45 protein-coding genes and 1 tRNA gene are annotated in these 49113 nt (G+C 62.6%); 17 read left to right on the top strand and 29 right to left on the bottom strand.

What is annotated here, in order from left to right:
* Positions 1-693: 693 nt before the first annotated feature.
* The 4 genes from CXY70_RS01005 to CXY70_RS00990 form a co-directional block, all read right to left on the bottom strand.
* Positions 694-1416, bottom strand: a complete 723-nt coding sequence (locus tag CXY70_RS01005; protein WP_146066016.1) for a hypothetical protein — start codon at positions 1414-1416, stop codon at positions 694-696.
* A 302-nt stretch (positions 1417-1718) separates the two neighbouring features.
* The gene (locus CXY70_RS01000) at positions 1719-2228 is read right to left on the bottom strand and encodes an ATP-binding protein (protein WP_369851319.1); all 510 of its coding nucleotides are present in this window, start codon (positions 2226-2228) and stop codon (positions 1719-1721) included.
* Between the two features lie 503 nt (positions 2229-2731).
* A complete protein-coding gene (locus CXY70_RS00995) occupies positions 2732-4750 on the bottom strand; it encodes a hypothetical protein (RefSeq protein WP_104190540.1) in 2019 nt (672 codons plus the stop codon).
* A gap of 173 nt (positions 4751-4923) precedes the next feature.
* Positions 4924-5913, bottom strand: coding sequence for a nucleotidyltransferase domain-containing protein (locus CXY70_RS00990; protein ID WP_104190539.1), 990 nt, complete (start codon positions 5911-5913; stop codon positions 4924-4926).
* A gap of 118 nt (positions 5914-6031) precedes the next feature.
* On the opposite strand from CXY70_RS00990, the gene CXY70_RS00985 reads away from it, so the two are divergent.
* A complete protein-coding gene (locus CXY70_RS00985; protein WP_104190538.1) occupies positions 6032-7006 on the top strand; it encodes a CBASS cGAMP-activated phospholipase in 975 nt (324 codons plus the stop codon).
* 346 nt (positions 7007-7352) lie between these two features.
* Here the strand turns inward: CXY70_RS00985 and CXY70_RS00975 are convergent, their stop codons facing one another.
* The 4 genes from CXY70_RS00975 to gltX form a co-directional block, all read right to left on the bottom strand.
* The gene (locus tag CXY70_RS00975; protein WP_104190536.1) at positions 7353-8558 is read right to left on the bottom strand and encodes a site-specific integrase; all 1206 of its coding nucleotides are present in this window, start codon (positions 8556-8558) and stop codon (positions 7353-7355) included.
* Positions 8551-8745, bottom strand: a complete 195-nt coding sequence (locus CXY70_RS00970) for an AlpA family transcriptional regulator (protein WP_104190535.1) — start codon at positions 8743-8745, stop codon at positions 8551-8553. Before CXY70_RS00970 ends, CXY70_RS00975 begins: the two co-directional genes overlap by 8 nt.
* Before the next feature lie 196 nt (positions 8746-8941).
* Positions 8942-9013: transfer RNA gene (locus CXY70_RS00965), tRNA-Gln, on the bottom strand.
* Between the two features lie 103 nt (positions 9014-9116).
* Complete coding sequence (gltX, locus tag CXY70_RS00960) at positions 9117-10640, bottom strand: glutamate--tRNA ligase (RefSeq protein ID WP_104190534.1); 1524 nt, start codon at positions 10638-10640, stop codon at positions 9117-9119.
* A gap of 89 nt (positions 10641-10729) precedes the next feature.
* Between gltX and CXY70_RS00955 the strand changes: the two genes are divergently transcribed.
* Positions 10730-11803, top strand: a complete 1074-nt coding sequence (locus CXY70_RS00955; RefSeq protein WP_233205654.1) for an aminotransferase class V-fold PLP-dependent enzyme — start codon at positions 10730-10732, stop codon at positions 11801-11803.
* 212 nt (positions 11804-12015) lie between these two features.
* Here the strand turns inward: CXY70_RS00955 and CXY70_RS00950 are convergent, their stop codons facing one another.
* The 3 genes from CXY70_RS00950 to CXY70_RS00940 are packed head-to-tail and all read right to left on the bottom strand — an operon-like array spanning position 12016 to position 14932.
* Positions 12016-12738: a fumarylacetoacetate hydrolase family protein gene (locus CXY70_RS00950; RefSeq protein ID WP_104190532.1), complete on the bottom strand. Its 723-nt coding sequence runs from the start codon at positions 12736-12738 to the stop codon at positions 12016-12018.
* Positions 12739-12767: 29 nt separating this feature from the next.
* Entirely contained in the window at positions 12768-13865 is a 1098-nt protein-coding gene (locus CXY70_RS00945) for a branched-chain amino acid aminotransferase (RefSeq protein ID WP_104190531.1), read from the bottom strand.
* The gene (locus tag CXY70_RS00940; protein ID WP_104190530.1) at positions 13862-14932 is read right to left on the bottom strand and encodes a 3-isopropylmalate dehydrogenase; all 1071 of its coding nucleotides are present in this window, start codon (positions 14930-14932) and stop codon (positions 13862-13864) included. The genes CXY70_RS00945 and CXY70_RS00940 overlap by 4 nt, the downstream gene beginning before the upstream one ends.
* Before the next feature lie 112 nt (positions 14933-15044).
* On the opposite strand from CXY70_RS00940, the gene CXY70_RS00935 reads away from it, so the two are divergent.
* Positions 15045-15296: a DUF6458 family protein gene (locus tag CXY70_RS00935; RefSeq protein ID WP_104190529.1), complete on the top strand. Its 252-nt coding sequence runs from the start codon at positions 15045-15047 to the stop codon at positions 15294-15296.
* On the opposite strand, the gene CXY70_RS00930 is transcribed toward CXY70_RS00935, so the two are convergent.
* Positions 15297-16784 carry an MFS transporter gene (locus CXY70_RS00930; RefSeq protein ID WP_233205657.1) on the bottom strand — a complete coding sequence of 496 codons (1488 nt, stop codon included), beginning with the start codon at positions 16782-16784 and terminating at the stop codon, positions 15297-15299.
* Between the two features lie 262 nt (positions 16785-17046).
* On the opposite strand from CXY70_RS00930, the gene CXY70_RS18445 reads away from it, so the two are divergent.
* Positions 17047-17622, top strand: a complete 576-nt coding sequence (locus tag CXY70_RS18445; protein ID WP_146066014.1) for a TetR/AcrR family transcriptional regulator — start codon at positions 17047-17049, stop codon at positions 17620-17622.
* Between the two features lie 110 nt (positions 17623-17732).
* On the opposite strand, the gene serA is transcribed toward CXY70_RS18445, so the two are convergent.
* Positions 17733-19325, bottom strand: a complete 1593-nt coding sequence (gene serA / locus CXY70_RS00920; RefSeq protein ID WP_104190545.1) for a phosphoglycerate dehydrogenase — start codon at positions 19323-19325, stop codon at positions 17733-17735.
* An 86-nt stretch (positions 19326-19411) separates the two neighbouring features.
* On the opposite strand from serA, the gene CXY70_RS00915 reads away from it, so the two are divergent.
* Positions 19412-19807, top strand: a complete 396-nt coding sequence (locus CXY70_RS00915; protein ID WP_104190527.1) for a DoxX family membrane protein — start codon at positions 19412-19414, stop codon at positions 19805-19807.
* Here CXY70_RS00915 and CXY70_RS00910 read toward each other — a convergent pair whose 3' ends face one another.
* The 9 genes from CXY70_RS00910 to CXY70_RS00870 form a co-directional block, all read right to left on the bottom strand.
* Positions 19808-20179 (bottom strand): hypothetical protein, encoded by a 372-nt coding sequence (locus CXY70_RS00910; RefSeq protein WP_104190526.1) that lies wholly within the window; start codon positions 20177-20179, stop codon positions 19808-19810.
* Positions 20176-20730 carry a hypothetical protein gene (locus CXY70_RS00905; RefSeq protein ID WP_104190525.1) on the bottom strand — a complete coding sequence of 185 codons (555 nt, stop codon included), beginning with the start codon at positions 20728-20730 and terminating at the stop codon, positions 20176-20178. Before CXY70_RS00905 ends, CXY70_RS00910 begins: the two co-directional genes overlap by 4 nt.
* Positions 20731-20754: 24 nt before the next feature.
* Entirely contained in the window at positions 20755-22053 is a 1299-nt protein-coding gene (locus CXY70_RS00900) for an Nramp family divalent metal transporter (RefSeq protein WP_104190524.1), read from the bottom strand.
* A gap of 225 nt (positions 22054-22278) precedes the next feature.
* Positions 22279-22983: a DUF998 domain-containing protein gene (locus tag CXY70_RS00895; RefSeq protein ID WP_104190523.1), complete on the bottom strand. Its 705-nt coding sequence runs from the start codon at positions 22981-22983 to the stop codon at positions 22279-22281.
* 84 nt (positions 22984-23067) lie between these two features.
* Positions 23068-24096: a ketol-acid reductoisomerase gene (gene ilvC / locus CXY70_RS00890; RefSeq protein ID WP_104190522.1), complete on the bottom strand. Its 1029-nt coding sequence runs from the start codon at positions 24094-24096 to the stop codon at positions 23068-23070.
* A 46-nt stretch (positions 24097-24142) separates the two neighbouring features.
* Positions 24143-24652: an acetolactate synthase small subunit gene (ilvN, locus tag CXY70_RS00885; protein WP_104190521.1), complete on the bottom strand. Its 510-nt coding sequence runs from the start codon at positions 24650-24652 to the stop codon at positions 24143-24145.
* Positions 24653-24654: 2 nt separating this feature from the next.
* A complete protein-coding gene (locus CXY70_RS00880; protein WP_104190520.1) occupies positions 24655-26448 on the bottom strand; it encodes an acetolactate synthase large subunit in 1794 nt (597 codons plus the stop codon).
* A 67-nt stretch (positions 26449-26515) separates the two neighbouring features.
* Positions 26516-28210 (bottom strand): dihydroxy-acid dehydratase, encoded by a 1695-nt coding sequence (gene ilvD, locus CXY70_RS00875; protein ID WP_104190519.1) that lies wholly within the window; start codon positions 28208-28210, stop codon positions 26516-26518.
* Positions 28211-28241: 31 nt separating this feature from the next.
* The gene (locus CXY70_RS00870) at positions 28242-30470 is read right to left on the bottom strand and encodes a bifunctional alpha,alpha-trehalose-phosphate synthase (UDP-forming)/trehalose-phosphatase (protein WP_233205655.1); all 2229 of its coding nucleotides are present in this window, start codon (positions 30468-30470) and stop codon (positions 28242-28244) included.
* Positions 30471-30608: 138 nt separating this feature from the next.
* Here CXY70_RS00870 and CXY70_RS00865 point away from each other — a divergent pair, with 138 nt between their 5' ends.
* The 10 genes from CXY70_RS00865 (at position 30609) to CXY70_RS00820 (ending at position 38434) form a co-directional block, all read left to right on the top strand.
* Complete coding sequence (locus CXY70_RS00865) at positions 30609-30797, top strand: hypothetical protein (protein WP_104190517.1); 189 nt, start codon at positions 30609-30611, stop codon at positions 30795-30797.
* Between the two features lie 118 nt (positions 30798-30915).
* Positions 30916-31395: a hypothetical protein gene (locus tag CXY70_RS00860; protein WP_104190516.1), complete on the top strand. Its 480-nt coding sequence runs from the start codon at positions 30916-30918 to the stop codon at positions 31393-31395.
* Between the two features lie 69 nt (positions 31396-31464).
* The gene (locus tag CXY70_RS00855; protein WP_104190515.1) at positions 31465-33240 is read left to right on the top strand and encodes a glycoside hydrolase family 15 protein; all 1776 of its coding nucleotides are present in this window, start codon (positions 31465-31467) and stop codon (positions 33238-33240) included.
* Between the two features lie 86 nt (positions 33241-33326).
* Entirely contained in the window at positions 33327-33929 is a 603-nt protein-coding gene (locus CXY70_RS00850; RefSeq protein ID WP_104190514.1) for a biotin transporter BioY, read from the top strand.
* Positions 33926-34606, top strand: a complete 681-nt coding sequence (locus tag CXY70_RS00845) for an ABC transporter ATP-binding protein (protein ID WP_104190513.1) — start codon at positions 33926-33928, stop codon at positions 34604-34606. The genes CXY70_RS00850 and CXY70_RS00845 overlap by 4 nt, the downstream gene beginning before the upstream one ends.
* Before the next feature lie 10 nt (positions 34607-34616).
* Entirely contained in the window at positions 34617-35210 is a 594-nt protein-coding gene (locus CXY70_RS00840) for an energy-coupling factor transporter transmembrane protein EcfT (RefSeq protein WP_104190512.1), read from the top strand.
* Between the two features lie 134 nt (positions 35211-35344).
* Positions 35345-36346: an FKBP-type peptidyl-prolyl cis-trans isomerase gene (locus CXY70_RS00835; RefSeq protein ID WP_233205653.1), complete on the top strand. Its 1002-nt coding sequence runs from the start codon at positions 35345-35347 to the stop codon at positions 36344-36346.
* A 108-nt stretch (positions 36347-36454) separates the two neighbouring features.
* Positions 36455-36961 carry a DUF1801 domain-containing protein gene (locus CXY70_RS00830; RefSeq protein ID WP_146066013.1) on the top strand — a complete coding sequence of 169 codons (507 nt, stop codon included), beginning with the start codon at positions 36455-36457 and terminating at the stop codon, positions 36959-36961.
* A gap of 191 nt (positions 36962-37152) precedes the next feature.
* Positions 37153-37452 carry a glyoxalase gene (locus tag CXY70_RS00825; protein ID WP_369851317.1) on the top strand — a complete coding sequence of 100 codons (300 nt, stop codon included), beginning with the start codon at positions 37153-37155 and terminating at the stop codon, positions 37450-37452.
* Positions 37453-37723: 271 nt separating this feature from the next.
* Positions 37724-38434 carry a hypothetical protein gene (locus tag CXY70_RS00820; protein ID WP_104190509.1) on the top strand — a complete coding sequence of 237 codons (711 nt, stop codon included), beginning with the start codon at positions 37724-37726 and terminating at the stop codon, positions 38432-38434.
* Positions 38435-38957: 523 nt separating this feature from the next.
* Here CXY70_RS00820 and CXY70_RS00815 read toward each other — a convergent pair.
* The 4 genes from CXY70_RS00815 to CXY70_RS00800 all read right to left on the bottom strand — a co-directional run bounded on the left by CXY70_RS00815 (position 38958) and on the right by CXY70_RS00800 (position 43931).
* The gene (locus CXY70_RS00815; RefSeq protein WP_104190508.1) at positions 38958-39845 is read right to left on the bottom strand and encodes a glycine betaine ABC transporter substrate-binding protein; all 888 of its coding nucleotides are present in this window, start codon (positions 39843-39845) and stop codon (positions 38958-38960) included.
* Between the two features lie 122 nt (positions 39846-39967).
* On the bottom strand, positions 39968-40894 hold the full coding sequence (locus CXY70_RS00810; RefSeq protein WP_104190507.1) for a proline/glycine betaine ABC transporter permease: 927 nt from the start codon (positions 40892-40894) through the stop codon (positions 39968-39970).
* Positions 40891-42195 (bottom strand): glycine betaine/L-proline ABC transporter ATP-binding protein, encoded by a 1305-nt coding sequence (locus CXY70_RS00805; protein WP_233205652.1) that lies wholly within the window; start codon positions 42193-42195, stop codon positions 40891-40893. Before CXY70_RS00805 ends, CXY70_RS00810 begins: the two co-directional genes overlap by 4 nt.
* Before the next feature lie 338 nt (positions 42196-42533).
* The gene (locus CXY70_RS00800) at positions 42534-43931 is read right to left on the bottom strand and encodes a cation:dicarboxylate symporter family transporter (protein WP_104190506.1); all 1398 of its coding nucleotides are present in this window, start codon (positions 43929-43931) and stop codon (positions 42534-42536) included.
* A 135-nt stretch (positions 43932-44066) separates the two neighbouring features.
* On the opposite strand from CXY70_RS00800, the gene CXY70_RS00795 reads away from it, so the two are divergent.
* Positions 44067-45764, top strand: coding sequence for a sensor histidine kinase (locus CXY70_RS00795; protein WP_104190505.1), 1698 nt, complete (start codon positions 44067-44069; stop codon positions 45762-45764).
* The gene (locus tag CXY70_RS00790) at positions 45757-46473 is read left to right on the top strand and encodes a response regulator (protein ID WP_104190504.1); all 717 of its coding nucleotides are present in this window, start codon (positions 45757-45759) and stop codon (positions 46471-46473) included. Before CXY70_RS00795 ends, CXY70_RS00790 begins: the two co-directional genes overlap by 8 nt.
* Here the strand turns inward: CXY70_RS00790 and CXY70_RS00785 are convergent.
* The 3 genes from CXY70_RS00785 to CXY70_RS17660 form a co-directional block, all read right to left on the bottom strand.
* On the bottom strand, positions 46470-47276 hold the full coding sequence (locus CXY70_RS00785; protein WP_199183317.1) for an enoyl-CoA hydratase: 807 nt from the start codon (positions 47274-47276) through the stop codon (positions 46470-46472). The two genes, CXY70_RS00790 and CXY70_RS00785, sit on opposite strands and share 4 nt — an antisense overlap.
* On the bottom strand, positions 47273-48517 hold the full coding sequence (locus CXY70_RS00780) for an enoyl-CoA hydratase/isomerase family protein (protein WP_104190503.1): 1245 nt from the start codon (positions 48515-48517) through the stop codon (positions 47273-47275). The genes CXY70_RS00785 and CXY70_RS00780 overlap by 4 nt, the downstream gene beginning before the upstream one ends.
* Before the next feature lie 364 nt (positions 48518-48881).
* Positions 48882-49113, bottom strand: a 232-nt coding sequence (locus CXY70_RS17660; protein ID WP_199183316.1) for an HNH endonuclease signature motif containing protein, incomplete at its 5' end; no start/stop codon positions are given.

Below are 49113 nucleotides of genomic sequence, written 5' to 3'. Positions count from 1 at the left end.
GCCATCGCAAACGCACTTCGATAGGCTCAAAGAACTAGCCCACATTTGATCGTGTGTTGCGACGATGGCTAGAAAACGCCCCGTTTCTCATGGCCCTTGACATGAGGGGTTCAAAAGTGGCCTGTTGCGCAAAGGCACGATGCGGGAACAACCGTGGGGGAATACCACCGGACAGGGCAGGACATGACATGACATGACATGACATGACATCACTTCTATGCTCAAGCATCTGCCAATGCCTGGGACGTGGCGTTCCGCACAGTGATTGCTGCCTCATACCTCGCCCGATTTCTCGTCTGCGGCCCTCCGGATGGACTTTGTGAATGCCTCATCGGTGAGTTCGTACCGCCGTTTCGCTATGAATTCACAGCTGCTGCGCTGGCCTCTCGGCACATTGCGGCCACGTGTGGCACGAACGATCCTGGGGAAATTCCGTCATGCACTTTGGCAACCACGCCTTCGGGCTAGGCGAACTCGTCCCTAGCTCCACTTCTAGTTTCCTGATGCAGCGTTACGCTTATCCCGGATCTGTTGGCGCCGCTCACTAAAGGGATCCTCTGCAGTCATTACCACCCCATGCACGGGGCATTCGGGAGGTGTTAAAGCTACGATCGTTCTAGGACATTCGTCTACGGGACAGCTGTAAAGGCGCCCGTCCGCTGAGCCCCTGCCGGGCGCTCTATCGTCTACCAACTAGACCGCCTCCATCAGGGGATCTTTGCGCACGATTGATCGCGACTGCCACAGGTCCGGCGAGTGCCGCCCAGCTAGGCATCGACGGTGAACCGTGTGTCTGCTAATTCGTCCGGCATGTTTGCACCCGTGAATGGACAACTCGAGCAGATAAGCCACCGCATCAGAAACTGGAACGAGAAGTTCCCGGTGTATCTGCTCGCCGGGTTCCAGCGTATGAGTGTAGAGCAGCACGCCGCTCAACTCGCCGAGCGCCTCCAGACCCTCTCGAATACTCGACCCACGATATGAAGGGGCCGCGTGCGAAAGAAGCCCGGGATCAGCCAAAACATCAATCCGTCGGTGGGGCTCAACTCCGTCGTACCAGAGGAGGACGCCGTCAGTGCTCGCCACGGCGTCATCCCATACAGGTGCGTCGGCGATAAATATGTCAAGGATTTGCGCGTACCCCGCATCCAGGAGCACGCCCATGTGCCCGTCATTCTTGATCGTGAGGACGACTAGCACCGCTGAATACCCACCGATATTGGACGCGGTCGCCTTAATTTCGAGGGTCAGCCGCGGGTGAAACGTCCGGCCACGGATAAACTTCGAATACCCAGCGATGCCGACGAGGACAGCAATTATCGCCGTCACAACTGGGGCAATAGCGCCAAGGGTTGACAGCCAATGCGGCTCGACAGCGATCAACTCGGCAGTCATTGTTATGCTCACGAGTTCCACAGCCCAACAATCCCACAGCCGCCAACTTAAAGGAAGCACCAGCCGTCTAAGATCGGGTCCCCCGTTGCAGGCGGTATCGTGCAGGTGAGGTATCCCGTTGAAAAACAAAATCGATGATCGTCCACGCCAGCTACGTCCGTGGCCACAGCCACCTCATGCGCCCGAAACCCTGCGGCAACGCCCCCGCAGGTGAGTATTTGAGGCTGTGAGCACCACCCAATCGTGCGGTTCAGCACCACCGATCGTGCGAAAGAGCGCCAGTGGTGGTGTGGCTGGGGGCCACTGACGCCGTCCGTCATGGATTAGGCACTGGCCAGCGCGATGTGCTCCCTCATGTTGTAGGTGCCGATCTCGACCCAGACCGTGTTGTGGATGATCCGGTCCATGATCGCGTCAGCATTAACACCGGAGCCGAGGCGCTGGTGGCAGTCCATCTGCGAATACTGGGTGCCGAACACCGTTAACGTTTTGCCGTAACGGCGCTCCATCAGCACCATAAACATGCAGCGCATCGATTCCGTCGACCGGTCCAGCAACAACTCGCAAAGGACGAGCAACGCGAAGTCCGCATACTTGCGCAGGCATTTGCCGGCGCCGCCGGGGGTGTATTGGGCTGCGACCCAGGCTTCCTCGAGGTGGGGCATGCGGACGTAATGGGCGCGAATATTCAGCGCATGCGGTGTTCGCATGCGGTGTTCGCAGGCGCGTTTAGCGATCGCGCGCCCCAGATACGACTTCCTCGGCGCGGTGAATCCTTGGAAGACGACGTTCTGCTGTCGGGCCATGAAGGAGCAGGTGCCGAGCTGGGTCAGCAGCTGCCGGTCAGGTGGCGTTCAACCACACCGATAGTGGTGCTCAACAGCGCGTATCACGAATCTGAACAGTGGCGCTCACCCGCACCACAGGTGGAGCCCACAGAAGCCAATATTCGTTTGCGAGCGGACGCTTTCTCAAACAGCGCTGAAGCTCACTGGAGCCAACTGGGATTACGACGGTACAAATGCAACTATTTGCGCTAGCTCCTTTCTGTCGTTACTCGCATCCGGCAAACAAACTTGGCACACGGAAAGGAACGGACGTGCTCGTAAATGAGACCGCCGCATACTCAGGAACCGTGCCGCTCAGCGCACGCTCGCCCGCCCGCCCTCGTGGTCAGCCACGTTGGCGACTGGACGCTGCCGCCGGAATAGCTGCGCGAGGTGAGTCGTCACGCAGCACGGCTTCAAAGGAACGCCGCCTTTTCAGCCCCACACGATGCCCATTTTTGCAGGCTGATACACGGCACTTGTCCCCACCGCATGTTTAGAAGTTGGATTCATTCGACTAAGAATTCAAGATTTACCCTTACCCGCGCGAGTTCCTTGGGTTCCAACTTGAGAAGTCCGGAGACATATGTCCGACCATGGCGCTGGAGTTCGCTACTTGACACGCCACCTAGGGCTGAGTGAACTCGCTGCATCAGTCCGCTGTCTGCCTGCAATTTTGCAGCAAATTCCGGCTTGGGCGTCATCCCAAGATAACTATTCAGTACAACGGCGTTTGACTTGTTCCAAACGAATCGTCGGGCTCCTGAAACGTCGGACTTTGCCATATACATGAACACAAAAGTCGGGGCGGTGCGCACTTCCTGCCTATAAATCGGTCGACGCTGACTTACTAAAGTTCGGGCACCTACCTCTTCCTGAATCATTTCGAGATATCGGGCAAATCGACTCGACTTGGCTCGAATACTGTCAAGGTCCTCCGACGTGTCAATAAGCCACATTCTGGGCACGACGAGGGGTCCTCCCGCAGCATCAGCCTCAACGACAGACGAAGTCAGCCATCGAGATTTTGGGAGCAAAGAACGCACCCACTCCGGCCACACCCCATACAGTTCGAGATCACTCTCACCGAGAACGAAAAGCGCATTCGCACCGGTTGCGATTCCACGTTTAATATCGAAATAGTCTCCGATAGTCCGCTCGGAATCAAGCTGAACAGGCGCCTGTAAAGTAGCCCAGTTCCACTTCGGGCGTTCTCGCAAAGAACTCATCGGCAGTGTAAGTGTCTCGAGTGGGTTGAGGAGCGTGCCACCGCGAGATATTTCAACGGTGTCTCCCACACCCGCCGCGAACCGTTCATAGATGATTACAGCGGACGATATGCGAGCGTTGTCAAATAGCGGGGAACTGCCGTCATAAATGTGTAGACGGCGGAGGCGAACTACCGTCGTCAAGTATCCTCGAAGCGCTCTCCCGTAGTCGGTTGCCACCAGCTCAGAGGGGAGCAACCAAGCAGCGATTGCATGCTCGGCCAGCCAATCGTGGGCCGTAAGAATGAAGTACATGTATAGGTCGGATCGTCCGTCAATTCGAATTCCCGTGCGCTTGTACAGCGACTCGCGCAGCCATGCCAACGGCCTATCTATATCCTGGTGTCGCACGTACGGCGGATTTGCCAAAAGCAGAGTCCATAAATTTTTTGGTGGAAGCTGGGTCAAGAAATCGCCGACAATTACCTTCAGTCCAGCCCTTCTCCATCGCTTGCCGGTCGCGTGTGCACGGTCTGGGTTTATTTCAACGCCCTCTGCCGACTCAAATGAAATTAGGGAAAGCAGTCGTCGGAGGGACGCAAAAAAAATCCCCGGCCCGACAGCTGGATCACCGAATCGAACGGGTTCCTTGACGTCAACAAATACTGCGGCCGCGGCAGCGATGTCGTAGGCGAGTTCAGGTGGGGTAAGGAACATCGCCGATTCCCGTTCATCGGGCAATGACAGCAAGCCGGGTGAGAAAGCGTTGACTTCTTTGGTGCTCCAAAAAGCATCCTGCCCCGAGATCGCGTCCTGTCCCGCATAACGCGCGACGGGATCCGTCGCGAACTCTGTTGGGTGATATCCAGCCGGCTCGACCTCCGAAGAATGATGCAAAAATTCGCACACTTCAGCTATCAAATTCAACCTATCGTCGTCAGACAGAGAGGCAAGATCCAAACCGACACCAATCTTGGTGGCAAGAGATTCCAGGAGATTGGAGGCAGAAGGAGTTAGTGACGGGCCACTACCCCGTGTCGCACTGCTCTTTGATTTTTCATAAGGTTCAACGCGCTGCCTATCGTTCAAGATCCTGAGGTTCCACTCGAATTTTTTCAACAGCGAATACACTCGCGCGGCGAATTCAGACTTCACACCATCGTAAATAGTGATATGAAAGATACTGTCTGGAAAATCCGGCTTATAAGACAACCACTCTAAGTCCTCGGATTCACATGTGATGATCACTGTCTTCAGAGCAAGTGCCTCTGTGGCAGCATCATCAAAAGTTGACACTTCTGAAAGGATTAAATCATCCACTAGAGCATTCGAGTAATGATCTAGTGCTTCGGGACGCACTTGCAATTTGGAGTATCGAGCAGTGATATGCGGAAGCGATCTACTTTGTGGTTGGCAGATTCGTCGGAGCAACTCAAGAGCTGACGCTACATTTCCGTAAGACAGATAGAGCACAAACTTACTAGGCGACACGACTAGATCACCAAGTACCGGATCAAGTCAGGTGACATTCCGCGCAACTTTCCTATTTCGTCAAGGAGCCCGAACATTTTTGAACCGTACGCCTCAGCACGAGAAAACATTTGCGTCCGATCGTCCCTATCCACAAACTTCGCGCGAAGCGCCTCAGTGGAAAGTGACGTCTGTTCCAGAAACCAACTGTATTCAGACAGCAAACTCTCAATCGTAGAATTCAATTCCGGCAGTTTGTCTTTCACGAGCTGAAGGCGATCTTGCGGTGTTCTTAGAGTCAGTTGAAAGACGTCTTCTTCGGTGGGTATATCCGAGAAACTGCCGAGCGCAGCAATTGTCGCAAAACATGTCGTCATTCGACTGAACTGCAGCTTGAAGTTCTTTACTCTACGGCTTAATTTCGCTTCTTCCGAATCTCCATCATTGCGTTTATTTTCGTAATTGAGGAGGAGCGTTTTCCAATACCTCATGATGTCATTTAGCAAGAACCAAGGCTGAAAACTGTGCTCGTGCCGCGGGAAGTCGCGATAATATGATTGGATTATATTTTTTAGAGCCGCTTCGTATTCATCTTTACCATAGATACATTTGCTCTCGAGAAGGAGGAGCATTCGAAGTGTGAAGTGATTGTGTGCGTCATCAATGGGCCCACCTAGATACTTTAGAATGTCTTCAACATTATGAGTTTCTAAGTATTGTGCGTCATTTGAAAACGCGGGGAAACCTAATTTTTCAACGAGATCAATTAGGCGCCCAAATAATTTTAGTTCGTTAGTGCGACGGGACTGCACAGCATTTCCCGTTGGATGGTATGTAAAAAACAGGTCGACGTCCGAGAATTCTCCCGCCTCCAGACGAGCAAAAGACCCGGCCGTGAAGATAGTCAGCCCCTCCAGCTCAACGCCCTCAACAGCAGCGCCCACTTGGTCCTTAAGTTCAGACAATCGGGTCCTCGAGTAGCCAGCTCGTGAAGAAAGGAAGTCGTTGGTCATTTCTGAATCTTACGGGCAAGACGTTCCATTCGTTTCGACCGTGATCCGCAGATCGTAGTAACGGTGTAGTTTTATGCCTACGATCCAATAGGCGTGCCGCACAAGATTGCAGGGGAAGATGACGGACCGCAGCTCCTTCGACGCTGGTTCGCCACGATTCCAGGTGCTCGCGCTCGATGGCGGCGGGGCCAAGGCTCTCTTCACCGCCCATGTCCTGGCTAGGCTCGAAGCCGATCTGGACGTCAACATTTGCGATTCTTTCGACCTCATTGCTGGGACTTCCGCGGGAGGCATCATCGCTCTGGCCCTCGGCGCGGGCATTCGGCCGGCGGAAATCGCCGATCGCTACACAGAGTTGGTGACGAAAGTCTTTCCTCAGGCGCGTCGAGGTTTGTGGAATGCTTCGCGGCGACTTGTACGCCCAACCTACGAATCAGCAGCACTCCGAGCAGCACTTGTCGATCTCTTCGGCGCTAGAAAGCTCGGCGATAGCACTAAGCGCCTGGTCATTCCCGCTTGGGACGCTCAAAACGGCGCAGTTCACCTCTTCAAGACCTTTCATCACCCTGAATTGAGGCGGGATTGGAGAATTCCTATGGTGGACATAGCCTTAGCAACATCAGCTGCTCCAACGTACTTTTCTGTCGCCAAGGTGGACGGACAACGTTTCATCGATGGAGGGATCTGGGCAAACAACCCGTCTGTCGTTGCGATCACGGAAGCCGTACGAACGATGAATATGCCTCTGTCGTCCGTTCGAGTCCTAAACGTCGGAACAACTGATCAACATTTGACGAACACGCGGCAGATGGACAATGGAGGAATTTTGACTTGGGCGCCGCATGCGATCTCCTTGGTGCTGACCGCGGGAAGTCGTGGCGGACAAGGGATCGCCCAGCAACTGGTTGGAAAGAATAACTACAGTCGATTTGACGCGATGGTGCCGGGAGGAATGTATTCCTTGGACAAGGCGGATGCAGAAGATATTGCCGGACACGCTGCCTCGGCCAGCCGAGGACTGAGTCCCGTTTACACTAAACGATTCGCGAGTCATCTCGCACCAGTTTTTACTCCGGGTGACGGCGCTGAGTGATACACAGCATTACGAGTCACCGAAGGTAGCCTGATATGTCGGACGTCGCACAGAATTTCTGTCCATCACAACACTCTGCGCCAGAGACCGGGTAACCGTTCTCTGGCGCAGCGCCACCACTCACGCTGATCGCGTACGACTCACCGAGCATGCATGATGTGGGGCGGCCGTAGCATCCGCCATGTCACGAAAGGGAGGAGGCCATGTTGCGACTCCACGGCCCGTGAGTCTTGGTTCTGCGTTCTGCGTTCTGCGTTCTGCGTTCTGCGTTCTGCGTTCTGCGTTCTGCGTTCTGCGTTCTGCGTTCTGCGTTCTGCACACTTCATTCCACGTTTCATTGGGATCATCACGTACCAAGCACCTCGTCGAGGATCTCAGCCGTCACCGGGTCGACCATGTCGGCCGTGACCACGTAGCTGTTCCTAGTGGTCTGCTCATTGGCATGGCCGAGAAGGCGCGAGGCCAGGGTGATTCCGGCCGCCCGCTCGATCAGCGTGGCGGCCGTGCGCCGATAGATGTGAGTCGTGTATTCATCGACGTCGACGCCCAAGTCAACAAGGTTGGCGCGCTCGTCCTCCACGAATGCCCGCAGTAGGCGCTCGTAGTTGCTGACGCTCAGCGAGCGGCCGGTCTTCGTGGGAAATAGGAACGCCTCCGGATCCGCCTCCGCGAGCGCCAGCCGCCGTCGCACCGCCGCTGCGGCCATCGACGGCAAGGCTATGCTCCGCCGTTGCCGTGACCGCTTAGGAGAGTTCTTGCGGTGCGTTCCTTGAGCCTTTGTGCTCACGATCGTGCCGCTCACGATGAGCGTCGGCGGCAACGTCGTCATGTCCACGTCACAGCGGCGCAGGCCAAGGCACTCGCCGATGCGCAGAGAGGTGCCGATCATGATGTCCATTCCGTCAATCAGTGCGCGATAGTTGGGCCGCGGGCCGTCGTCGCGGGTGAGCCGCCATACCTGCATGCGCCCACGGATGCCCGTGATCTGCACCGGCGTGAGGGCGGATTCCTTGCGCGGCGACATTGGCAGGCGCTGAACGTCCCGCACAGGGTTCTGCGGCATGGCGTCGTCGCGCACGCAATAGCCGCACAGCAGGCTCAACACTGCCCGTGCTCGACGGGCTTTCGAGATAGTCTCTTCCTCCAGAATCCGCTGCAGGATGCGGTCGCAGCGACCGACGGTCAGGTGGTCGAGCCGCACTCCCCCGCAGCGCGGCACGATGATGACACGGGCCGTTGTCTCGTACGATTCGTAGGTTGAGTACGACAGACTGCCCGCTTTGGCACGGGTGAGCACCTGCGACAGCCAGAGCTCCACTGCGTCGGCGATCGTGCTCGACGGAGAGAGGGCCCCGGCACCGCCGGTGGCCATGGCTCTCGCTTGTCGATGGATCTCGGCGATAGCGTCGTCGCGGGTATCGGCCGTCACGGCAAGGCGGTGCAGTGCTCCGCTGTCGTCGCGGTTGGTGGCGCGGGCGCGATATCGGCCGCTGGCCAGTTGTCGCACGTCGATGGAGCCCACTTCACCGGCTGCGATCTGCGGCCTAACCATGGCGGTGTTCGTGAACCCAGGTGAGCACGTCCTGCACGTCGTAACGGACGAGTCGGCCGAGCTTGATATAGGGCGGCCCGGTCTGCATCAGACGCCAGTCCTCGAGAGTACGCTCGGGCATTCGGAGCAGCTCCGCGAGTTCGCGCTGGGTGAGAAACGTGGGTGTAATTTGCGTCGTCGTGTCCATACGCAATAGGTGCGCCAGAGAGCTCGTGAGCGGCCCGACCGAGCCGGGACAAGCCCGTATCGGGCCGGGCACAACAACGCCCAAACAATCCCCGAGGGGGTTTTTGGTGTAGTTTACGGTAATTCGGCCCGTTTCGGGCCTGTCGGTCAGGGTGGGCGATAGTCGATTTCGCCGCGGAATCCTGCGCTTTTTAGTGCTGGGGTACCTGGACTCGAACCAAGAACAAATGAACCAGAATCATCCGTGTTGCCAATTACACCATACCCCAATGCCTAATCCGAAGATCGGGCCGAGTAGTAGCCTAGCCCACTCGGGCTGGAGAGGCCAAACCGAGGTGTCCCCCGGCGAGTCGAAGCCCCACCAGCTCAGTGTCAAGCAGTCGTCGTCACCGTGAGTGCCCGATCAAGGCGGTCGAGGGTTTCGGCCTGACCGAGAATTTCCATTGATTCAAACAGCGGCGGCGAAATCTTGCGGCCCGACAGCGCGACACGCAGCGGACCGAAGGCCACGCGCGGCTTGAGGCCCAGCCCCTCGACGAGCGTCGCGGCGAGCAGTTCATGCACCCGCTCGGTGGTCCATTCCGCTGAAGGAATACTTTCGAGCGCCGTGCGAGACGAGCCGAGAATGTCGGCGGCGTTCTGCGGGAGCGAGGCGAGGGCATCCGCTTCGAGTATGAGATCGGCGCCGGTTACGAACAAAAAACCGAGCATAGCGGGGGCCTCGCCGAGCAGTGCGATGCGCTCCTGAATAAGCGGTGCGCCCTGGGCGAGCAGGGCCAGGTCGGCCGCGCTCGGGGTGTCGCCGAGCACGCCGGCGGTCACCAGATAGGGCACCAGCCGAGCGGCGAAGTCTGACGCTTCCAGCTGGCGAATGTGGTCGCCGTTGATCGACTCGGCCTTCTTGAGGTCGAACCTGGCCGGGTTGGGGTTGACGTTCACGACGTCGAACGCGGCCGTGAACTCGTCGATCGAGAACACGTCGCGGTCATGGGTGAGCGACCAGCCGAGCAGCGCAAGGTAGTTGAGCAGTCCTTCGGGAATGAACCCGCGGTCGCGGTGCAGAAACAGGTTCGCCTCAGCGTCGCGCTTGGAGAGCTTCTTGTTCTTGTCGCCCATGACGTAGGGCAGGTGGCCGAAGCGGGGCACGAAGGTGGTCACGCCGATATCGATGAGCGCGTGGTACAGCGCGATCTGACGCGGGGTCGACGAGAGCAGATCTTCGCCGCGCAGCACGTGGGTGACGCCCATGAGCGCGTCATCGACCGGGTTGACGAAGGGGTAAAGCGGATGCCCGTTCGGGCGCACGACGACAAAGTCACTGAACGATCCGGCCGGGAAGGTAATCTCGCCGCGCACGAGGTCGTCGAAGGAGAGCTCGGTGTCCGGCACCCGCAGGCGCAGTGCCGGGGAGCGACCCTCGGACCGGTAGGCAGCCTTCTGCTCCTCACTGAGGTCACGCTCGAAGTTGTCGTAGCCCATCTTCGGATCGCGCCCGAGGTCGCGGTTACGGATTTCGATCTCTTCGCCGGTGACGAAGCTCTCGTAGATGTGGCCGCTTGCCTTGAGCTGCTCGATGACGCCGCGGTAGATGTCGTAGCGCTCGGACTGGCGGTACGGCGCCTGCGGGCCGCCGACGTCGACGCCCTCGTCCCAGTCCAGCTTCAGCCAGCGCATGGCCTCGACCAGCTGCAGAAAGCTCTCTTCGCTGTCGCGGGCGGCATCGGTGTCTTCGATGCGGAAGATCATTTTGCCGCCGGTGTGCCGGGCGTAGGCCCAGTTGAACATGGCGGTGCGAACGAGGCCCACGTGGGGCGTTCCGGTCGGCGAGGGGCAGAACCGCACGCGAACGTCGGTTCCGGTAGCGGTAGAAAACGGGTGTGCAGTGGTGTCAGACATTACTCATGATTCTAGTTGCGGGAGCCTGCCTGCTGGATTACGAAGGAACAGCTGTTGTCCTATGAATGCCACCTCGTCACACTGGAACCATGACCCCCGCACCAAACCAAAAGAGCACCCTCAGCCTCACCGACGCACGCGCACAGTACACCTCCGGTCGCGGCTATCTGGCCGCCTGCACCCTCGGGCTGCCGACGCACGCCACGATCGCCGCGATGCGCGCCGACACCGAGGCCTGGTCCCGCGGAGAGGCCAGCGCCTCGCGTTACGTCGAGATCGTCGAGCGCGTGCGCGTCGGCTACGCCGACCTCGTCGACGTCACGCCCGACCGGGTGGCAATCGGCTCGCAGACTTCGGTTATGGCGGGCTTGGTAGCCGCGAGCATTCCCGACGGCGCCGAAGTGGTGCTGCCGATTGGCGACTTCAGCTCGATGGTGTTTCCATTTCTGGCGCAGGCCCACCGCGGCGTGACCGTGCGGCAGGTAGCGCTGGCCGACCTGGCTGCGAGCCTGACTGCAAACACCTGGCTCGTGGCGTTTTCGCTCGTGCAGTCCGCCACAGGCACCGTGGCCGACAGCGTCGCCATCCGAGCCGCAGCCCAGGCTACGGGCGCCTTCACCCTGTGCGACACGACCCAGGCAACTGGGTGGATGCCGGTCGACGCCGCGGCATTTGACGCGACAATCTGCCACAGCTACAAATGGCTCGGTGCCCCGCGCGGCGTAGCCTTCTTCACGGTCTTGGAAGCCTTCGCGGCGCAACTGCATCCCATCAACGCCGGCTGGTATGCCGGAGACGACCCGTGGGCATCCTGTTACGGGCCAGCAATGACGCTCGCCCAAGATGCCCGCCGATTCGACGTATCGCCGGCCTGGCCGGCCTGGGCCGGTGCAGAGCCGGCCATCGATCTGTTCCGCAGCCTCGAGCTGGCCGAGGTGCACGCCCACAATGTCGGCCTCGGCAACGCCCTCTGCGACGGTCTGGGGCGGCCCCGGCTCGATCAGGCCATCATCAGTTGGCCGGATGCCGACGGCCGCGACCTCGCGCGCCTCACCAACGCCGGCCTCACCGCCTCGGGCCGGGCCGGTCGGGCCCGCGTCGCCTTCCACCTCTTCAATGACGAAGAAGACGTAGCGCTGGCCCTGGCCGCCCTGCGCCCCTGACCTATTGCTTTCCGGGCCCAGGCCCGGAACGTGGGCCCATGATCAAGCATGGGCCCGGTTGCGTAGGGTGGGCCCGGCGGACCAAGACGGTCTGAGCCGTACATCCGCGCGCCCGGCTTTCGTTCTTTCCGGGCCTGGGCCCGGAACGTGGGCCCATGATCAAGCATGGGCCCGGTTCCGTAAGGTGGATTCGGAGCCAAGCACCGCTCGGATCAGGCCGGGCGCACCACGGGGTTCACGAGTGTTCCGATGCCCTCAATCGACATCGTGACAGTGTCGCCGTCGACGACGTCTGCCGGCGTGTCCATCGGACCGGCCAGAATCACATCGCCCGGCAGCAGCGTGAAAACGCTTGAGGCAAAGGACACGAGCGCAGCAACGACGTCCTCGGTGGTGCGGTCGTCGTCGCCGAGGTCGACCGCCTGAAACTCCTCCTCATTGATCAATCCGCGCAGCGACGTGGCTGCCTCGTCGAACTCCGTCTCAATGATCGGGCCGAGCGGGAGAAACGTATCGAAGGCCCCGGCCCGGGTTTCCGAAGCGAGGTCGGCGGCGGTGACAACCGTCGCGACGGTGTAGCCGAAGACGCGACCAGCGGCATCCGCTATCGAGACGTTCTTGGCAATCTTGCCTATGATGATCGCAAGCTGGCCGTCGACCTCGACCCGATCGGAGGCGGCCGGCAGCACGATGGCGTCGCTGGGGCCGACTACAGTGGTGTTCGGCCGCAGCAGGAACGCCTCAGAAGACACCACCGCGATGATCTTCGAGCGTGGAATCACCGGCGCAAGCAACTTCACGTCGGCCAGGGCCACCCGGTCGCCGGTCGTGTCGAATCCGGCGAACATCGGGTCGCTCGTGAGCACGACCAGTTCGTCGTCGTCAACGATGCCGAATGCGATGGCGCCCTGGTAGCTGTAGCGTGCGATCTTCACGTGTCTCGTTCCCGCTCAAAAGGTTCAGTTTAGTCGAGGCGGGTGAGCCAGCCGTGACGGTCAGGCACGCGCCCGTACTGAATGTCGGTGAGTTCCTGACGTAGCGACAGGGTGACCGCACCCGCCGGGGCATCCGCATCGCCGATCGTGAAGTCCCTGGCCTTGAGCTGGCCGATCGGAGTGACGACAGCGGCGGTTCCGCAGGCGAAAACCTCGGTGATGGCACCGGATGCGACGCCATCACGCCACTCTGCCAGCGTCACCGCGCGCTCTTCCACGGTCATACCGCGGTCGCGGGCGAGCTGCATGATGCTGTCGCGGGTGACGCCCTCGAGAATGGATCCGGTCAGGCGAGGCGTGACAATCGTGTCGGTGCCGTGCACGAAGAACACGTTCATGCCGCCGAGCTCGTCGACGTTCGTTCCGGTCTCGCCGTCAAGAAAGAGCACCTGGGCGCAGCCGTTCTCATACGCCTCCATCTGGGGCAGCAGCGACGCAGCATAGTTACCGCCGCACTTGGCGGCCCCGGTACCGCCGCGGCCAGCGCGGGAGTAATCGGTCGACAGCCAGATCTTCACCGGGGCCACACCGTCGGCGAAGTACGCACCGGCCGGGCTCGCAATCACGTAGAAGCTCACCTTCTGGGCGGCGCGCACCCCGAGAAAGCTTTCGTTGGCGATCATGAACGGGCGGAGGTACAGGCTGGTCTCGGGCGCAGACGGCACCCAGTCGCCGTCGATCGCGATCATCTGCCTGACCGACTCGATGAAGTCCTCCACCGACAACTCAGGAAGGGCGAGGCGGTGGGCTGAGCGTTGCAGCCGCTCGGCGTTCTTCTCGGGACGGAAGGTCCAGATCGAGTTGTCGGCGTGCCGATAGGCCTTGAGGCCCTCGAAGATCTCCTGCCCGTAGTGCAGCACCGACGAGGCGGGATCGAGCATCAACGGGCCGTAGGGGGTGACGCGGGCGTCGTGCCAACCGGCTTCGATCGACCAGTCGATGGTAACCATGTGGTCGGTGAAGTGCTTACCGAAACTCGGGTCAGCAAGAATCTCATCGCGGTCGGCTTTGCCGCGCGCTCCTGTCGACGGCGTGAGGGCAAAAGTCAGGGGAAAAGTCACGGTCATTTCAGTACCTTGTCTGTCAAAAGGGTCACGATGGCGTCGCCCACCTCAGCGGTGCTGCGCCGTACCAGGTTGCTGCGCCGCCGCAGGTCGTCGGCCACCGCCTCGTTGACGCGAGCCGCGGCATCCGTCAGCCCGAGGTGGTCGAGCAGCAGCGCCACCGAGAGGATGGCTGCGGTCGGATCGGCGAGTTGCTGGCCGGCGATATCGGGAGCCGAGCCGTGCACAGGCTCGAACATGCTGGGGAAGCGGCCCGTCGGGTTGATATTGCCGGAGGCTGCCAGGCCGATGCCGCCGCTGATTGCCGCTGCCAGGTCGGTGAGAATGTCGCCAAAGAGGTTATCGGTGACGAGTACATCAAATCTACTCGGATTCGTGACGAAGAAGATCGTCGCTGCGTCGACGTGCAGATAATCGACTTCAACCCGGGGGTACTCGGCGGCCACCTCATTCACGATGCGCTGCCACAGGCTGCCGGCGAAGACGAGCACATTGGTCTTGTGCACGAGGGTGAGGCGTTTGCGCTCGCGGCTCTGGGCCACCTCGAAGGCGTACCGTACGACGCGTTCCACCCCGTAGGCGGTGTTCACGGATACCTCGTTGGCGATCTCCTGGGCAGTGCCGCGGCGGATCGCGCCGCCGTTGCCCACATAGGGGCCCTCAGTGCCCTCGCGCACGACAACGAAATCGACCACGCCGGGGGCGGCGAGCGGGCTCGTGACGCCGGGGTAGATCGTGCAGGGCCGCAGGTTCACATAGTGGTCGAGGGCGAAGCGCAGGCCGAGCAGCAGTCCCCGCTCGATATTGGCGTCTTTCAGGCGCGGATCACCGGGAACGCCGCCGACTGCGCCAAGGAGAATGGCGTCGTGCTGCTGGATTGACGCGAGGTCGGCGTCGGTGAGCACATCACCGGTTTCGAGGAACCGCGCTGCGCCCAGCTGAAACATGCTCGTGCTGATCGTGACGTCGTCGCGGGCTGTGACAGCGCCGAGCACCTTGACGGCCTCTGCGACAACTTCCGGCCCAATCCCGTCTCCCGGAATGACAGCGAGTTTGATAGTACGAGACATGCGGCTCCGAACCGGTCAACGATCACCTGAATTGCTTCTAGTCAAACCTTACCTTTCTCGTCGAAGTGCATAGGCTGGAGCGAAGCGCACTACCAACTGAAAGTGGGCAATCATGAGTATCGGACTGGGAATCTTTCTACTGGTCGTCGGCGCCATTCTGGTGTGGGCCCTCGACGTGACCGTCACCGGGGTGGACCTGCAGCTCGTCGGTTACATTTTGCTCGCGGCCGGCGCGCTCGTGACGATCCTCGGCATCGTGCTGATGACGCGTCGCCGCAACAGCGTGAGCACGACCCGCACCATCGCCGACCCCGCGAACGGCGAGCAGGTCACACGCCGCGAGAATTCGATCGACGACCTGTAGTCAGCGCGCCCGGCGCAGCGCGACGAGCGCGACGACGGCCGCGCCGAGCACGAGTGCAACACCGATCCACGCGGTCATTCCCACACCGCTGTCGAAAGCCTGCCGCGCGGAAACGAGCAGCTGCTGCGCCGCCCCGTCTGGCAGTTGCTCGGCCACGGCCACGGCTCCGCCCAGCGTTTCGGCTGCGGCAAGTCGTTCAGCCGCATTCAGGCCTTCGGGCAACAATACCGCCGCGCGGTACGACACGGTAAGAATGGTGCCGAGCACCGCCGTGCCCAGTACCGCCCCCAGTTCGTAAGCAGTTTCGGACACAGCGGATGCCGCCCCCGCCTTATCGCCCGGTGCCGTCGCCACAATCAGTTCGTTCGACACGGTCTCGGCAGCGCCGATTCCGATACCGAGCAGCACGAAGGCCACACCGATGGAGAAGGCATCGATCTGCCCGCCGCGCAGCGCGATCGACGCGAACCCGGCGACGGATATCAGCAGCGCCAATGGCACCACCCGAGACGGGCGTACCCGGCGGGCGATCGGCACGATCAGCAAACCGGCCACGATCATCGCCACCAGGCCAGGCACCAGCACGAGGCCGGCCGAGAGCGGTGAGAGGCCGAGCACGAGTTGCAGGTGCTGCGAAATGAAGAAGAGACAGCCGACGAGGGCCGTCACGCTGAGCAGGTTGACACCGACGGCACCGCTGAACGCGCCGCGCCGAAACAGGCCCATGTCGAGCATGGGGTTCGGCAGGCGCAGCTGGCGACGCACAAACCACACGCCGAGGCCCAGACCGAGCGCGATCGGGGCCAGAGTGAGCCACGTCACACCGTTCTCGGCGATGCTCTTGATGCCAAAGACGATCGGAAACATGGTGCCGAGCGACAGAGTGATGCTGAGAAAATCTATGCGCCCTGGGTGCGGGTCGCGCGACTCGGTAACCAAAATCGGTGCCAGCACGAGCAGCGGTAGCAGCACAGGAACGGCGATCAAGAACACTGAGCCCCAGGCGAAATGCTCGAGCAGGAGGCCACCGACCACCGGCCCGAGCGCGCTGCCGGCCGCGAAGCCCGTAGCCCAGATGGCGATGGCGAGGCGGCGTTGGTCACGGTTCACAAAGGTGGATCGCAGTAGCGACAGGGTTGAGGGCATGAGCATCGCGCCGAAGAATCCGAGCGCCGCCCGGGCAATGATCAGGCCTTCGATGCTCGGGGCGAACGCCGCAAACACCGACATCACGCCGAACCCTGCCGAGCCGATGAGCAGCAAACGACGTCGCCCGATGCGGTCGCCCAGGCTCCCCATGGCCACGAGCAGCCCGGCGAGCACGAGCGGGTAGATGTCCACCATCCACAACAGCTGCACACCGGTCGGCAGGGTGGCCGTAGAGATCGCCGGCAACGCAAAATTGAGCACGGTGTTGTCGATCGATACGAGCAGCACCGGCAGCATCAGCACGGCCAGCGCCCACCAGCGGCGACGGTCGTGCTGCACGGGCAGGGCGGATGCCGCTCCCCCGGGTGTCCCTGCGCTGGCTGTGAGAGCTTCGTCCTCGGCGACGCGGGACTCGGTGGGCAGCACGGTGGGCAGCACGGTGGGATTGGTGGGACCAGCGGGGGCAGACACGATCTCGTTCACTTTCTGGGTATTTTTTTGACCACCATCGGCGGAACATCAACCTTGACTGTACCGGCTAGACGGTATAGTTGTCCAGTCCGCTTCTTATGCCCAACCGACAGTCTGCGTGTTCGTTACCATGGCCCCTACGTCGAAACCTGCCCCCGCGCCATCCGCTCCCACGCGGGATCGGCTGCTCGACGCTTTCGAGGAGCTTCTGGTCGAGGGTGGCGAACGCTCCGCCACACTCGACTCTGTGGCAGCGGCAGCCGCGGTGTCCAAGGGCGGTTTGCTCTATCACTTCGCCTCGAAGGACGCCCTGGTCGACGGTCTGTTGGCCCGTCTCGACGCGCTCGCGCGCGAGGACGCCGACAACATTCGCACAGCTCCCGCCGGACCGGTCGACTACCTCATTCGCACCTCGGTGCACACCGGCAGTCCGCTTGATCGCGCTTACATCGCCGGTTCCCGGCTCGCCCAAGGCCGGGATCCCCGGGCTATGCAGGTACTCAGCGACATTCGCCGACGCTGGCTCTCGGTCATCGAAGACGACGTGCATGACCCGGATACGGCGCAGGCCATCATGCTGATCAGCGACGGACTCTACGTCAACTCGTCGCTCGCCGCGCACGACATCACACCATCCAGTCACACCGACGAATCGATGACGCGGCTGATCGCCCTGATTGGCCGGCTCCTGCCTCAGGATTCGTAGTAAACCAAACCGGAGCACCCGTCGCTGCGCCAGCTCACGGATTCGCCGTACTTCGGCACGAAGTGGGCGCCTGCAGTGCAGGCGCCCACTCGCATCCGTTCTGATTGAACCTAGTCGGTGAGGTCGATCTCCACCATGATCTCGGCGTCGATCGCGGCACGCACCGAGGCGAGCAGCCCGGCCGGGACCTCGGAGTCGACGGTCAGTACGCTGAGCGCCTTGCCGCCAGCCTCGTGCCGGGCGATCTGCATGCCGGCGATGTTGATGTTGGCCTCGCCAAATTCGCGACCATAGACGGCGACGATTCCGGGGCGGTCGGCGTAGAGCATGACGATGAGGTTCTTGGCGAACGGAACCTCAACGTCGTAGCCGTTGATCTCGACGATCTTCTCGATCTGCTTGGTGCCGGTGAGGGTACCCGAGACGGAGACCTGCGAACCGTCGGCGAGGGCGCCGCGCAGGGTGATGACGTTGCGGTACTCGGGCGATTCGGCGTCGGTGAGCATGCGCACGGTGACCCCGCGCTGCTCGGCAAGCAGCGGAGCGTTGACGTAGGAGACGGTTTCGCTGACCACGTTGGTGAAGATGCCCTTGAGCGCGGCGAGCTTGAGCACGCTGACGTCGAACTCTACGAGCTCGCCGCGCACCTCGATGTCAACGCTCGTGAGCGGGCTGTGGGCAGCCAATCCGGAGAACACCTGGCCGAGCTTTTCAACCAACGGGATGCCGGGGCGCACGTAGGAATCGATGACACCTCCCGCTACGTTGACTGCGTCGGGAACGAGCTCGCCGGAGAGCGCGAGGCGCACAGACTTGGCGACGGAGACACCGGCCTTCTCCTGGGCTTCGTCGGTTGAGGCGCCGAGGTGCGGGGTGGTAATGATGTTGTCGAGTCCAAGCAGCGGCGAGCCGGTGGGCGGTTCGCTGACGAACACGTCGAGGCCGGCGCCGGCGATGGTGCCGGCGAGGAGGGCCTCGTGCAGCGCCTCTTCGTCGATGAGTCCGCCGCGGGCGACGTTCACGACGAATGCGCTCGGCTTCATCAGCTTGAGCTGCGCTGCACCGATCATTCCGGTGGTCTCCGGGGTCTTCGGCATGTGGATCGTGACGAAGTCAGACTGCGCGAGCAGTTCGTCGAGGGTGACCGGCGTCACGCCGAGCTGCTGGGCGCGGGCCGACGTGATGTAGGGGTCGTAGGCGATGACGTTGGTGCCGAAGGCCTGCATGCGGGCAGTGATGAGAGCGCCGATGCGGCCGAGGCCGATGATGCCGATGGTCTTTTCGTAGAGCTCGACACCGGTGTACTTGGAACGCTTCCACTGGCCGTCGGCGAGGGCGCCGGAGGCGGCCGGAATGTGACGGGCCAGGCTGAGGATATGCCCGACGGTCAGCTCGGCGGCAGAGATGATGTTGGAGGTCGGAGCGTTCACAACCATGACTCCGGCCGCGGTGGCGGCCTTGATGTCTACGTTGTCGAGGCCGACACCCGCGCGGGCGATGACCTTCAACCGCGGCGCGGCCTTGATTGCTGCGGCATCCATCTTGGTGGCGGACCGCACCAAAACGGCCTGCGCCGTGGCGAGCTCGGCGAACAACGCGGAGCGATCCGTGCCGTCGACGTGGTGAATGTCAAAGTCGGGCCCGAGGGCGTCGACGGTGGCGGGGGAAAGTTCTTCGGCGATCAGGACGACGGGCTTCGACAATAAAATCGGATCCTTAGATTGCATTTGTTGATGGCAGGGCAAGCGGCGCTACTCGGATTCCACCCTACCGGCTGCACAATAGACCAATGAGCAGCGACGTAATAGACGGTCTCCAACTGGTTCTGCGCGTGCTTCTGGCGCTGGTTTTCATTGGCGCCGGGATCACTCATTTTCGGCCAGCGGTGCAGCGCACGATGGCGGCCATGATTCCACCGCGGCTGCGGCGGAGCGGTCTGGCCAGCCCCGTCAACCTCGTGTTGTTTACCGGGGTGTGCGAGATTGCTGGCGGGCTGGGATTGCTCTATCCACCGACCATGGTCGTCGCGGCCGGGGCACTCGTGATCTTTCTAGCTGCGGTGTTTCCGGCCAACGCCTACGCTGCGCGCCATCCGAAGCGATTTGGACGGGTAGCGATCCCCTTTGTCCCCCGACTCATCGCCCAGCTGGTATTGATGGCCCTCATCATTGTCGCGGTGCTCTAGCTAGACGATCAACCGACCGAGGCTGAACACAGTGGCAATGTCGAGCGACACGGCCGCCACCGCGCACAGCCCGACGAGCAGGGTCAGTGCCTGCACTCCGAAGGCCCGGTTGCGTCCCAGCCAATAGGCCATCGCGTAGACCAGCACCGGCAGGAGCACCCCGAAAATGAGCACGACCCAACCGAAGCCGCTCAGCTGGGTATCGAGGGACTGCGCCTGCAGGTTCAGCCCGACGAGGTTGCCGACGGCTTCCCACACGTCGTAGGCGTAGAACAGCCCGAAGAATATTGCGATGCTGAGCAGTGCCCACCGGGGTGGACGTCGACGGGTGGCGGTGGTGCCGCCTGGGACACTGCCCTCTGCACTGCTCATGAGCTGGCTCCCGAACCGATAATGAAGGGCAAGGGGGCGAGCACGACGACGCCGATCAACAGCCAGATCAGTCGGGCACGCGGTCGACTGGTCGTGAGCCAATAGGTTGCTCCGAACCAGGCAAGTGGCGCCGCTACCGCCAGCCAGGCGCCGAGCGAGAACATGAATTCGGTGACCGGGTCGGTGACGGATTTTTCAATGCGCGCGACACCGATGAACCAGCCGATCGTGTACAGCAGGTACATGCCGGCGAGGATGCCCATGCCGACCAGGGCGACCGAGCTCGCTGCGGTGCCGTCAGTCGCGGTGCCGTCAGTCGCGGTGCCGTCAGTCGCGACGCCTCCAGTCGCGGTGCCGTCAGGCGCGACCGCGTGAGCCGTCTCCGGGTCAGACTTCGCCGGATGCTGCGCCGAAGTGGTCGGCTGCGGAACGGTCCATCCCTCGGGCAGACCGCGCGGTTCCGGCGCCGCCTGATCTGTGCCCCCTGAAGTCAAGGTCGGATCATCGTCGCCGGCCCAGTTCAGCGCATCGTCGTCGCGTGTGGCGTTCATTCCTACAGAGTATCCGGTTGCCACCTAGGCGAACAGTGGAGCAAGGGCCGTGATCAGTTGCTGCACTCCGAGCACGATGAACAGCAGCGCGCAGATTCCGAGCGCCACATTGGTGAACCACTTATTGCGCCATTCCCGCGGGATGCGCTTGCCGTTCAACAGTCCCAGCAGGGTGACGGCGAGAAACGGCATGAACAGTGAGCCGAGCACGCCGTAGGCCAGAATGAGGCCGATCGGTGAGCCGAGCAAAAACAGGATCATGGGCGGAAAGGTGAGCCACAACAGGTAGAACTTGAAGTATTTGCCACCGACGAGGGTGTCGGGGTGGCCAGACTTCTTGCCGCGCATGTTGCCCCAGAAGTCGGCGAACATGAGGCTCACGCCGTTCCACACACCGATGATCGATGAGAAGGATGCCGCCCAGAAGCCCACCAGAAATCCGGTACCGACGACGACGCCGTACTTCTCGTTAAGCACCGTGGAGAGGTCGAGTAGTCCCTTGTCCCCCGCGCTCAGGGTGACGCCGGCAGCGGCGACCACCTCGGCGCCGACGATGAGCATGGCGACGACGAAGATGCCGGTCATGACGTAGGCCATGCGGTTGTCGATACGCATGACTTTCATCCAGCGCGGGGTGGACCAGCCCTTTTCGCGCAGCCAGTAACCGTAAGCGGCGAGGGTGATGGTGCCGCCGACACCGCCGGCCAGGGCGAGGGTGTAGAGCACGCCACCCTCGGGAATGATCGGCACGAGGCCGGCAAGCATGGCCGGAAAGTCGGGCGCGGCGATGACGGCCAGACCGACGACGGTGATGAACATGATGCCGACGAGCACGGCGGTGACTTTCTCAAAGAAGGCGTAGCGGCCGAACCAGACCATGGTGAGACCGGCCAGACCCATGAGAACGGCCCAGACTGGCAGCGGAAAGACCGGGAACAGTGCAGCAAGGGGAAGGGCTGCCGAGGACATGGCAGTGGCCCCGTAAACGAAGCCCCACAACATAATGTACGGCCCGAAGTACCAGGTGGTCCACGTGCCGAGGGACCGCCAGCCCTCAAAAATGGTCCTGCCGGTGGCGAGGGTGTACCGGCCGGCGCCCTCGACCAGCACGATCTTGAGGATCACGCCGAGAATGACCGCCCAGAGCAGGGCGTAGCCGTAGCGCGAGCCGGCCACGAGGGTAGCGACCATGTCGGCCGCTCCCACACCGGTGGCAGCCACGACGAGGCCGGGGCCGACGATTTTCCACTTGGGCAGTGGGCCATCGCTTTGCACTGTCGGTGCGGCCAGCTGGTCGTCGTCGTTGTATTTGCCTGAGGTCATGGTACTGCCGGCCTAACGCGAGTGGAACGGATGGCCCCCCAGCGCGTGGCATATCTGGTCTAGACGCCCGCTACGCTGCGGCACAGCTGTGCATCCGTGCACAGGACCCGATGAAAGCTACGTTCTCGCCCCCAACGTAGTACAAGTCTAGGGGCAGGTCAGGTGCTGACGGTCGAGGCAGGCGGAATGTTGTCGTTCAGCGCGATCGCCTGCTTGCACGAAGTTCTAATCGAGACGACGGATGCTGGCGGCAACCGTATACGTCCAGCCCAAAATACCGAGGAGGCAAACCCGTTCGGCGAGCCCGAACAGCGCAGGCTGCACGGTGAGGGTGAGTCCGAGAAAGAGCAGGCCCAGCACGGCGAGGGTGGTGAAGGCGAGGGCCACGCTCCGTGCCGCGGGCAGCGCTCCGCTGCGATAAAGCCAGGCGGTGAGCAGCATAATCGCGACCAAAGCGACGACAAAGCCGACAGTGGCCACGACGAGGTGAATAGTACCGGCCGTTGTCACGGCGACCACACCGTGACCGGCCGTGGCCGCTGCCGCGCCGTTCACGGCAATCACCACATCGGTCGGGAAAAAGGCGAGCACACCCGAGCAGACACCGCCAAGGGCAAACAGTGCCAGGCCAGCGGGCAGGAGACGACGCGAAGGCACTCGGGCAAGATAGCGCGTGCGGGCCGTCGCGTAGAGTGCTCCGACGGCGGCACCCGACGTGACCGCCCGGCCCAGAAAATTGACATTCATCACCCAGCCGTAGGGACCGACGGCGAGATTGCTCTCGGCGTCGCTGATCGGGCTGTAGTGCGGCGGCAGAAACTGCAGTACGACGTCGACGAGAACGTAGAGCAGCACGCCGACCATGGCGGCCGCCGCGCTGCGGCGTCGCCACACACCTAACGCGCGTGGGCTCATGCTGGTGACAGCCATACTCGGGGCCTTTCAAATGCAGCGCACAAAGGGACCCTCGCGAACGAGGGCCCCTTTGTCATGCGAATCGCATTCAGCGGATGCTTAGCGCGAGACCGATCCGTCGGTGTAGTCGTCGTCGGTCGACGCGTTCCACGCGAAGAGCTTGCGCAGGCTGCGGCCGGTAGCCTCGATCGGGTGTTCCTCGCCCTTCTTGCGCAGCGCGAGGAACTCGACTCCGCCGTTATCCTGATCGGCGATGAAGCGCTCGGCAAACGCGCCGCTCTGGATGTCGGCGAGAACGGCCTTCATGTTCTCCTTGACGCTCGGGTCGATGACGCGCGGGCCGGAGACGTAGTCGCCGTACTCCGCGGTGTCGGAGACGCTCCAACGCTGCTTGGCAATGCCACCCTCCCACATGAGGTCGACGATGAGCTTGAGCTCGTGCAGCACCTCGAAGTAGGCAACCTGCGGCTGGTAACCAGCCTCGGTGAGAACCTCGAAGCCGTACTGGATCAGCTGCGAGGTGCCACCGCAGAGAACGGCCTGCTCGCCGAACAGGTCGGTTTCGGTCTCTTCGGTGAAGGTGGTTTTGATGCCGGCAGCGCGCAGGCCACCGATCGCCTTCGCGTAGCTGAGGGTGAGGGGCCAGGCTTGGCCGGAGGCATCCTTCTCGACGGCAACGATCACGGGAACGCCGCGGCCAGCTTCGAATTCGCGGCGCACGGTGTGGCCCGGTCCCTTGGGGGCGACCATGATGACGTCGACGCCATCGGGAGCTTCGATGTAACCGAAGCGGATGTTGAATCCGTGTCCAAAGACGAGGGCCTTACCAGCGGTCAGGTTCGGAAGCACGTCGTCCTTGTAGAGGTGACGCTGCACCTGGTCGGGAGCGAGGATGACGATAACGTCAGCCCAGGCCGCGGCATCTGCTGTGGACAGCACGGTGAAGCCGGCTTCTTCTGCCTTGGACTTGCTCTTGGACCCATCCTTCAGGCCGACCCTGACCTCTACGCCGGAGTCGCGCAGGTTCTGCGCGTGGGCGTGACCCTGCGAGCCATAGCCGATAACGGCCACCTTCTTGCCCGCAATGATCGACAGGTCGGCGTCTTTGTCGTAGAAAATCTCAGACAATGTGTATCTCTCCTCGTGAATTGATGATTAGAAAAGCTAAAAAACGTTAGTTTTTGAAAACTCGCTCGGTGATCGACTTGGAGCCGCGGCCGATGGCGAGCAGGCCGGACTGGGCCAGCTCCCGAATGCCGAACGGTTCGAGCACCCGCAACAGCGCCTGCGTCTTGCCGCTGTTGCCGGTGACCTCGATCACGACGGCGTCGGTGGCCACATCGACGACGCTGGCGCGGAACAGATTGACCGCCTCCAGCACCTGCGACCTCGTCGTGTTGTCGACCTTGACCTTGATCAGCAGGTGTTCGCGCTGCACCGACTGCGCCACGTCGAGCTCGACGATTTTGATGACATTGATCAGCTTATTGAGTTGTTTGGTCACCTGCTCGAGCGGCACGTCTTCGACGTCGACGAGGATCGTGATGCGGGACAGGCCGGGGATCTCGCTGTGGCCAACAGCGAGGCTTTCAATGTTGAAACCTCGACGCGCGAACAGGCCGGCGACACGCGTGAGCAGGCCGGGCTTGTCTTCGACGAGCAGACTTAGAACGTGGCTCGTCACTCTTACTCGTCTCCCCAGGTCGGTGCGTGGTCTTTGGCGTACTGAACGAAACTGTTACTGACGCCCTGCGGTACCATCGGCCAGACCATGGCACCGGGGCTCACGATGAAGTCGATCACGACCGGGCGGTCGTTGGTGGCGAGGGCCAGTTTGATGGCGTCATCGACCTGGTCCTTGCTAGTGACCCGAATTCCGAGCGCACCATAGGCATCCGCCATCTTGACGAAATCGGGCACCATCGCGGTGCCATGACCGGTATTAAGGTCGGTGAAGGAGTGGCGTCCGTCATAGAACAGGGATTGCCACTGGCGCACCATGCCGAGCGACGAGTTGTTGATGATCGCGACCTTGATCGGAATCTTGTTGATCGTGCAGGTGGCAAGCTCCTGATTGGTCATCTGGAAGCAGCCATCTCCATCGATCGACCAGACCACCCGGTCCGGTTCGGCGACCTTGGCCCCCATGGCAGCCGGAACGGAGTAGCCCATGGTGCCGGCGCCACCGGAGTTCAGCCACGAGTTGGGTCGCTCATACTTGATGAACTGCGCCGCCCACATTTGGTGCTGGCCGACACCGGCCGCGTAGACCGCCTCGGGGCCGGTGAGCTCACCGATGCGCTGGATCACATATTGCGGGGCGAGCAGTCCGTCGGTCGGCTCGGTGAAGCCGAGCGGGAACTCTTCCTTCAGGCCGTGCAGGTAGGTCCACCACTCGGTCGTATCAGGTTCGGATCCCTGTACGGCATCGGCCCAGGCCAGGGTCAGATCGGCGATGACATCCTTGGCATCCCCGACGATGGGTACGTCGGCGAAGCGGATCTTGGAGATCTCGGCCGGGTCGACGTCAACGTGCACGATCTTCGCGTTGGGCGCGAATTCGCTGATCTTTCCGGTCACCCGGTCGTCGAAGCGCGCTCCGAACGAGATGATGAGGTCGCTTTCCTGCAGCGCGAGCACGGCCGGAACCGTGCCGTGCATACCCGGCATGCCGAGGTGCTGCGGGTGCGAGTCGGGAAACGCACCGCGGGCCATGAGGGTGGTCACGACGGGTGCACCGGTTGCTTCGGCCAGGGCGAGCAGTTCAGCGGATGCCTGGGCGCGGATAACACCTCCGCCCGCGTACAGTACGGGCTTCTTCGCGGCCAGCAGCAGCTGGGCTGCCGCCTGCACCTGCTTGCCGTGCGCCTTGACGATCGGACGGTAGCCGGGGAGGTCGAGCTTGGGCGGCCAGATGAACGGCGCCAGGTTCTGCTGCGCGTCCTTGGTGATGTCCACAAGCACCGGGCCGGGGCGGCCGGTGGAAGCGATGTGGTACGCCGACGCGATCGCGGCCGGAATCTCTTCGGCGCGACGGGCGAGGAAGGAGTGCTTGGTGATCGGCATGGTGATGCCGATGATGTCGGCCTCCTGGAAGGCGTCCGTTCCCATCGAGGTGGAAAACACCTGGCCGGTGATCGCGAGCAACGGAACCGAGTCCATGTAGGCATCCGCTATGGCGGTGACAAGGTTGGTAGCGCCAGGGCCGCTCGTGGCGATGGCAACGCCAACGCGACCCGTGGCGGAGGCGTAGCCCTCGGCTGCGTGGCCGGCTCCCTGTTCGTGCCGCACCAGGATGTGGCGAATCTTGGTTTGCGTCATGAGCTCGTCGTACAGCGGAATGACGGCGCCGCCGGGGATGCCGAAGACATCAGTGACGCCGAGCAGTTCGAGGGTGCGAATGATTGCTCCCGAGCCGGTAAGCATCTCCGGCTCTGCAGACGCCGGAGCTGAAGGCACGGGACTGGTTTCCGTGGTCATGGTCGTTGAATCCCTACTTCGAATCGGTCGGTTGGGGCTTACCCGTTCGCGAGATCACCCGGTGCGATTAGCCGGTGATGGCGCCTTCGGCGGCTGAGTGCACGAGCTTGGCGTACTTGGCGAGGACGCCACGCGTATAGCGCGGGGGAAGCGGCGCCCAGCCTTCTCGGCGGGCGGCCAGCTCGCCAGAAGCGACCAGTAGGTCAAGCGTGCGAGCTGCGATATCGACCCGTATCAGATCCCCATCGCGCACGAAGGCGATTGGACCTGCGTCCACCGCTTCGGGTGCTATGTGGCCGATACACAGTCCGGTTGTGCCGCCTGAGAATCGACCGTCCGTTAACAGTAGTACATCAGAGCCGAGGCCTGCGCCCTTGATGGCGGCGGTGATCGAGAGCATCTCGCGCATGCCCGGCCCGCCCTTGGGACCTTCATAGCGGATGATGACAACGTCACCCTTGTAGATCTTGCCCTCGGTCAGCGCGTCCATCGCGGCGCGCTCCCGCTCGAACACCCGTGCCGGTCCCTCAAACACGGCAGCGTCGAAGCCCGCGGTCTTCACGACGGCGCCCTCGGGGGCAAAGGTGCCCTTGAGGATAGTGATACCACCGCTTTTGTGAATGGGATTGTCGAGCGTGCGCAGCACCTCCCCGTCGAGGTCGGGCGGGTCGATCTCGGCGAGGTTCTCGGCCACGGTCTTGCCGGTGACGGTGAGCGCGTCGCCGTGAATCAGGCCGGCTTCCAGCAGCGCGCGCATGACGACGGGAACGCCGCCCTGACGGTCGACGTCGTTCATGACGTACTTGCCGAAGGGCTTGAGGTCGCCGATATGCGGCACCTGGTCGCCAATGCGGTTGAAGTCATCGAGGGTGAGTTCGACCTCGGCCTCACGGGCGATGGCGAGCAGGTGCAGCACCACGTTGGTCGAGCCGCCGAAGGCCATCGCCACGGCAATGGCGTTCTCGAATGCCTTGCGGGTGAGAATGTCGCGGGCCGTGATGCCGAGGCGCAGCATGTTGACGACGGCTTCGCCCGAGCGGCGGGCAAAATAGTCGCGGCGACGATCAGCGGATGCCGGGCTCGCCGAGCCGGGCAGGCTCATTCCGAGGGCTTCCGCGACGCTGGCCATGGTGTTTGCGGTGTACATGCCGCCGCAGGCGCCCTCACCGGGAGCAAACGCGCATTCGATGCGCTTGGCATCCGCTTCGCTCATGCGGCCGGCTTTGACCGCGCCGACGGCTTCAAACGAGTCGATGATAGTGATGTCTTTTTCGGTGCCGTCGGAGAGCTTGACCCAGCCCGGCGCGATCGATCCGGCATAGAGGAACACGCTCGCGAGGTCGAGGCGGGCTGCGGCCATGAGCATACCCGGCAGTGACTTGTCGCAGCCGGCGAGCAGCACGCTGCCGTCGAGACGCTCGGCCTGCATGACGACCTCGACCGAGTCAGCGATGACCTCGCGGGAGACGAGGGAGAAGTGCATGCCCTCGTGACCCATCGAAATGCCATCGGAGACGGAGATGGTGCCGAACTGCAGTGGGTAGCCGCCGCCGGAATGTACACCCTCCTTAGCGGCCTGAGCCAGGCGGTCGAGCGACAGGTTGCACGGTGTGATCTCGTTCCACGAGCTCGCAATACCGATCTGTGGCTTGTCCCAGTCGGCGTCGCCCATGCCGACAGCACGGAGCATGCCACGGGATGTTGTGGCCTCGATCCCATCGGTGACGTCGCGGCTACGGGGTTTCACATCAATCTCAGACATGCTTCTGAGTCTAGAACCTTGCCGAGCCGGGTCAGCGCGTCTGGGCCGAGCGCAGCTCGGCGATGCGCGCCAGAACCTGGGTGACCTCGCGCGGGCTGCGTACCCGGTAACTCGCGAGGGTGGCACCCTGCCCGATTTTGAGCCCGACGTCGTCGTCGCGCAGAGCCCCGAAGGCATCCTCGTCGGTTACGTCGTCACCGGCGTAAAACACGCGATCGGCACCGGTGTATTCGCGCAACTTAGTGACGGCGTCACCCTTGGTGCTTGAGCGCACCGAGAATTCGAGTACGTTCTTACCTTCTCGAACGGTCAACGAGGGCAGCTGATCGCCGAGTTGCTCACGCGCTTGACGCTCGGCCTTCTGGCCGTCTTCCTCGGTGGCGAGGCGAGTGTGCAGGGCCAGGCCCGCGGGCTTGCGCTCAATGGTGGTGCCGGCGATTCCGCCGGAAATGCTCTCGAGCACCCGGGCGAGCGTATCGAGTTGCTCGAGTTCGGTGGAAAGCAGGTTGAGCTCAATCTCGGGGGTATCCAGCTGCACCTCGATGCCGTGCGAACCGGTGAGCAGCACCGAGCTCTGCGGCTGGGCGACGTGTTGCAGGCTCACCAGGGCGCGTCCGGAGACGAGGGCGACTCGCACGCCCGGCAGGTCGAGCAGGGCCTGCACGGTTTCCCGGGTGCCGGCGATGGCGCGGGCGTCTTCGGGGTGGTCGACGTGGGGCGCCAGGGTGCCGTCGAAGTCGAGGGCGATGAGCAGGTTCTCGGCGCCGGCAATGCTTTGCAGGGCCAGGTCGAGGTCGTCGGGGATTCCGGCTGGCACGGCGGCTCCGCCGGTGAGCGCTCTCAGAAAGGAAGCCGACCAGACGGCGACATCGTTTTCGGCGACTTTGCGTCGCAGCGAGCGCATGCGCCGCGAACGCTCCCGCTTGGGCATCTCCACCGCTCGCACGATAGCGTCCTTGGTGCCGTCAATGTCGTGCGGATTGATGAGAATTGCCTGTTTCAGTTCATCGGCGGCGCCGGCGAACTCGCTCAACACGAGCACTCCGTCGACGTCGAAGCGCGCGGCCACGTACTCTTTGGCGACGAGGTTCATGCCGTCGCGCAGGGCGGTGACGAGCATAACGTCGGCGGCAAGGTACATCGCGACCATCTCTTCGCGCGGATAGCTATGGTGGTGGTAGCTGATGGCGGTGTGACTGATCGTGGAGAAATCGCCGTTGAGCCGGCCGACGGCGAGCTCGATCTCGTCGCGCAGGGCCATATAAGTACTGACTCGTTCACGGGACGGGCTGGCGACCTGCACCAGGGTAACGTCTTCGACGCTCAACCGACCGTCGGCCAGCAGCTCACCAAAGGCCTTGATGCGGTGGCCGATGCCCTTGGTGTAATCGAGCCGGTCGACACCGAGCATCAGTGTTTTGGGGTTGCCAAGGTCTGCGCGAATTTGGCGAGCCCTCGCTTGAATATCGGGTCGCCGAGCAAGTTCTTCGTAGCCGGCGGAGTCGATCGAGATGGGAAAGTGTTTGGCGATGACGCGGCGGGACTCTTCGTTCTCACCGGTCGGCACGTCGATGACGACGCCGCGGGTGGGGTAGCCGTAGAGGCGACGTACCGCTTGAGAAAAGTTACCGGCGTCTGCACTTCGCTGAAAGCCGATCACGTCAGCGCCGAGCAGCCCGTGCAGAATTTGTTTGCGCCAGGGCAGCTGCGCATAGATTCCATAGGGCGGAAAGGGGATGTGGTTGAAAAAACCGATGACGAGGTCGGGGCGGGCTTCGCGCAGCATGCGCGGCACGAGCTGCAGCTGGTAATCGTGCACCCAGACCGTTGCCCCCGGGGCGGCGACCGCGGCAGCCGCCGCGGCGAATCGGCGGTTGACGGCCATATACGCTTCCCATGTTTCGCGGTGAAAGCTCGGCGGAGCGATAACGTCGTGGTACAGCGGCCAGAGCGTGTCGTTGGAGAAGCCCTCGTAATAGTCCTTGATATCGGCTTCATCGAGCCGCACCGGCACAAGCGAAATCCCGTCATTTTCGAACGGTTCGAAATCGCGGTCTGCGACACCCGGCCAGCCGACCCAGGCTCCGTGCGAGGAACGCATCAGCGGTTCGAGCGCGGTGACCAGCCCGCCGGGCGACGTGCGCCACGTAACGGCGCCGTCCTCGGCTTCTTCGTAATCGACCGGCAGCCGGTTCGAGACGACGACGAAGGTGTACGTGCCGGCGGGGGCAGGCGCGGGCTCTACGAGTGGCGGGTTGATCTCGGACCGTGTGGGTCCGGCTGAAGTTGAAATGGATCATCCGTTCCGGGCACACCCGAGGTGCACACCTGTGTGGCGGTTCCAAGGTTACCAGTCGGGGTACGCCTATTCCCGGGTAACCTGATGCCGGAGGAACACATGCGAAAGTTCTTGTTCAGCAGCGCAATGATCGGCGTTATCGCCGGTGGGTGGAACACCGTACAGGCCACGCGGCACGGTCCGCGGGACTGGCGCCTCGTAATGCTGTGGCTCGGCTGGGGCCTGAGCGCCGCCGTCGCCATCGGCACGGTCATCGAAGACGCGAATGAACGTCAAATCGAGAGCTGAATTCAGCTCCCAATCGGCGCGTTCGGCGGCGTGTCCCCCGGCAAGTCGACGACTTGTCACCGAAAATAAACAGAGTGGCTCATTTCAGCTGCACACGCGCACCGGAAAGGGGCTTGTCATGTTTGGTCGTCGACGCCGACGTTTGGCCGCGAGTGCGGCGCTGAACGTCGCCTCCGCCCCGGTGCTGCGCGACGAACAAATTTTCGAGCTGCTGCACGACAAGCTCACTGCGTTGGTCGGTGAGCACGGCACCTGGACGCTGGTGGCCCGCAGCGCGGACGACACCGAAGTCATTTTTCACGCGTTGAAGGCCAGAGAGATCGCGACCGAGCTGACCGAGGTGATCACCACCGAACAAGCCGCCCTGCGCGGCGAGAGCAGTGGTGAGCCGACCGCCCTGTCCTGGTCCCCCATGCCAATCACGACCTGGAGCGACCCGGCAGTGAGCGAGACTCCGGCACGCACAGCGACTAGGGTCGACGCCACGCTCATTGAAGTCACGAGTGTCGAAACCATCGATGACGACCTGACTGCAGCATCCGCTGCCTGGATCGACAAGGCCTCCGCGACGCTCGCCTCGGCCCGCCTCGTCGCCTGACCGAATCGGCGACAATTTCGGCGTTCGATCGTCGGCCCATTCTCACCCTGGTGCTGACAGTATGGCCTGATGGCACTCAATATCGAGGACTACGCACTCATCAGTGACTGTCACTCGGCGGCGCTAGTCGGTCGGGACGGCAGCATCGACTGGCTGTGCCTGCCGCGCTATGACTCCGCCTCGATGTTCGCAGCGCTCCTCGGCAATGAGAATGACGGTCGGTGGCTGTTGGCCCCGGCCGACTCAACCGCCACTTCAACCCGCAGCTATCAGGGCGATACTTTCGTGCTGTCAACGGTGTGGACCACGGCCACCGGCCGGGTCGAGGTACTCGACTTCATGCCGCACGGTGACGGCCGGGCCGATCTGGTGCGCCGGGTGCGCGGCATCAGCGGCACGGTGCACATGACGCAGGATCTGCGCATCCGCTTTGGCTATGCCACGATCATGCCGTGGGTGCGCCAGCTCAAGGGCGAAGCGGTACGGGGCCTCGTTGCGATTGCCGGACCCGACGCCGTCGTGATGCGCGGCCCTGAGCTGCGCGCCGCCGACCACCGCCACGTGTCCCATTTCGACGTCACGACCGGGGACACGATTGACGCGCACATGACCTGGTATCCCTCACACCGCGATACTCCGCCCGCCATCGACATCGATTCTGCCCACGCCGAGACCTGCGCCTGGTGGCAGAAATGGGCGTCGTGTTGCAGCCATCAGGGACCCTTGCGCGCCCAGGTGGTGCGTTCCCTGCTGGTGCTGCGTGCGCTGACTCATGAGCGAACCGGCGGCATTGTGGCGGCTGCCACGACCTCACTGCCCGAGCAGATCGGCGGCACCCGCAACTGGGACTACCGCTACGTCTGGCTCCGCGACGCTTCGCTCACACTCGAGGTTCTGCTCAGCCACGGTTACGAGTTGGAGGCCGACGCCTGGCGAGCCTGGCTGCTGCGCGCCATTGCCGGCGACCCGGGCGACGTGCAGATCATGTACGGCCTCTCCGGCGAGCGCTACCTGCCCGAGCATGAACTGACCGGCCTGCCGGGCTACAAGGGCTCCTCCCCCGTGCGCGTGGGAAACGGCGCGGTCGACCAGTTCCAATCCGACGTGATCGGCGAGGTGATGGTGGCCTTGCATGCCGCTCGTGCTGCGGGCGTGCGCGAGAACGAGTTCTCCTGGCCGCTGCAGCGGGCCCTGATGAGCTTTCTCGAGAAGAACTGGCGCCGTGCCGACCAGGGCATTTGGGAGGTACGCGGCCAGCCCCGGGAATTCACCCACTCGCGCGTAATGGTCTGGGCCGCCTTCGACCGCGCGGTGCGAGGCATTGAAGAGTGCGGCCTCGATGGTCCGCTCGACCGTTGGAAGTCCCTGCGCGACGAGGTACGTACCGACATCGAGACCCGCGCTTTTGACGTGGCTCGAAACAGCTATATGCAGTACTTGGGCAGCACCGAAGTGGATGCCTCGCTGCTCGTACTCCCGCAGGTCGGGTTCTGCGCACCCACCGATCCACGCATGCTCGGTACCGTGGCCGCGATCGAGGCCGACCTCATGCGAGATGGGCTGCTGCTGCGGTACCGCACCCACGCCGCGGTCGACGGATTGCCGCCGGGCGAGCATCCGTTTCTGGCCTGCTCCTTCTGGATGGTTGAGCAATACGCCACGTCAGGACGACTTGACGATGCCAATGCGCTCATGAACCGGCTGCTCGGCTTCGTGAACGACGTCGGGCTGCTGTCGGAGGAGTACGACGTGACCAACGGACACCAGATGGGCAACACCCCGCAAGCCCTCTCACACCTGGCCCTGGTTCGGGCAGCGGATGCAATTATGGCCGCCGGGTCGTGATCCCGATCACGACCTCTACAGTTCGTGGTGTTTTGTTGTAGGTATTCTTCAGCGGCGGGTGGGTGCCGAATTCTAGATTTGAAACCATGACCGATACCACCCGTGTGAGCGCCCCGACCAAGCGCCTTCTGCCCGCCCGCGACCTAGCCCAGATCGCCATTTTTGCCGCCCTTATCGCTGCGCTCGGACTGGCCGGCCCGCTCAACATCGGGCCAGTGCCGATCACCCTGCAATCGCTCGGCGTAATGTTCGCCGGGGCGATTCTTGGCCCGCGCAAGGGAACCCTCGCCGTGCTGTTGTTCCTCGTTCTGACAGCGGTCGGTCTGCCCCTGCTCGCCGGAGCGCGCGGCGGGATCGGCGTGTTCACGGTGAGCCCGGCGGCCGGCTACCTCTACGGCTGGTTGCTCGGGGCCTTCGTCACCGGTTATCTCACCGCCCGTCTGCTGCCGAAGTATCCGTTCTGGCTGGCCCTCGGCGCCACGATTCTCGGCGGCATCGTCGCGGTCTACCTGATCGGCATTCCGGTCATGGCTTTGAACCTCGGCCTACCGCTCTGGACCACGCTCGGCCTAAACGTCGCCTTCATTCCCGGAGACCTGATCAAGGTCGTCGTGACCGTGCTCGTTGCACGCCAGGTGCACAAGGCTTACCCTGGCCTGATCGCGAAGGGTCACCGGCCGCTAGCGTGAGCATCATCCGCTTCGACCAGGTCGGGCAGTCGTTCGGTGAGCGCAGGGTGCTGCGCGACGTGAACCTCAGCCTGACCGAGCACCGCATCGGCATCGTCGGCGCCAACGGTTCGGGCAAGTCCACGCTTGTGCGCATGATCAATGGGCTCGTCACGCCGACGAGCGGAACCGTGACGGTGGACGGGCTCGACGTGGCCCGCCATGCCCGTGAGGTGCGCCGCAAGGTGGGGTTTATTTTCACGAATCCCGACAACCAGATCGTGATGCCCACCGTGCAGGAAGACGTGGCGTTCACCCTGCGCCGGCGCGGTTTATCTCCCGCCGAAATTGCTGAGCGCACGGCAGCGGCCCTGGACCAGTTCGGTCTGAGCGAGCACGCCGAGCACCCGGCGCACCGCCTCTCCGGCGGGCAAAAGCAGCTGCTCGCCCTTGCCGCCGTGCTCGTGGCGAAGCCGGCCACGATCGTCGCCGACGAGCCAACCACCCTGCTCGACGCTCGAAATGCCCGACGCATCGGCGAGCTGTTGCAGACACTCCCCCAGCAGGTCATCGTCGTCACCCACCACCTGCACCTGGTCGAAGAATTCGACCGGGTGATCGTGATCGAAGAGGGCGCGGTCGTTGCCGACGGAGCGCCCGCGCAATCTCTGGCGTCCTACCGCGCCCTGCTGCAGTGAGCAGCGGCAAATGATCGGCCTGTACAGCCCCGGCACCTCGCTCATTCACCGTGCGCCCACTCTGCTCAAGCTGTTTCTACTCTCGCTCTGCGTCGTGCTGATCGGAACTTCGCCCGATTTGTGGGTCGTCAGTGGCGCGGCGGTCGGCGTGACGCTGCTATTTCTGGCTGCCCGCGTTCCGGTGCGGGCAGCCGCAGCCCAGATCGCCCCGATTGTGCTGGTTCTGCTGATCGCGGTGCCGATCCAGGGCTTGCTTTCCGGCTGGATGCTCGCCGCTCTCATGGCGGGCCGGCTGATCGTGGCGGTGGCTCTCGCGGCCCTGTTCACGATGACCACAACGGTCACCGCCGTGCTCGAAGCGTTCCAGAAGCTGCTACGCCCGTTCCGCCGGTTCATCGACGCCGACCGGGTGGGATTGCTCGTTGCGCTCACCATCCGCTGTATTCCCCTGGTGAGCGATATCGTGCGCGAGGTACTCGAGGCCCGCACAGCCCGCGGGACGCGGGGCTCACTCCTGTCGATCGCCGTTCCGGTCGTGGTGCGCTCGCTCTACGCAGCGGATGCGTTGGGCGAGGCCCTGATCGCCCGCGGCCTCGACGACTGACCGGTTCCGCCCGGGCGGCACACCGGGGCATCCACTCAGGCGGTTCATAGGCGAATCGTGGCAGAGTGAGACCTTGGCCGTTCATGCCACCCCAATATTTAAATTCCCGCACCTACGATCTCGAAAGAGGCCCCGTGTCGAAAATCCCTGCCCTGCTCACCATCGTGGGCCTCACTCTCGCCCTCACCGCTTGCGGCAGCAGCGACACCCCCGAAGCAACGGATTTGGCTTCTGCCCCCGACGCTGCCTACAGCGAATGCACGGCACCCGGCACAGTTTCCGACGCTGTCGATGTGACCGGCGACTTCGGTGCCGTACCCACGGTCAAATTTGATGAGCCGCTTGACCCGACGTCCACCCAGCGCACGGTTGCCATCGAGGGCGCTGGCACCACCGAAGCGTCCGGCGGCTCGTTGGTCGGGGCATCACTCTCCGTGTACAACGGCACGACTGGAGCGACCGTACAGGAGACGACGTACCCGACCAGTGGCGCCAGCGAGACCATCACGGTGGGCGCAACGTTCCTCCCCGGCTTGGTGCGGGCCGTCAACTGTTCTGTTGAAGGCGATCGCATCGTCACCGTCAGCACAGCGGGCGACGCGTTCGGCGCAGACGGCGCTGAACAGCTTAAAATCGCCGCCGGAGACTCCGTCGTGTTCGTCATCGACGTCATCTCGATCACGAACCTGGCCGACCGCGCTGACGGGGTGGACCAGCCGGCTGTACCGGGCCTGCCCACCGTTGAACTCGCCAAAGACGGTGCCCCGACCATCACCGTTCCCGACGCCGAGGCGCCAGCCGAGCTGCAGATCTCGACCCTGAAGCTCGGTGACGGCGCCGTCGTCGCCGACGGAGACACCGTATCGGTCGAATACACCGGAGTTGTCTGGGCCACCGGAAAAACCTTCGACTCGTCCTGGACCACCGTTGGACCGACAACCTTTGTCACCAGTCAGGTTGTTCCGGGCTTCGGTGCTGCGCTCGTGGGCCAGACCGTTGGATCCCAGGTGATCGCCGTTCTGCCTCCGAGCGAGGGCTATGGTGAGGCCGGCCAGGAAAGTGCCGGCATCAGCGGAACCGACACCCTCGTGTTCGTCGTCGACATTGTAGGCACGGCGGCGACGCCCGCCGGGTAGCCTGTCACGCGTGCACCGCCCGTCAACCTTTGGGGTGACGGGCGGTGCATTTTTTTACCCAGCGCGGATCGGTTCCTGAGTGTCTGCCCAGCCTCAGGGTGCACCGGCGTGACAGTGTGGAATGCAGGTACCAACATGCCCGGCACCGGCCAGGCGTGGATTCGACCACCGAAAGAGGCTATTCACCTGACATCCACACTCCCTACCACGTCCACTCCCACCAAATTTCAGGTTGCCGCTCCGGCACCCGTCGCATCCGCGCTCAAGCCAACGACCATTGACGAGTATGTTGCCGCTCCCACCGAGCCGCTGGCAAGCGTCGTCAGGCTGCTCCGCGACAAATTCGACTTGGGTCTGCCGGAGACATCGACGGAACTGTGGCACGGGCATCCGGTCTGGCTCGAGGATGACCTACCGGTAGCTGGGTTCAAGGCATATCCGACTTTTGTGACCGTGTTGTTCTGGCGCGGCCAAGCCATCACAGATGACTCAGGCAAGCTCAACGCGAGCGGTTCGGCGGAGATGAGCGAGTACAAGCTGAAGAGCGTTGACGACTTCGACGAGGCGCTGTTCGACAGCTGGCTGCAGCAGGTGCGCGAGCTCGAAGCCGCATAGCACCCAGCGGTTCGCCGCCCATCGACTATCGGTCGGTGGGCGGCGTTTTCTGTTCCCAGCGCCCTGACCACGACGACAAAACGGTCAGCATGGTTGCGGACAGGAAGGGATGACTAAATGGACTGGAAAATTGAACTCGTCGCCGTACCGGTCACCGACGTCGACCGGCGAAGGCATTCTACGTCGACCAGATCGGTTTCAACGCCGACTACGACGCCGTCGTCGTCAATGAGAACCTGCGTTTTGTACAACTCACCCCGCCGGGCTCGGCCTCTTCCATTGTGCTCGGCGTCGGTATCACCGAGATGGAGCCGGGCTCCCAGAAGGGAATTCAGATCGTCGTGCCGAACGCCGACGAAGCACGGCGGCATCTGCTGGACCACGGGGTGCAGGTCGAACCGGTGGACGAGCAGGAATGGGGCCGGTTCGTCTACTTCGCCGACCCGGACGGCACCACCTGGGCGTTGCAGGAGTTGCCAAAGGGCGACTAGGTTTGCCGCAGACAGAGAACGGCCCGCGTCCGAGGACGCGGGCCGTTCTCTGTGCGGAATCCGTCACCAGCCGGGGATCTTGGGCGCATACAGCCGACAAAACCGTCTGAGAAATCAATATCTGCAAACTGAAGAATAGCTGTGAGTTGACCAAAACATGCGACATAATTCTCAACAGATGACAGCCTGAAATGGTATTTCGACCGAACATTTCCCGGTTGACGAGGCGACTCTTCGCCCTTCTGGGGGAGCTGACAGGAACGAGACAAATATGAATCACATGAAAATCGGGCTAACCGCTACCGTCATCGCATTGGCCATGACCGCGCTCGTGGGACCCGCCGCAAACGCTCAGGATGGGCAGTCGAGTGGCATTAGCCCTCATGATCGTGCAGACGTGGAAACGCATCTCATCGAGAGCAATATTCCCGCCGACCAGCGCAGCGCAATTCTTGCAACACTTGATTCTGGTGGCGTTTTAGAATCTTCCGACGATGACGCTGTGCCCGTCCGCATTGATGAACGAGTCGAGAATGGCTGGAATATTTCCATGGCCACATTCTCAGATGGGTCCTACCGCACGCAGGAGACGGAACAGGGCACGGACTCGACGGCAAAATCAGGTGCGAGTACCAATGCATCCGGTGTGACATCGTGCTCGAACTCGACCGCTGGCAGCTACGAGGTTCGAACTGGATGCACCGTCCGATTTGAGGATTCCATCTCGTGGATGTCCTACGTAATGGACCACCGCTTCGTTCCAGGCGGCGCTGGATTTGGCCAAATCGACGCCGTGTATGGATTTAAGGCCGACGTATACTACGGAAGCTATGGCAATGGCAGTGTTTCAATTGTCAAGCAGAGCGGAAACCCCGCCATTGCTGAGTCTGGCTTCGACTACAACTTAAACGGTGGCGGCGGCGGACATTCGTCCGCTTTAGCCTACGTCGACAGCAGCGGGCTTCGCCAGGGAGACTTCTAGAGAACGCCAGGACTGAGCTGACTCTTCGACTCAAATTCGGACCCAACGCAGCAAGAAGCCGCGACTCAAGATCGTACTTCCAATAACCGCGTTGAGTCATGGGATTTGTCCGTCCAGGAGAACGGCCGATTTGCCGTACAGATAGTCTACAAGTGCACCAAACGCTCGGGCGGGGTCATCCCCACCGAGCGTTTTGTGTGTGTGTTTACAAGAGGCTTCCTGCCCGATGCGATCCCTGCGATGTCACGTTTAACGGGTAGTCGCCGGGATCTCCGGTCAAGCAATCAGCACCGTTGTCCATCGAGGACAGAGATCGATTCCTTCAAGCGATAGGGTCTCGAGCACCCCTGTGAAGGAAATGAAGTACGTGCGTATTCGACCGCGACGCTTGTCGATATCGCCCAAGGATACTAATGAGAACGTCGACTGTTGCCTCGGACAGGCCCGAGTCCGTACCGAACGCAGCGATCTGGTCGCAAAGAGGGCCCGTGCCAAACTGGCACGGGCCCTCTGCACGTACTGACTAGCTGGTGAGGCCGTCTACATATTCCTGATTGTCTTCGATCCACTGGGCAACGATCGGTGCGTAGTCCTGACCGTCATAGTTGACGAACATTTCCTCTTCAAGGGAGTACAGCGTATCGAGGTCCATCTCGAAGTTGTTGATCCACTCGGCGGCCTGCGGGAAGTCAGCTTCAAACTCGGTGCTGCCATAGGAGTGGATACTCTCGATGTTCTCGAGAGTTCCCTCGGGGTCCTCGAGGTTCTTGATGGGGAAGGCTCCGTAGGCCCAGTGTGGCTCCCACAGGGTGACCACAATGTTGTCGCCGTTATCGGTCGCGTTCGTGAGTTCGGAGAGCATCCCCGCGGTCGACGACGTCACGTTATCCATACCGTCGAGGCCGTAGGTCGGGATGACCCGCTCTTCCATGGCCTGGTTGAGGCCTGAGCCTGGCTCGATGCCGACGATCCGGTTAGAAAACAGGTCGGCGTTGTCGGCCAGCTCCGCGAGCGAGTCGATCGGGGCATCCGCGTTCACAGCCACGGTGAGCTTGGATTCGGTATTCCATGCACCCAGGTCGACAATGTCATCGCCATACTCTTCGAGGTAGGACGCGTGGGTGTCAGGCAGCCAGATGTCCATGCTGAGGTCATAGTCGCCGGTGGACAGGCCCGAGTAAACGGGGGCCTCCGCGGCGTATTCCAGTTCGACGTTGTAGCCCTTCTCGTCGAGAATTGCCTTCCACAGCTCCGAGACGGCGATGCCCTCGTCCCAGCCGTTGAATACGGCCAGGCTCATGTTGGCGTTGTCGCCGTTGGAGACGGTGGCAGTTTCAGCAGAGGCGCATCCGCTGAGGGCGAGGAGTGAAACGGCTCCTACGGCGATGAATGACTTGGTACGAATTTTCATGGGTTTTCCATTCTCGACACCCGCGAAGGGTGGCAGGGTTGGCTCTTGGTGCTGGCGGCCGATCTGAGTGCTATGACAACCGCCGATGGACACGGGCGCTCGCGCGCTCGTGAGTGTGTGGGTTACAGGCGAACCGATTCGGGTTCGACCGGAATTCTGGATTCCACCGAAGCGGATACCGTGGCGCGGCTCTTTCGCAACGCGATGAGGCGGCTGATGGGTGTGTTGCCAGTACCGAACGCTGCGGTGACTCGGTCGAGGAATATGGCGAGGATCACCACGGCCAGACCCGCCTCGGAACCGAGCACGATGTCGATCCGGCTGAGACTCGTCATGATCTCCGCACCGAGAGCGCCTGCGCCGACCATTCCAGCGATGACGACCATCGAGAGTGACAGCATGATGACCTGATTAATGCCAGCCATGATCGTGGGCATGGCCAGCGGCAGCTGGATTTGACGCAGGATGCGGCCCGGTGATGCGCCGAAGGCAGACCCCGCTTCGACGACCTCCGAGTCGACTCCGCGGATACCCAGCTCTGTCAGGCGCACCCCCGGCGCCATAGCGAAGATGATGGTCGCGACGATTCCCGGTACCTCGCCAACGCGGAAGAAGAGGAGCGCCGGAATCAGAAAGACGAACGCGGGCATGGTCTGCAGGAAGTCGAGCACCGGACGAATGACGCTCGAGGCCGCCTTAGATTTGGCCGCCAGGATACCGAGCGGGATGCTCATCGCAATGGCGATCACACTTGCAACGAGCACAAGGGCGAGCGTGTCCATGGCATTTTCCCATTGGTTCATGCCAACGATCAGCAGGAGCCCGATGACGGTCCCCGCAAAGAATTTCCACCCCCGAACCGCCAGCGCCAGAAGGGCAGCCAGGCCAATGATCACGTAGAACGGCGGAGAAACCAGCAGGTAGTCGACGGTCTCAAAGGCGCCAGCGAAGGCGAAACGGATGAAGTCAAAGAAGAAGCTGAAGTACTCGGTGACGAAATCAAACAAGATTTCGACCCAGGAACCCACAGGGATTCGGAACTCGTTCACGCTTCGGCTCCTTCCAGCGCGGTTTCGCGCAAGGTCTCGGTGATCAGGCTGACGGAAATGGTGGCGGGCGGTTCGATCACGGGCTGCTCGCCCGTTGTCGTGGCGACGTTCCCCAGTGCCGCGAGCAGGGTCACCCGTGGAATCACACCGAGCAATCGGTTCTTCTCGTCAACGACGGCGATGGGCAGTTCGCTTTCGACCGAGGGCTCGACCAGATCGACCAGTACGGTTTCGGGCAGCACCGCGGTGGCGTCATCGCGGATGATGCCGCGCAGGTCGACCTCGCCGGCCTTGACAAGCTTGAGAACGTCGCGGTCACGCACGATCCCGGCGAAGCTGCGGTCGCGGTTGAGCACGAAAGTGACGGATGTCTGCAGGTCGCGCATCGTGCGCAGCGCGGCACGAGGGCCGGCCGTCTTGGTAACGACAGCACGCACTGGTTCCATCACGCTCGCGGCGGTGAGTACTCGAGCCCGGTCAACATCCTGCACGAACTGGGCGACGTAGTCGTTGGCCGGGTCGGTGAGGATCTCCTCGGGCGTGCCGATCTGCACGATGCGACCATCGCGCATGACGGCGATGCGATCGCCGAGAAACATGGCCTCGTTGAGGTCGTGCGTGATGAAGATGATCGTCTTGCCGAGTGCGGCCTGCAGCTCGATGAGCTGCTCCTGCATTTCGCGGCGAATGAGCGGGTCGAGGGCCGAGAACGCTTCGTCCATGAGCAGCACGTCCGTGTCGGCCGCGAGGGCACGGCCGAGGCCGACCCGCTGCTGCATTCCACCGGACAACTCGGAGGGCAGATTATCAGCCCAGCCGGCGAGGCCCACCAGATCGATGATCGTCTGGGCCTTGGCCAGGCGTTCCGTACGGCCCATACCCTGAATTTCGAGGCCATAAGCGACGTTGTCGATCACCGTGCGGTGCGGCAGCAGGGCGAAGTGCTGGAACACCATTGAGATGCTCTTGCGACGTACGTCGCGCAGTTCCTTGGCGGACACACCCGTGATGTCGGTGCCGCCGACGGTTACGGTGCCGGAGGTGGTCTCCCACAGTCCGTTGAGCATGCGGATGAGGGTCGATTTGCCCGAGCCGGACAGGCCCATGACGACGAAGATTTCGCCTGTTTTGACCTCGAATGAGGCGTCAATGACAGCGGCTACTCCGAGAGACGAGATTTCTGCGCGGCTCTTGCCAGCTTTGAGCTTTTTGACGATTTCGTGCGGGCGGCGCCCGAAGGCTTTGTAGAGGTGATCTGCTTTGACTGCTATGGACTCTGGACGAGGAATACTGTCGGTCACGCGTTCTCCGGTGCACGCCACCGTAGCCGATCTCACGGTCTACGACGCGCTGTGCTCTCGTGTCGGACGGGTAGGCACCGAGCGGCCCGGACGCGAGAATCAGCGTGGGCTGGGGCGATCATGGGATCACGTCCGTCGGCGCCTCACCATACGCATGCGGCCGTTCCATCTCAAATGGTGGCTACGCGTGCGCGTCCTGGTGAAGGGTTGTAAGACCGTCCATGAGCCTAACATACCGACTTTTCGGCGTACCGAAAGAAGGCACAAAAGGGGGTGCCGCCCGGGAGGATTCCTCCGGGCGACACCCGTAGCGCGAGTCTAATGCCCGCAATATCTGCCTAAGCGCGTTCCAACACCTCGGACTGCGCTGCTTTTTCGGCGGTGCGCTGGCTGTCCGCTGCGCTCACCTGGCCGTGAGTGAGCATGGTGCGTTCGTCGAACGGTTCGAGCTTGTCGAGCACGCGATCAAGCTGCCCCCGATCGAGTTCCTTGGTCCAGGACCCAATCATGACGGTGGCTACGGCGTTGCCGGTGAAGTTGGTCAACGCACGGGCTTCGGACATGAATCGGTCGATGCCAACGATGAAGCCGACACCGCCGACAAGTTGCGGAGCGTGGGCCTGCAGGCCCGCGGCCAGAGTGGCTAGGCCGGCGCCGGAGACTCCGGCGGCGCCCTTGCTCGCAATGATCATGAAGACGAGCAGCCCGATCTGCTCGCTGAGGGCGAGGGGCTGGCCGAGTGCGTTGGCGATGAACAGCGACGCCATGGTGAGGTAGATCGCGGTGCCGTCGAGGTTGAACGAGTATCCGGTGGGCACGGTGACACCAACGACGGGCTTGGAGACACCGAGGTGTTCCATCTTTGCGATCAGTCGTGGCAGGGCGGCTTCAGACGACGAGGTCGACACGATCAGCAGGTACTCCCGGCCGAGATAGCGCATGAGCTTGAAGATGTTCACACCCGTGACCACTTTGAGCAGGCCACCGAGGATGACCACGATGAAGATGATGCAGGTGATGTAGAAGGCGGCCATGAGCGTGAACAAACTGATCACGGCCTGGATTCCGGTGGCACCGACGACCGCGGCGATCGCGCCGAACGCACCGATCGGGGCGAGCCACATGACCATGATGAGAATGCGGAAGACCAGGGCCTGCACGTGCGCGATGCCATCGAGAATCGGCTTACCGGCCGCGCCCATTCGCTGCAGGGCGAAACCGGCGATGAGCGCCACGAGCAGCGTCTGCAGAATGTTTCCGCTGGTCAGCGACGAGAATAGGGTGGCGGGCACGATCCCGAGCAGGAACGACTTGGTGTCGGCCGATTCGGTGGCCTCAAAGGTAGCATCCGACAGGTTGATGCCCTCGCCCGGGTGGATCATGTTGCCAACGACCAGGCCGATTCCAAGCGCAAAGGTCGACATGATCAGAAAGTAGCCGAGGGCCAGGCCGCCGATCTTGCCAACAGTGGCGGCCTTGGCGATGGAGCCGATTCCAAGAATGATCGTGCAGAAGATGATCGGGGAGATCATCATCTTGATCAGGGCGATGAACAGGTCACCGAGCGGCTTGAGCGAAACGGCAAAGCCCTTCTCGCCGCCCCAGACCAAGCCAACCACGATACCCAGAATGACCGCAATGATGACGGCCATGTAGAGGTAGTGCGACGAATCGATTCTCTTCTTCGGTTTGCCGGCCTTGTTGAGTTTGCTGCGGATTGATGGCGTCGCTGTCATGTCAGACTCCTATGTCTAGGCTTAACCTGGCCCACCACGGGCTCCGGCTGGTGCAATTCGTTCCACACTGGTCGACGCAGACCGTTGGCGCACGGTTGCGGTCATATTGTTCACGAGCTCACGAAGGAGCCTGCAGTGCGTAAGGAATGGAGCATCGCTCGGCGGCTCTTTTTCGCGCACGCACTGTTCATCGTCGTGCTCACGGTCTTCGTCGGAACGGCCTTCTTCGTCGATACTCGCGATCAAGGCTACGCCGAGACCGGCGACCGCATGCTCGCGGTCGCCACCGCCATCGCCGACAGTCCCTTCCTGCTCACGGCGAGCCAGTCGGCCGACCCGAGCGAATCGCTGCAGCCCTACGCGCTCAAGCTGAGCGACGATGCGGGGCTCGACTTCATCACGATCATGGCTCCAAACCGCACCCGCTGGACCCACCCCACCGACGCCGAGATCGGCAAAAAGTACATCGGCGCTATCGAGCCGGCTCTCTCGGGAACGGCCTTCACCGAAATCAGCACGGGAACGCTCGGGCCATCCGTTCGTGCCGTGGTGCCGGTAACGGATGCCGATGGCACCGTGCGCGCGCTCGTCGCGGTGGGCACCACTACGAGCAACATCACGATCGCCCTGAACGCCCGGCTGCCCTCGGTGCTTGGCCTCGCGCTCGGACTGCTCGCGTCCGGGTCAGTGGTGACCTGGCTGCTCGGGCGCTACCTGCGCCGGGTGACCCTGGGCTGGGGACCGGAGCGCCTCGCGCAACTATTCGTCTACTACGATTCGGTACTGCACTCGGTGCGTGAGGGGCTCGTGCTGGTCGACCTGCGGGGCGACCTCGTTCTGTACAACGACCAGGCGTCGCGGCTGCTCGGCATTCCACCGCGGCCAGCCGCCGGCACCGACGAGCGGCCACCCACCCTCACCGAACTCAGCCTGCCGCCGAGCCTCGGCGAGCTGCTGCGCAGCGGCCGCACCGCGCACGATGAGATTCATCTCACCGGCACGCGGGTGCTCGTGGTCAGCCAGGAGCCCGCCGTGGCCTCATCGACCTCGGGGATTCGGCCCCGGGCAACGCCGATGGGATTCGTGGCGACGATTCGCGATCACACCGACCTGCAGAACCTCGGCAGCGAGTTGCAGTCGATGCAGACGCTGTCCGACGCCCTGCGAGCGCAGACCCACGAGCATTCCAACCGATTGCACACGATCGTGTCACTGATGGAGCTCGGCCGCACCGATCAAGCCCTCGACTTCGCCACGAAAGATCTAGAGCTGAGCCAGCAACTCGCAGACGAGATGGTCGGTTCCGTAGACGAACCCGTGATCAGCGCACTAATCATGGGCAAATCGGCGCAGGCCAATGAGCTGGGAATCGCCCTGACCGTCACGGCGTCGGGCACGCTCGCCCAGTCGGGGCTGTCGATTCAGGATCTGGTGACCGTGCTGGGCAATCTGGTCGACAATGCCCTCGACGCGGCAGTGGCCGGCCCGGACCCGCGTCGTGTCTCGGTCACGGTGTCCTCGACCGAGCAGGCCGTGGTGATCGAGGTCGCCGACAGCGGCCGTGGCGTCGCTCCCGAGATTATCGACGACGTGCTTCGCCTCGGATTCAGCACCAAGGGCGCCGGCGCTCACGAAGCAGGCGAGGTGCCGGGCCGTTCGATCGGAGGCCGCGGACTCGGCCTGGCTTTGGTGCGGCAGGCCGTGACCCGCCTTGGCGGCACGATCATCATCGGACGGCGCGAGGGCGCCGTCTTCACCGTGACGATTCCAGTCGTGACGATTCCGGCCGTGACTCCTTACGGTCCTGACCCGGTGGAGGTCAATCATGACTGAGGCCGCACTCCCGGTCATTCGCGTGCTTATCGTCGAGGATGAGCCGCTTGCCGCCGAGGCTCATGCCGCCTATGTGGGTCGACTGGCCGGCTTCGAGCTTGCCGGCACGGCGGGCACCGGGCAGGAGGCGTTTCGGCGCGTCGCAGCCGCGGCGTCGGCCGGAACCCCGATCGACCTCGTGCTCATGGATATGAACCTGCCCGACAGCCACGGGCTCGACGTGAGTCGGCGCATCCGTTCAGCCGGCCTCGCTACCGACATCATCGCGATCACCGCGGTGCGCGACGTCGACAACGTGCGCGGGGCGATCGCGGCCGGAGTCGTGCAGTATCTGATCAAGCCTTTCACCTATTCGACCTTCGCTACAAAATTATCCAGTTACCGGGACTTTCGTGCGGAACTGAACGGGCAGGCATCCAACGTGACGCAGTCGGCAGTCGATCACGCCTTCGCGAGCCTGCGGGCGCCGACCGATATCCCCATGCCTAAGGGGCTGGCCGAATCGACCCTGAACCCGGTGGTCAGATACCTGCAGGCGCAGGGCGCGCCTGTGTCGGCGAGCGAGCTGATGGAGCCTCTCGGACTGTCGCGCGTGACGGCACGGCGCTACCTGGAGTATCTCGCCGACACCGGCCTGGTGCTGCGCGCTCCCCGCTACGGCGCACCGGGACGGCCCGAGAACGAGTACAGCTGGAAGAGCGGGCGTTAGCGGTTCGTGAAAACCGGTGGCCGCTTCTCGACAAAGGCCGCCATGCCCTCGCTCTGGTCATCTGTGGCGAACACCGAGTGAAACAGTCGTCGTTCCAAGTGGATGCCGGCGCCGAGCATGGATTCGTAGGCCGCGTTCACGACCTCCTTGGCGAGCATCGCGATCGGCGCTGATTTCGCGGCGATGTCGGCGGCGGTTGCGAGGGCGTCAATCATGAGGTCGGCAGTCGGCACGATGCGGGCGACGAGGCCGGCGCGCTCGGCTTCGACCGCGCCGATGGTGCGGCCCGTGAGGATCATCTCCATCGCTTTGGCCTTGCCGACCGCGCGGGTGAGGCGCTGCGACCCGCCCATACCGGGGATGACGCCGAGCTTGATCTCGGGCTGGCCGAAGGTGGCGGTGTCGGAGGCGATGATGAAGTCGCAGATGAGGGCCAGTTCACAGCCGCCGCCGAGGGCGTGGCCCGATACGGCGGCAATAATCGGCGTGCGTACGGCAGCGAGCCGGTCCCAGCCGGCGAACCAGTCTTTCAGGTACATGTCCATGTAGCTCATCGTCGACATCTCTTTGATGTCGGCGCCGGCTGCGAAGGCGCGTTCCGAACCGGTGACGATGATCGCTCCGATCTCCGGGTCGGCGTCGAGCCGGGTCGCGGCACCGACGACGTCCTGCATGGTGGCGAAGTCGAGGGCGTTGAGCGCCTTCGGGCGGTTCAGGGTGATGACGCCGACGCGGCCGTGGCGTTCGAGCAGGATGTTGGCGTAGGTATCCGAGTCGTTAGTGGTCTGGGTGCGCTCGCTCACGTGGTGGCCTCTCGTTCGATGGTTGGTGTGGGTGCGAAGTTTCTCGGGCGCGGCAAACGCAGCTCGCGCTCGCCGAGCGGCGCGAAGTGCGCTAGCACGTCAGTGTTACTGACGGCATCAAGCGTGCTCGGCTGCCACCGAGGATTCCGGTCCTTGTCGATGACCTGCGCGCGGATCCCCTCGATCACGTCGTGGCCGGCCACCATGCGAAGGGATACCCGGTATTCCTGTTCGAGCACCTCTTCGAGGCTGCCGAGGTCGCGGGCGCGGCGGAGCGAGGCGAGGGTGACTTTGAGCGCGGTCGGTGATTTGGCCAGGATGGCGGTCGCTGCCTCCTGCGCTGCCGCGACGGATGATTTCTGCAACCGGTCGATGATCTCGGGCAGGTCCTCTCCGGCGTAACATTCATCGATCCAGGTGCGTTCTAACAGGAGCGGCCCCGGTGGCACGGTCGTAGCGGCGTGCTCGGCGATAGCCTCGGCAGCGGGCATCCGTTTGAGGGCGTCGACCAGAGAATCGAGCCGGGCCGCGTCAACGAAGCTGTCGGCGAGGCCGAGGGTGATGGCGTCGGCGCCCGTCATGGTCGCGGCGGTGAGGGCGAGGTGGGTGCCGAGCTCGCCGGGGACGCGCGAATATAGGTACGTTCCCCCGACGTCGGGCACGAAGCCGATGGTCGTTTCGGGCATGCCGAGTTTGGTGCGTTCGGTCACGACGCGGTGCGCAGCGTGGCCGGAGAGGCCGACTCCCCCGCCGAGCACGATGCGGTCCATTAAAGCGACCAATGGTTTGGAGTATCGCTTGATCTGCGCGTTGAGCGTGTACTCGTCGGCCCAGAATCGAGCGTTCTCTTCGGGGTCACCGCCAGTATCGGTCTGGGCGCTAGTATCGGTCTGGGCGCCAGTGCCGGTCTGGGCGTCGGTGCGGCCATCGCGGTAGATCGAGACGATGTCGCCGCCGGCGCAGAAGGCACGATCTCCACTTCCGGTGAGCAGAACGGTGCGCACTGCGGGATCGTCGGCCCACTCTGTGAGGGCTTCGGCGATGGAACGGATCATGGCGTGGGTCAGCGCGTTGAGCGCCTGCGGCCGGTTCAGGATGATGCGGGCGAGCGGTCCATCGCGCTGCAGCAGTACTTCTTCGTTGTTATCAGCGGATGCAGCGGAAGGTGCCGCAGCGCTAACACCCGGCTCCGCTCCTCTGATCTTGCCCAAGATGCTGTCGATCGAGTCCGTGCGGGGCATAAAAAACCTTTCCGCGTCGATGCGGTTGAGTAAGGGGTACGTGTTAGCACAGTCTATCGACGTGAACTTTCTCGTCTGCGAGCACTCGTGAAACTGATGCCGACCTCCACCGGAAAGGCAGAAGCTCTGCCGGACCGTGCGCGCTAGAACGGTTGCGGGTTGGGGTCGGTCGTGTTCCAGACGGAAATCCAGGGGTCGCGCTCAAGTGATGCAGGCGGTGCGTGTGGCAGTGCCGGTTGCGGTGTGTGCCGGACGTGGGGGCTGATGCGGATGGCGGGGTCGGTGGCGTAGTGTTTGCCGGCGGGGCTGGTCCAATTGAGGGGGCCGTCAAGGTCGACGGTGACGGTCCAAGCGGAGTAGTGCTTCAGATTGTGGTGAGCGGGGCAGAGGTGGTGCAGGTTGGTGCGGTGGTGGGGCCGCCGAATTGTTTGTCGCGGGTGTGGTCGAGGTCGCTGTGCCCGGCGGAGCGGTTGCAGCCGGGGAACCGGCAGGTCCCGTCCCGCAGGCGCAAATATTTCTTCAAGCTTGCCGGCACCCGGAACGGTTCTGCGCTGACATCGAGCACGATACCGGTGTGCGGGTGGGTGAGGATGCGC

Origin of the sequence: Cryobacterium sp. Y82 (assembly GCF_002929495.1) — a bacterium.
Classification (GTDB): domain Bacteria; phylum Actinomycetota; class Actinomycetes; order Actinomycetales; family Microbacteriaceae; genus Cryobacterium; species Cryobacterium serini.
Note: the sequence above shows the minus strand (reverse complement) of the source record. Positions and strands in the feature narration are given on the sequence as shown.

What these genes read in the sequence shown, in the direction of transcription:
- CXY70_RS00990 (WP_104190539.1), bottom strand. Translation starts at nt 5,913, where the DNA reads ATGACCAACGACTTCCTTTCTTCACGAGCTGGCTACTCGAGGACCCGA.
- CXY70_RS00985 (WP_104190538.1), top strand. Translation starts at nt 6,032, where the DNA reads ATGACGGACCGCAGCTCCTTCGACGCTGGTTCGCCACGATTCCAGGTG.
- CXY70_RS00975 (WP_104190536.1), bottom strand. Translation starts at nt 8,558, where the DNA reads ATGGTTAGGCCGCAGATCGCAGCCGGTGAAGTGGGCTCCATCGACGTG.
- CXY70_RS00970 (WP_104190535.1), bottom strand. Translation starts at nt 8,745, where the DNA reads ATGGACACGACGACGCAAATTACACCCACGTTTCTCACCCAGCGCGAA.
- gltX (WP_104190534.1), bottom strand. Translation starts at nt 10,640, where the DNA reads ATGTCTGACACCACTGCACACCCGTTTTCTACCGCTACCGGAACCGAC.
- CXY70_RS00955 (WP_233205654.1), top strand. Translation starts at nt 10,730, where the DNA reads ATGACCCCCGCACCAAACCAAAAGAGCACCCTCAGCCTCACCGACGCA.
- CXY70_RS00945 (WP_104190531.1), bottom strand. Translation starts at nt 13,865, where the DNA reads ATGACCGTGACTTTTCCCCTGACTTTTGCCCTCACGCCGTCGACAGGA.
- CXY70_RS00940 (WP_104190530.1), bottom strand. Translation starts at nt 14,932, where the DNA reads ATGTCTCGTACTATCAAACTCGCTGTCATTCCGGGAGACGGGATTGGG.
- CXY70_RS00935 (WP_104190529.1), top strand. Translation starts at nt 15,045, where the DNA reads ATGAGTATCGGACTGGGAATCTTTCTACTGGTCGTCGGCGCCATTCTG.
- CXY70_RS18445 (WP_146066014.1), top strand. Translation starts at nt 17,047, where the DNA reads ATGGCCCCTACGTCGAAACCTGCCCCCGCGCCATCCGCTCCCACGCGG.
- CXY70_RS00915 (WP_104190527.1), top strand. Translation starts at nt 19,412, where the DNA reads ATGAGCAGCGACGTAATAGACGGTCTCCAACTGGTTCTGCGCGTGCTT.
- CXY70_RS00910 (WP_104190526.1), bottom strand. Translation starts at nt 20,179, where the DNA reads ATGAGCAGTGCAGAGGGCAGTGTCCCAGGCGGCACCACCGCCACCCGT.
- CXY70_RS00905 (WP_104190525.1), bottom strand. Translation starts at nt 20,730, where the DNA reads ATGAACGCCACACGCGACGACGATGCGCTGAACTGGGCCGGCGACGAT.
- CXY70_RS00900 (WP_104190524.1), bottom strand. Translation starts at nt 22,053, where the DNA reads ATGACCTCAGGCAAATACAACGACGACGACCAGCTGGCCGCACCGACA.
- CXY70_RS00895 (WP_104190523.1), bottom strand. Translation starts at nt 22,983, where the DNA reads ATGGCTGTCACCAGCATGAGCCCACGCGCGTTAGGTGTGTGGCGACGC.
- CXY70_RS00880 (WP_104190520.1), bottom strand. Translation starts at nt 26,448, where the DNA reads ATGACCACGGAAACCAGTCCCGTGCCTTCAGCTCCGGCGTCTGCAGAG.
- ilvD (WP_104190519.1), bottom strand. Translation starts at nt 28,210, where the DNA reads ATGTCTGAGATTGATGTGAAACCCCGTAGCCGCGACGTCACCGATGGG.
- CXY70_RS00865 (WP_104190517.1), top strand. Translation starts at nt 30,609, where the DNA reads ATGCGAAAGTTCTTGTTCAGCAGCGCAATGATCGGCGTTATCGCCGGT.
- CXY70_RS00860 (WP_104190516.1), top strand. Translation starts at nt 30,916, where the DNA reads ATGTTTGGTCGTCGACGCCGACGTTTGGCCGCGAGTGCGGCGCTGAAC.
- CXY70_RS00855 (WP_104190515.1), top strand. Translation starts at nt 31,465, where the DNA reads ATGGCACTCAATATCGAGGACTACGCACTCATCAGTGACTGTCACTCG.
- CXY70_RS00850 (WP_104190514.1), top strand. Translation starts at nt 33,327, where the DNA reads ATGACCGATACCACCCGTGTGAGCGCCCCGACCAAGCGCCTTCTGCCC.
- CXY70_RS00840 (WP_104190512.1), top strand. Translation starts at nt 34,617, where the DNA reads ATGATCGGCCTGTACAGCCCCGGCACCTCGCTCATTCACCGTGCGCCC.
- CXY70_RS00820 (WP_104190509.1), top strand. Translation starts at nt 37,724, where the DNA reads ATGAATCACATGAAAATCGGGCTAACCGCTACCGTCATCGCATTGGCC.
- CXY70_RS00815 (WP_104190508.1), bottom strand. Translation starts at nt 39,845, where the DNA reads ATGAAAATTCGTACCAAGTCATTCATCGCCGTAGGAGCCGTTTCACTC.
- CXY70_RS00800 (WP_104190506.1), bottom strand. Translation starts at nt 43,931, where the DNA reads ATGACAGCGACGCCATCAATCCGCAGCAAACTCAACAAGGCCGGCAAA.
- CXY70_RS00790 (WP_104190504.1), top strand. Translation starts at nt 45,757, where the DNA reads ATGACTGAGGCCGCACTCCCGGTCATTCGCGTGCTTATCGTCGAGGAT.
- CXY70_RS00780 (WP_104190503.1), bottom strand. Translation starts at nt 48,517, where the DNA reads ATGCCCCGCACGGACTCGATCGACAGCATCTTGGGCAAGATCAGAGGA.